The 57,671-nt window shown below is 69.7% G+C and carries 40 protein-coding genes, 1 tRNA gene and 4 pseudogenes (2 of these 45 cut by a window edge); 19 read left to right on the top strand and 26 right to left on the bottom strand.

What is annotated here, in order from left to right; translation table 11 throughout:
• From JGS39_RS00110 to JGS39_RS00125, 4 genes are all read right to left on the bottom strand, one after another.
• A protein-coding gene (locus JGS39_RS00110; RefSeq protein WP_219566396.1) for a non-ribosomal peptide synthetase crosses the window boundary here: on the bottom strand, positions 1 to 9,839 show its 5' portion. It extends 832 nt beyond the left edge of the window; the window shows 9,839 of its 10,671 coding nt (coding positions 1–9,839); its start codon is at positions 9,837 to 9,839; the stop codon falls past the left edge of the window.
• A 178-nt stretch (positions 9,840 to 10,017) separates the two neighbouring features.
• The gene (locus JGS39_RS00115) at positions 10,018 to 10,236 is read right to left on the bottom strand and encodes a Rieske (2Fe-2S) protein (RefSeq protein WP_219566397.1); all 219 of its coding nucleotides are present in this window, start codon (positions 10,234 to 10,236) and stop codon (positions 10,018 to 10,020) included.
• 1,244 nt (positions 10,237 to 11,480) lie between these two features.
• On the bottom strand, positions 11,481 to 12,905 hold the full coding sequence (locus JGS39_RS00120; RefSeq protein ID WP_219566398.1) for a non-reducing end alpha-L-arabinofuranosidase family hydrolase: 1,425 nt from the start codon (positions 12,903 to 12,905) through the stop codon (positions 11,481 to 11,483).
• 1,081 nt (positions 12,906 to 13,986) lie between these two features.
• Positions 13,987 to 14,427 (bottom strand): ATP-binding protein, encoded by a 441-nt coding sequence (locus JGS39_RS00125; RefSeq protein ID WP_219566399.1) that lies wholly within the window; start codon positions 14,425 to 14,427, stop codon positions 13,987 to 13,989.
• 165 nt (positions 14,428 to 14,592) lie between these two features.
• Between JGS39_RS00125 and JGS39_RS00130 the strand changes: the two genes are divergently transcribed.
• Positions 14,593 to 14,763: a hypothetical protein gene (locus JGS39_RS00130; protein ID WP_219566400.1), complete on the top strand. Its 171-nt coding sequence runs from the start codon at positions 14,593 to 14,595 to the stop codon at positions 14,761 to 14,763.
• Positions 14,764 to 15,476: 713 nt separating this feature from the next.
• Here JGS39_RS00130 and selB read toward each other — a convergent pair.
• The 3 genes from selB to JGS39_RS00145 form a co-directional block, all read right to left on the bottom strand.
• A complete protein-coding gene (gene selB / locus JGS39_RS00135; RefSeq protein ID WP_219566401.1) occupies positions 15,477 to 17,246 on the bottom strand; it encodes a selenocysteine-specific translation elongation factor in 1,770 nt (589 codons plus the stop codon).
• 2 nt (positions 17,247 to 17,248) lie between these two features.
• The gene (selA, locus tag JGS39_RS00140) at positions 17,249 to 18,568 is read right to left on the bottom strand and encodes an L-seryl-tRNA(Sec) selenium transferase (RefSeq protein ID WP_219566402.1); all 1,320 of its coding nucleotides are present in this window, start codon (positions 18,566 to 18,568) and stop codon (positions 17,249 to 17,251) included.
• Positions 18,569 to 18,591: 23 nt separating this feature from the next.
• Positions 18,592 to 18,685: transfer RNA gene (locus JGS39_RS00145), tRNA-Sec, on the bottom strand.
• 56 nt (positions 18,686 to 18,741) lie between these two features.
• Between JGS39_RS00145 and selD the strand changes: the two genes are divergently transcribed.
• On the top strand, positions 18,742 to 19,785 hold the full coding sequence (gene selD / locus JGS39_RS00150) for a selenide, water dikinase SelD (RefSeq protein ID WP_219566403.1): 1,044 nt from the start codon (positions 18,742 to 18,744) through the stop codon (positions 19,783 to 19,785).
• A gap of 56 nt (positions 19,786 to 19,841) precedes the next feature.
• On the opposite strand, the gene JGS39_RS00155 is transcribed toward selD, so the two are convergent.
• The 10 genes from JGS39_RS00155 to JGS39_RS42065 all read right to left on the bottom strand — a co-directional run bounded on the left by JGS39_RS00155 (position 19,842) and on the right by JGS39_RS42065 (position 27,853).
• Positions 19,842 to 20,780 carry a penicillin-insensitive murein endopeptidase gene (locus JGS39_RS00155; RefSeq protein ID WP_219566404.1) on the bottom strand — a complete coding sequence of 313 codons (939 nt, stop codon included), beginning with the start codon at positions 20,778 to 20,780 and terminating at the stop codon, positions 19,842 to 19,844.
• Positions 20,781 to 20,814: 34 nt separating this feature from the next.
• Positions 20,815 to 22,563 (bottom strand): glycoside hydrolase domain-containing protein, encoded by a 1,749-nt coding sequence (locus JGS39_RS00160; protein ID WP_219566405.1) that lies wholly within the window; start codon positions 22,561 to 22,563, stop codon positions 20,815 to 20,817.
• Between the two features lie 209 nt (positions 22,564 to 22,772).
• Entirely contained in the window at positions 22,773 to 23,507 is a 735-nt protein-coding gene (locus JGS39_RS00165) for a D-Ala-D-Ala carboxypeptidase family metallohydrolase (protein WP_219566406.1), read from the bottom strand.
• A gap of 209 nt (positions 23,508 to 23,716) precedes the next feature.
• Positions 23,717 to 24,220: a hypothetical protein gene (locus tag JGS39_RS00170; protein WP_308120072.1), complete on the bottom strand. Its 504-nt coding sequence runs from the start codon at positions 24,218 to 24,220 to the stop codon at positions 23,717 to 23,719.
• A gap of 72 nt (positions 24,221 to 24,292) precedes the next feature.
• Positions 24,293 to 24,481, bottom strand: a complete 189-nt coding sequence (locus tag JGS39_RS00175) for a hypothetical protein (protein WP_219566407.1) — start codon at positions 24,479 to 24,481, stop codon at positions 24,293 to 24,295.
• A complete protein-coding gene (locus tag JGS39_RS00180; RefSeq protein ID WP_219566408.1) occupies positions 24,482 to 25,399 on the bottom strand; it encodes a peptidoglycan-binding domain-containing protein in 918 nt (305 codons plus the stop codon).
• Positions 25,396 to 25,944: a hypothetical protein gene (locus JGS39_RS00185; RefSeq protein WP_219566409.1), complete on the bottom strand. Its 549-nt coding sequence runs from the start codon at positions 25,942 to 25,944 to the stop codon at positions 25,396 to 25,398. Before JGS39_RS00185 ends, JGS39_RS00180 begins: the two co-directional genes overlap by 4 nt.
• Complete coding sequence (locus JGS39_RS00190) at positions 25,920 to 26,555, bottom strand: MauE/DoxX family redox-associated membrane protein (protein ID WP_219566410.1); 636 nt, start codon at positions 26,553 to 26,555, stop codon at positions 25,920 to 25,922. The genes JGS39_RS00185 and JGS39_RS00190 overlap by 25 nt, the downstream gene beginning before the upstream one ends.
• Positions 26,556 to 26,562: 7 nt before the next feature.
• Positions 26,563 to 27,264, bottom strand: coding sequence for a hypothetical protein (locus tag JGS39_RS00195; protein ID WP_219566411.1), 702 nt, complete (start codon positions 27,262 to 27,264; stop codon positions 26,563 to 26,565).
• A 121-nt stretch (positions 27,265 to 27,385) separates the two neighbouring features.
• Positions 27,386 to 27,853: a hypothetical protein gene (locus tag JGS39_RS42065; protein ID WP_443742887.1), complete on the bottom strand. Its 468-nt coding sequence runs from the start codon at positions 27,851 to 27,853 to the stop codon at positions 27,386 to 27,388.
• 644 nt (positions 27,854 to 28,497) lie between these two features.
• Here JGS39_RS42065 and JGS39_RS00205 point away from each other — a divergent pair.
• From JGS39_RS00205 to JGS39_RS00230, 6 genes and pseudogenes are all read left to right on the top strand, one after another.
• Positions 28,498 to 29,790, top strand: coding sequence for a helix-turn-helix domain-containing protein (locus tag JGS39_RS00205; RefSeq protein WP_219566413.1), 1,293 nt, complete (start codon positions 28,498 to 28,500; stop codon positions 29,788 to 29,790).
• A 14-nt stretch (positions 29,791 to 29,804) separates the two neighbouring features.
• A complete protein-coding gene (locus JGS39_RS00210) occupies positions 29,805 to 30,560 on the top strand; it encodes a toll/interleukin-1 receptor domain-containing protein (RefSeq protein WP_219566414.1) in 756 nt (251 codons plus the stop codon).
• Positions 30,557 to 32,557, top strand: a complete 2,001-nt coding sequence (locus JGS39_RS00215; protein ID WP_219566415.1) for a hypothetical protein — start codon at positions 30,557 to 30,559, stop codon at positions 32,555 to 32,557. The genes JGS39_RS00210 and JGS39_RS00215 overlap by 4 nt, the downstream gene beginning before the upstream one ends.
• Entirely contained in the window at positions 32,554 to 33,636 is a 1,083-nt protein-coding gene (locus JGS39_RS40470) for a hypothetical protein (RefSeq protein WP_236062808.1), read from the top strand. Before JGS39_RS00215 ends, JGS39_RS40470 begins: the two co-directional genes overlap by 4 nt.
• A gap of 17 nt (positions 33,637 to 33,653) precedes the next feature.
• Positions 33,654 to 34,091 carry a hypothetical protein gene (locus JGS39_RS00225; protein ID WP_219566416.1) on the top strand — a complete coding sequence of 146 codons (438 nt, stop codon included), beginning with the start codon at positions 33,654 to 33,656 and terminating at the stop codon, positions 34,089 to 34,091.
• Positions 34,092 to 34,214: 123 nt separating this feature from the next.
• Positions 34,215 to 34,441 (top strand): annotated as a pseudogene (locus JGS39_RS00230) (transposase); the annotation flags it as partial.
• On the opposite strand, the pseudogene JGS39_RS00235 reads toward JGS39_RS00230, so the two are convergent.
• Positions 34,422 to 34,739 (bottom strand): annotated as a pseudogene (locus tag JGS39_RS00235) (transposase); the annotation flags it as partial. The pseudogenes JGS39_RS00230 and JGS39_RS00235 overlap by 20 nt on opposite strands.
• Positions 34,740 to 34,995: 256 nt before the next feature.
• On the opposite strand from JGS39_RS00235, the gene JGS39_RS00240 reads away from it, so the two are divergent.
• A complete protein-coding gene (locus tag JGS39_RS00240) occupies positions 34,996 to 35,349 on the top strand; it encodes a hypothetical protein (RefSeq protein ID WP_219566417.1) in 354 nt (117 codons plus the stop codon).
• 127 nt (positions 35,350 to 35,476) lie between these two features.
• Here the strand turns inward: JGS39_RS00240 and JGS39_RS00245 are convergent, their stop codons facing one another.
• A complete protein-coding gene (locus JGS39_RS00245; protein ID WP_219566418.1) occupies positions 35,477 to 35,707 on the bottom strand; it encodes a hypothetical protein in 231 nt (76 codons plus the stop codon).
• Between the two features lie 521 nt (positions 35,708 to 36,228).
• Entirely contained in the window at positions 36,229 to 36,462 is a 234-nt protein-coding gene (locus JGS39_RS00250; RefSeq protein ID WP_219566419.1) for a hypothetical protein, read from the bottom strand.
• On the opposite strand from JGS39_RS00250, the pseudogene JGS39_RS42070 reads away from it, so the two are divergent.
• Positions 36,388 to 36,564: pseudogene (locus tag JGS39_RS42070) on the top strand (hypothetical protein); the annotation flags it as partial. The gene JGS39_RS00250 and the pseudogene JGS39_RS42070 overlap by 75 nt on opposite strands.
• Before the next feature lie 112 nt (positions 36,565 to 36,676).
• Entirely contained in the window at positions 36,677 to 37,837 is a 1,161-nt protein-coding gene (locus tag JGS39_RS00255) for a hypothetical protein (protein ID WP_219566420.1), read from the top strand.
• Between the two features lie 428 nt (positions 37,838 to 38,265).
• Here JGS39_RS00255 and JGS39_RS00260 read toward each other — a convergent pair whose 3' ends face one another.
• A complete protein-coding gene (locus tag JGS39_RS00260) occupies positions 38,266 to 38,688 on the bottom strand; it encodes a YjbQ family protein (protein WP_219566421.1) in 423 nt (140 codons plus the stop codon).
• 133 nt (positions 38,689 to 38,821) lie between these two features.
• On the opposite strand from JGS39_RS00260, the gene JGS39_RS00265 reads away from it, so the two are divergent.
• Positions 38,822 to 39,913: an NAD(P)-binding domain-containing protein gene (locus tag JGS39_RS00265; RefSeq protein WP_219566422.1), complete on the top strand. Its 1,092-nt coding sequence runs from the start codon at positions 38,822 to 38,824 to the stop codon at positions 39,911 to 39,913.
• Positions 39,914 to 39,920: 7 nt separating this feature from the next.
• On the opposite strand, the gene mltG is transcribed toward JGS39_RS00265, so the two are convergent.
• A complete protein-coding gene (gene mltG / locus JGS39_RS00270; protein ID WP_219566423.1) occupies positions 39,921 to 40,772 on the bottom strand; it encodes an endolytic transglycosylase MltG in 852 nt (283 codons plus the stop codon).
• A gap of 431 nt (positions 40,773 to 41,203) precedes the next feature.
• Positions 41,204 to 43,015 carry an ABC transporter ATP-binding protein gene (locus JGS39_RS00275; RefSeq protein WP_219566424.1) on the bottom strand — a complete coding sequence of 604 codons (1,812 nt, stop codon included), beginning with the start codon at positions 43,013 to 43,015 and terminating at the stop codon, positions 41,204 to 41,206.
• A gap of 260 nt (positions 43,016 to 43,275) precedes the next feature.
• Between JGS39_RS00275 and JGS39_RS00280 the strand changes: the two genes are divergently transcribed.
• Both JGS39_RS00280 and JGS39_RS00285 read left to right on the top strand, forming a co-directional pair.
• Positions 43,276 to 43,719, top strand: coding sequence for a MarR family winged helix-turn-helix transcriptional regulator (locus tag JGS39_RS00280; protein WP_219566425.1), 444 nt, complete (start codon positions 43,276 to 43,278; stop codon positions 43,717 to 43,719).
• A gap of 43 nt (positions 43,720 to 43,762) precedes the next feature.
• The gene (locus JGS39_RS00285) at positions 43,763 to 46,696 is read left to right on the top strand and encodes an FAD-binding and (Fe-S)-binding domain-containing protein (protein ID WP_219566426.1); all 2,934 of its coding nucleotides are present in this window, start codon (positions 43,763 to 43,765) and stop codon (positions 46,694 to 46,696) included.
• A gap of 18 nt (positions 46,697 to 46,714) precedes the next feature.
• Here the strand turns inward: JGS39_RS00285 and JGS39_RS00290 are convergent, their stop codons facing one another.
• On the bottom strand, positions 46,715 to 47,431 hold the full coding sequence (locus JGS39_RS00290; RefSeq protein WP_219566445.1) for a L,D-transpeptidase family protein: 717 nt from the start codon (positions 47,429 to 47,431) through the stop codon (positions 46,715 to 46,717).
• 386 nt (positions 47,432 to 47,817) lie between these two features.
• Here JGS39_RS00290 and JGS39_RS00295 point away from each other — a divergent pair, with 386 nt between their 5' ends.
• Positions 47,818 to 49,668 carry an ABC transporter transmembrane domain-containing protein gene (locus JGS39_RS00295; RefSeq protein ID WP_219566427.1) on the top strand — a complete coding sequence of 617 codons (1,851 nt, stop codon included), beginning with the start codon at positions 47,818 to 47,820 and terminating at the stop codon, positions 49,666 to 49,668.
• Positions 49,665 to 51,275 (top strand): annotated as a pseudogene (locus JGS39_RS00300) (ABC transporter ATP-binding protein); the annotation flags it as partial. The gene JGS39_RS00295 and the pseudogene JGS39_RS00300, both read left to right, overlap by 4 nt.
• An 11-nt stretch (positions 51,276 to 51,286) precedes the next feature.
• Here the strand turns inward: JGS39_RS00300 and JGS39_RS00305 are convergent.
• The gene (locus tag JGS39_RS00305) at positions 51,287 to 52,777 is read right to left on the bottom strand and encodes an MFS transporter (protein WP_372456122.1); all 1,491 of its coding nucleotides are present in this window, start codon (positions 52,775 to 52,777) and stop codon (positions 51,287 to 51,289) included.
• Positions 52,778 to 52,982: 205 nt separating this feature from the next.
• Here JGS39_RS00305 and JGS39_RS00310 point away from each other — a divergent pair, with 205 nt between their 5' ends.
• Positions 52,983 to 53,978, top strand: coding sequence for an Lrp/AsnC family transcriptional regulator (locus JGS39_RS00310; RefSeq protein WP_219566428.1), 996 nt, complete (start codon positions 52,983 to 52,985; stop codon positions 53,976 to 53,978).
• 22 nt (positions 53,979 to 54,000) lie between these two features.
• Here the strand turns inward: JGS39_RS00310 and JGS39_RS00315 are convergent, their stop codons facing one another.
• Entirely contained in the window at positions 54,001 to 54,792 is a 792-nt protein-coding gene (locus JGS39_RS00315) for a metal-dependent hydrolase (RefSeq protein ID WP_219566429.1), read from the bottom strand.
• A 170-nt stretch (positions 54,793 to 54,962) separates the two neighbouring features.
• On the opposite strand from JGS39_RS00315, the gene JGS39_RS00320 reads away from it, so the two are divergent.
• Together JGS39_RS00320 and JGS39_RS00325 are read left to right on the top strand one after the other, a co-directional pair.
• Positions 54,963 to 57,476, top strand: a complete 2,514-nt coding sequence (locus JGS39_RS00320) for a DEAD/DEAH box helicase (RefSeq protein ID WP_219566430.1) — start codon at positions 54,963 to 54,965, stop codon at positions 57,474 to 57,476.
• Positions 57,477 to 57,522: 46 nt separating this feature from the next.
• Positions 57,523 to 57,671, top strand: the start of a protein-coding gene (locus JGS39_RS00325) for an acyl-CoA thioesterase (protein WP_219566431.1). 733 nt of this gene lie beyond the right edge of the window; the window shows 149 of its 882 coding nt (coding positions 1–149); it begins with the start codon at positions 57,523 to 57,525; its stop codon lies beyond the right edge, outside the window.

Consider the following 57,671-nt stretch of genomic DNA (forward strand, 5'->3'; position numbering starts at 1 on the left):
ATGATGACGTAGGTGCCGCCCCGACGCAGCCGGGACGACGTCGGCGAGGCCGGCTGAACGGTCATCAGCCGCTGCCCGTGCCACCGGCCGTCGCGGTGGATACGCAGGTTGCCGTCCGGGTCCGCGGCCAGGTCGAGCACCGCGGTGAGAGAAGACGCGTCGTAGTCCTCGACGTCCGCCACCCGCACCCGCCAGTTCGGGTACTCCTTCGCAGCCGACCCCGCCAGACCGGCGACACCGGCGTGCGCCGGGTCGACGACCTCGGCCTCCTGGACGGCGTGCGCCCGCTCAGTGATCAGGGTCAGGCCCAATGAGCGATCGCCGTACCCTGCGGCCAGAAGTGCTTTCACCGTGCGGAAGGCATGCAGCGAGCCGCTGGACTGGCCCTCGACGACGCGCGCACCGGACCGGTCATCCACGGCGCTGGGCGCCACCCAGATCAGATGGTCGAGTTCCGGGACCGACCGGACGGACTTCTCCAGATCGTCGTACGTACTCTGCGAAGGATCCGCGACCACGTGGGCGCCTGGACAGCGCGCGAGGAGAACGTCCCGCGCCTGCCCTGGGGGCGCGATGATGCCCACTGTTTCGGAACTCCGCGGCCACCTCGTGGATTCCGTCTGCCGAAGGGGGTCCCACACCGGCAGCAGCGTGACGGCGCCGCCGTCCGCCGGGTCCTGTGTCTGCTCGGCCCGACGGCCTGCGATGCCTCGCAGACGCAGGCACACCGTGCCGTCGTCGGTCGCGAGGTCGATGTCGATCCGCTCCGCGCCGCGCGTGTCCTCGGCGCGACGTACCAGGGCCCACATCGTGGTCGCGCAGGGGGCGAGGACTTCGGCCGATTTGATGGCGAACACCAACCCGGCCTGATCGCCGCCGTCGAGCAGTCGCATGCACTGCATCGCCGAGTCCACCAGCGCCGGGTGCGGGACGAGGCCGTCCATGGTTCCTGACGCCGCGCCGGGCAGCCGCAGTTCGGCGAGCACCGCGTTGTCGCTCCGATGCACCGCCACGACCCCCTGGAACGTGGGGCCGTAGTCAATACCGCGATCCCGCCACTCGGCGTAGAAGCGCAGGGGGTCGAAGCCGGTGGACCGGAAATCCCGAAGCAGCGCGGGCAGATCGAGCTTCTGCGCGGCCGTCGGCTCCGCAACGGACACCTCGCCCTGGCAATGGAGAACGGGCTCGTCTCCGGCGGACTCCGCCGAGGACACGCTGAACCGGGTCACGTCGCCATCCGCGCGAAGAGCCACCTCCAGTGCGCGCGGCACGCCCGGGACCGCGAGGGGTCGCAGGAAGACGATGTCGTCCATGCGCACCGCGTCGCTCGCGGTCCGCCTCGCCGTCGCGGCGACCCACTGCAGATACATGGCCCCCGGGGCGATCCCGGTTCCCTGCACCTGGTGTTCACGCAGGTAGAACTCGTCGCCGGTGAGGACCACCCCATCGCGCCGCGGCCGGTCGTCTGCCGCCGCGCGGGCCGGCAGCGCATAGCGTTCCCGCTCGAAGGGGTAGCCCGGCAGCGGAACGCGGCGGTAGCGGCGGTCGCGGAACAACTCGGCGAAATCCGGTGCCTCACCGTCGAGGAACTGTTGGGTGAGTGCCTGCAACCTGGCGTCCGCGCGCTGCGCCGGGCTGTCCTGCCCGGAGAGCCAGGCAGTGCACTGGTTCTCCAGTTCCGCGACATCCCCGACCACGCGCGCCCATCGGTGCCGCAGGTGCCTGCGGCCGAGCAGGAGTGTGTGGCTCACCTCGCCGGCGTCGAGGTCCGGGTGCTCGCGGCAGTGACGCGCGAGCCGGGCCACCTGTTCGCGCAAGGCTTGCTCCGTCGCCGCCGACAGCGCGATCAACCGGGCCCCGTCCTGCCTGCTCCGCGGCGGCGTGGGCGGCTTCGACGCCTGTTCGATGACGGCGTGGGCGTTGGTTCCGCTGGCGCCGAGCGACGTGATCGCGGCGCGCCGCCTGCCGCCGTCCGGCACGTCCCACCGCCTCGGCTCCGTGTGCACGAAGAACGGGCTGCCGGCCAACGTGACACTGGAGTTCGTCTCCGTGTGGTGGGGCAGACCGGGGATCATCTCGTGCCTCATCGCCAGCAGTGACTTGATGACGCCGATCACGCCGGCCGCGGCCTGCGCGTGGCCGATGGAGGCCTTCGTCGAGCCGAGCGAGCAGAACCGCTCGGCGTCCGTGAAGCCGCGGAACGCGCGGTCGAGCGCCCGGAATTCCACCGGGTCGCCGAGCTTGGTTCCGGTGCCGTGTGCCTCGACCAGTCCGATCCCCGCGGGGTCGATTCCAAAGTCCTGATAGATCTGCCGGATCAGCTTTTCCTGCGAGGTCCCGTTCGGCGCGGCGATCCCGTTTGTCGTGCCGTTGTGGTTGATCCCGATTCCGCGGATCACGCCGTGGATGTGGTCGCCGTCCGCCTCTGCGTCCGAGAGCCGCTTGAGGATCAGGGCACCGACTCCTTCGGCCGGCACGAATCCGTCGGCCGCCTGGTCGAACGAGCGGCACCGGCCCGCCGGGGAAAGCATCCCGGCCCGCGACGCCGCCAGATACAGCCGCGGCGAGTTCTGGACGTAGACCCCGCCCGCGATCGCTGTGGTGACCTCGCCCGCCCACAGCGCCTGGCACGCCAGGTAGAGGGAGACCAACGAGCTGGAGCAGGCGGTGTCGACCGCGATCGCCGGCCCGTGCAGGTCCAGGTAGTACGCGATGCGGGACGGCACGAGCGAGTTCATGTTGCCCCACAGTGCCTGGCCCGGGTAGTCGGCCGGCACCGTCAGATCCAGGTAGTCGCCCGCAGCGCAGCCCACGTAGACGCCGCACCGGTCGCGGTCGAGCGACTCGCCCGCGTGGCCCGCGTCCTCGAGCGCCCGCCACGCTTCCTGAAGGAACAGCCGCTGCTGCGGCTCCATGTAGACGGCCTCCGCGCCGGAGATCCCGAAGAAGAGCGGGTCGAACTCGTCGACGCCGTCCAGGAGACCGCCGTCCAGGCACACGCTGCCCAGCGACGCGAGGTCCCAGCGGGACACCTTCGAGACGGCGTCCCTGCCGGAGGCCATCAGGTCCCAGAACTCGTCGGCATCCCGGGCGCCCGGAAACCGGCCGCTCATGCCGACGATCGCGACGGGCTCCCGGCCACCGCCCGACGGCCCGGATACCGCGCGCGGCCCGGATACCGCGGACGGCCCGGATGCCGCAGACTGCTCGGACACCGCCGACGGCCCCGGTATCGCGGACAACCCTGACACCGCCACCGACGGCTCGGGCACCGCGGCCACGATGGCGGCGCCCTCCTCGTCGAGGATGAATCGCGTCAGCCGCTTGATGGACGGGTTCTCGAACAGCACGCTCGGATCGAGGCCGGTGCTCAGCGACTCGTTGAGCCGTTGCACCAGGGAGACGCCGGTGAGCGAGTCCAGTCCGTAGTCGGCGAAGGGCTTGTCGGCCGCGAGCTCATCCGCAGTCAGCTTCAACGTCTCGGAGAGGATCCGCTCGACGGTAGCGCGGACGTGATCCTCGACCGAACCGGGCGCGGCAGGCCGCGGTTCCCGGCGCGAACCGGCGCGCGCCAGGATCACCTGCTGGCCCAGGACGCGGGCGGGCTCCGCCAGCAGTTCGACCGTGTCGAACCCGCACTCCCGCAACACTTCGCGCCACGAGTCCGAGGACAGCGCCGGTCCGCCCTGGATACGCCGTCCGTCCGTGGGCCGCCACCACCCTTCGAGAAGCCCGAAGGTCAGGTGCGACCACCAGTCGTTCCGGGCGAGCTCATTGAGTACGAGGACTCCGCCGGGCCGCAGCAGTGCTCTGGCATGGCGCACTGCCTGCACGATGTCCCTGGTGGCGTGCAGGACGTTGTTGGCGATGACGATGTCGTAGCCACCCACGGCAAGTCCCTGTGCGCCGGGCTCCCTCTCCGCGTCGAAGGTCGTGAAGGACAGGTACGGCACGTGGCCGGCGAACCGCCGCTCCGCGTCGATCAGGAACGCCTTCGAAATGTCCGTATAGCAGTACTCAGCGAGGTCGCGGCCCGTCAGCCGGGCGAAGACGCGCTCGCTGGTGCTGCCGGTACCCGCTCCGATCTCCAGCAGCCGGATCCCGGCGCGGCGACGGGCGTCCACCTCCGCGCGCACCGCGCCGGCCGTCACGTCGTTGAAGTAGTCGGCCGTCGCGTTCCCCCGGTACGCCGGTTCGACCAGCTCGAACGAGCCGCCGGGGAACATGACCGCCGTGGCCTTCGTCCGCCCGGACAGGATCGCGGGCAAGGCCTCGATCATGCGCTCGGTCAGGCCGGTCTTGGCCGCCAGCTCAGGATCTCCGGCATGGGCGTCCTTCCACGCGCGCCAGGCGCGCCACGACTGTTCGAGGTCCGGCGCACTCTTCCCGGGTGCCACGAATTCGCCCTCACGCACGAGTTCTCCGTGGCTCAGCAGCACGGTCACCGTACGGTCGAGCCACTGTGCGAAGGACGGCGTGATCCCTTGCCCGATCAGGTCACCCAGGCCGCTCAGGTCACGGCGAACGGGCGCGTGGAAGAGTCCTGCCGCCACGAGCTGTGCGAGCACGAGCGGGCGCGAGAGGCTGTCCATCTCGTCTGTCGCGGACGTGCGACCGGACAGGAACGCTTCGACGCTCTCGGGCCCGGCCGCGGCCACGAGCGACGATGCCGCGTCGAGCGGTTCGGTGGCCCGGGAAACAGACACCGCCTCGGCGGTCGGCCAGAACCGTTTCGCAGCGAACGGATACGCCGGCAGGCTCACCCGCACCGGCGGGTTCGTGCCGTGGTAGGCGTGCCACTCGACGTCGATGCCGTTGACCCACAGGGGCGCGATCCTGTCCCACTTCCCGTGTTCGAGCCACCCGGCGACCACGTCTCGCAGCTCCCCGGGGCGATCGAAGAGGCCGAGCAGCTGGTCCTCGGGCCGTCGGGCCGTACCTTCGAACACCGCTCCGCGCGCCCCGCGCTCGACGTACTCCTGAAGGGTTGCGATCAGCCCGTCGACGTCGTTCGCGACGAAGACCACTCGTTCGGTCATCGCCCGCCGCCCGACCTGCAGCGTGTAAGCGAGCGACGCCAGATCGCCTTGCGCGTCCCGGTATCCCGGCAGGAACTCCAGAAGCTGCCGCGCGAGGACGCCGAGCCGCTCCCCATCACGGGCCGAGAGGACGACTGCTTGGGGTCCGGGTCGTCCGGCGGCCCGCGCACCGATCGGCGCTTGTTCCAGTACCGCGTGCGCGTTGGTGCCGCCGATCCCGAAGGAGCTCAATCCGGCCCGCGCGGGCTCGTCGCCGTCCAGCGGCAGATTCCGGTCGGCCACGAAGAACGGCGACTCGTCCCACTCGATCTCCGAGCTCGGCACGTCGCAGTGCAGGGTCCGCGGAACCTCGCGGTGCCGCAGGGCCAGGGCCACCTTGATGAGGCCGGCGATCCCCGCGGCCGCGTCCAGGTGGCCGATGTTGCTCTTGACCGAGCCGATGCCGCAGTACTGGCTGCGTGCCGTGTGATGCCGGTACGCCTCGGTCAGAGCCGCAACCTCGATGGGATCGCCGAGCCTCGTGCCCGTGCCGTGCGCTTCGACGTAGCTGATCGTCGACGGGTCCACGCCCGCCTTGTCCAGCGCCTTGCGGATCACCTCGGTCTGGCCGCGCATACCGGGCGCGTAGAAGCCTGCCTTGTCGCCGCCGTCGTTGTTCACCGCGACGCCCCGGATCAGGCAGTAGATGTGGTCTCCGGCAGCGATCGCCTCACTGGCGCGCTTGAGGACGACCACGCCGACACCTTCACCGCCGGACATGCCGTCGGCGCCGTCGGCGAACGCGCGGCTGCGCCCGTCGCTCGAGAAGTTCAGGCCCGGCTGGTGCACGTATCCCAGCTCCCCCGCGGAGAACAGGCTGGCCGCGCCGACGATCGCCTGGTCCGCGTCGCCGGCCAGGAGTCCCTGACAGGCGACGTGCACCGCGCTCAGCGCCGAGGAGCAGTTGGTGCTCACCGCCATGCTGGGGCCACGCAGGCCCAGCTTCGTGGAAATCATCGTGGGTACCGTGCCGCCTTGCGCGAACAGCCAGGCGGCGTAGGTCTCAGAGCTCTCCAGGACCCGTGGGCCCGACGCGTTCGCCATCAGAGCCGGGAGCAGGGCCTGGTAGAAGTTCGTGCTGGTGGACGTGGTGACGCTGGTCTCGGGAACGTCCTCCGGGCGGTAACCGGCATCCTCCAGCGCCTGCCACGCGTGCTGCAACAGCAAGCGCGCCTGTGGGTCCATGAACTCGGCGTCGCGGGGGGAGATGTCGAAGAACGCCGCGTCGAACTCCGCCCTGCCGTCCACGACCGACCGCTGCGACACGTATCCGGGTCGGGTGATCAGCTCCTCCGGCACTCCGAGCGCGCGCAGTTCCTCGGCCGACCATGATGTGCCGCCACTGCGTCCCTCCACGAGCGCGGACCAGAATTCGCGGTGATCCATGGCGCCCGGGAACCGGCACGACATACCGATCACCGCGATCGAGTCATCAGGCCGGGCACCGGAGGCTGCCGGAGTGGCATGACGCGGATCAGGGTGCTGCTCGGGCTCGGCCGGCTGCGCAGCAGGTGCCTGTCCAGCAGGCAGCAGCCCCGTCAGGTGCCGGGCCATCGCCGCGACGGACGGGTGCGCGAAGACGCTGGTGGGTCGCAACGAGCAGCCGAACTCACGGTTGATCGCCGTCACCGCTTCGATGGCCGCGAACGAGTCTCCGCCGATGTCGAAGAAGCCTGCGGAACGATCGATATCGCGCGAGCCGAGCACCTCTTCGAAGATCCCGCGCACGGTCCGCTCGATGTCAGGCCGCTCGATGTGAGGCGCGGCGACCGGGCTGTCGGCGGCCGGGAGCGGCACCGTCCGGGCGGCCTCGGTCAGCTTCGCCCGGTCGATCTTGCCGTGCGCCGTGAGCGGAAAGGCGTCCAGGGCCACGAATGCGGCGGGCACCATGTAGGCGGGGAGGGTCTTGGCGAGCTCCGCGCGCAGCAGAGCGGCGTCGACCGGCGCGTCCCCGCTCCCGGTGCAGTAGGCCGTGAGCCTGTCCGACAGGCCGGCATGCTCGAGCAGCACGACGCTTCGGCCGATCTCCGGGCGGGCATTGAGCACCGCCTCGATCTCGCCGAGTTCGATGCGATGGCCTCGCAGTTTGACCTGGTGGTCCATCCGGCCCAGGACGACGATCTCGCCGTTCGGCAGTCGGCGCGCGAGGTCGCCGGTCCGGTACAGCCGTCCGGGAGCGAACGGGTTGTCCAGGAAGCGCTCGGCCGTCAGCTCCGGCTTCCGGTGGTAGCCCAGGGCGACCCCGTTGCCGGCGATGTGAAGCTCACCGGTCACGCCGACAGGTAGCGGACTCATGTTCCGGTCGAGGACGTACAACTGGGTGTTCGCGATGGGGCTGCCGATGGTCACCGGCTCCTCACGGCGCAGCCGCTTGGCCGCTGACCAGATGGTCGTCTCCGTGGGGCCGTACAGGTTCCAGGCCTCGCCGCGCTCCACGAGTTGGTTCTTCAGGCCGTCGGGTAACGCCTCGCCGCCACACAACACCTTGACGCCCTCGGTGTTCTGCCACCCGACGCGCACCAGCATGGCCCAGGTCGCCGGAGTGGCCTGCATGACGGTGGGCCGCCATTCGGCGACCTTCTCGGCCAGCAATGTGGCATCGGCGGTCGTGGCCGATTCACAGACGCAGACCTGCCCGCCGGTGATCAGCGGGAGGAAGAGCTCCAGGGCGGCGATGTCGAAACTGTGCGTGGTCAGGGCCAACAGCCGATCGTGGGACGCCATACCCAGCGTGCGCGCCATGGCCAGCACGAAATTGGTCAGCGCCGTGTGCGGAACCACGACGCCCTTGGGCTTCCCCGTGCTGCCCGAGGTGTAGATGATGTACGCGGCTGGAGGTGCCGAGGCTTGCGGGTCCGGCGAATCGGCGGTCGTCTCCCCCGCCGCCGCCCATGCCTGGGCTACCTGATCATCCTGACGGTCTGTCGGGTACAGCCTCACCTTCGGCGTCCCCATGGCGGCCAGCCTGTCCATCACCGCCTCATGGCAGATGACGAGTTGTGCGCCGCTGTCCTCGACCATGTAGGAGAGGCGTTCGGCCGGCAGCCGGCCGTCCAGGGGCAGGTACACCGCGCCGAGCTTCATGACGGCGAGGAGGGCCACGACAAGGTCGAGCGACCGTTCGTAACAGACCCCTACGATGTCCCCGGGGCCAACACCTTGACGCGCCAGCGCCTGCGCCAACGCCGAGCTCCGGTCAGCGAGTTCGCGATAGGTGAGAGTCCGCTCCCCGCAGGTGACTGCCGGGGCGCCCTGGTTCGTCTCTGCCTGCTCCGCGAAGAGATCCCAGCACGTCCGATGCGCGGGAAAGTCGGCCTCGGTGCGGTTCCACGTCTCGATGACGAGGCGACGTTCCTCGTCGCCGAGCAGGTTCAGCCTGCCTATCGGCGACCGGCCGTCCGCGTCGAGGACGCTGTCCACCAGGGTGGCGAAGTGTTCTGCCATGCCCGCGACGGCATCGGCCGAGAAGGCGTCGGGGTGGTATTTCCAGTTCACCAGGAACCCGTCACCGGGAGCCACGTCCACCGTGAGGTCGTACTCCCCCAACTGGTAAAGCCCGTCGACGAGTTCGAACTCCCTCTCGCCGGTGGCGCGGGCCCGCTCGCCCAGGTATCCGGAGAGAGCGGAATCCTGGTAGTTGTACACGACCTGATAGAGAGGCGACCGCGGATTCACGCCCCGGGCACCGAGATCGCCCACGATCCGGTGGAACGGGTAGGTCCCGTGCTCGAGTACTTCGAGCACCGTGGACTGCACGCGCCGGGCGAACGCCGTGAACTCCTCGGAGGCGTCCGGCCTGGTCCGGACGGGCAGCGTGTTGACGAAGTAGCCGACGACCGGGTCGAAGTGCTCCGTCGGGCGCCCGGCAACCGGCATCCCGATGACGAGGTCCTCGCTTCCGGTGTACCGGTGCAGCAAGGTCAGGAAGGCCGCCAGGAAGAAGATCCCCGGGCTGATCTCATGCGAAGCGGTGAAGGCCGCGATGGCGGCGGCCTGCTCCTTCGGCAGCCGGCTGGTGTGCACCTCACCCGAATGCAGCGCGTCCGGCGCCAGAGCCACCTGCGAGGGTAACCCTGTGAGGACGCCCGCGCCGGTGAGCTCCCGCACCCAGAACCCGCGGTCCTCCTCGGCGCGCTCACCGGCCAGTACGTCCCGCTCCCACGCGACGAACTCACCGAAGGAGGCGGAGCCCGCCTCGATCGGCACGTCCCGTCCCTCGATCCGCGCCCGGTACGAACTCAGCAGCGTGTCGATGACGAGACGCCCCGACACTCCGTCAATCACGAGGTGATGAACGACCAGCAGAACGTACGCCTCGGACGCGGAGCGACGCAGGACAGCCAGCCTGGTCAAGGGATCACCGGCCAGGTCGAACGGCCGCCGCGCCCTCTCCTTCAAAAGGTTCAGCACTCGCCCGGACGGGATATCGGAGATGTCCACGTGATCAACGCGGAAGCCGTCCGCATCTCCGTGGGACAGACGCGGCCCGTCATCCGTCTCGCGCACTGTGGCCGAGAGAAGCGGATGCCGGGAAAGCGTGTCGCGGAATGCCGCCTGAAGCGCCGTGGTATCAACGTCCGCAAACGAAAGACACACGGGAACGTTGTACGCGTACGTCTCCGGCTCCATCTTGGCAAGCGCCCACAGGCCGCGCTGCCCCTCGGACAAAGGAATGTCCACGAGCCTGTCGAGCTCGGCCAGTACCCTCGTCGTCGACATCTCGCCGTCGGCATATATGCGGGCGAGTGCGCGAAGGTTCATGACGGACTCCTTCCTGCCACACCACCGAGGCATGACGCTGTGGCAAAAAAACGCGAGCGAACGCACGAACTCTGCCCAGCCCGCACGGAGCGGGCTTCCAGTTGTCTTCCGACTCCCACTCCTGCACCCCGCCGACTACGACCGTTCCTTGAACATCGTGGTCGACCATCCGGCCCCTTCACCGGGCCACGCCCCCGAGCGGCTCCCGCAGCGGCACCGTCCCCGGATTCCGGGCGCCGAAGATCAATTGGCCTTGTGATTCGACGTACAGCACCTCGACCGGATCCCACGCGGTGGTGTCGAGCGGCTCAGGATGGTCCGACCGCTTCGGCACGCTCACCAGCGCGTCGGCCGGGTCGAACGACCAACTGTGGTGGGTACAGGTGCGATTGCGCATCGAGCCAGAATCGGCGCGGCACACCAGAGTTCCGGAGTGGGGCACAAATCCGGGCGGGTGCGGTTCCGGGCGAACACACGGCCCCACTCCTGACGGTAGCGTTCCGTATCGGTGAACACGGCACGGTCCACCGGTCCGCCCTCGGCGTCTACGAGCCCCGAGAGGTCGATCGAACGCGACATCTCGGCCGGGCGCTCGATGCCTGCGCGCAGCAGCGAACAGCAGGCGCCCACGGATACGGCCGTCGGTGTCATGACAATCAGTATGTCCCGCACACCGTTGCGTGTTCTCACGTTCGATTCGATGTGGGACACATCACTTTTGCGTTTCGGCGAGCGTGGAGTACGTGGTGCATGCTGCCGCCGTGAGTCATTTCCTGACCGATCCACTTGCCGGCCTCATGCCTATCGAGAGGCCTCAGCGACTGCCTCGATCACGACGTCGATGCTCGTTATGGGCGTCACGGCTACGGGGGCCCTCCTGCAAAGCATCCGGCGAAGGGCGGCAGCAACGGCCGCGCATGTTGTCTGCCGCCCGGACTACGTCAGGCATCTCGGTCAACAGCGCGGGGGCCTCGGCCGGGCGGGCAGGTCGAGCTCTGCGAAACCGAGGTACGAGCGGCGCAGAAGCACGGCAGCAGTAACCGCCGGCGGATCCTGCCTGCGACCTCGGAACTGGACGCGGAGTGCACCGGCAGGTGCGGACGCTACCGAATCCGTTCAGCAGGCGCGGACGCGGACGCTGCCACGAGGAGGGCGGAGCGCCCCGCTTCGCCCAGCGGCTGTGAGGTGCAGCCGGTCCATCCGGCCACAGCAACCACGTACCTGGGCCCAGCGCGGCCCCAGGCCGGCCCGCAACGCCAGGATTTGGAGCCGACGGCTCTGAACGACCCGTCTCGCCAACCAGTACTTCCCTGGCACGCATAGGCCGGGCGGTCATCGGGGAGGGCGTGAAGTCCCCCGGCAAGCCGGGGCAGGAGCGAGGCGGCATGATCGCGTGGCGACGATCCATGAAGGATCGTCGCCACGCAGCGGACTGAAGTCGGAGTCCGGACGCTGGTCCTCAGACCTCGGTCTGGCACCCGGGATCACGGGTGCAGTGCTCGTCGAATCCGTGACGACGCCCATCACAGCAGCGGGGGCGGCACATCTCCGGAAGCCGTTCCGGATGAGCGCCGTCTCCCCGCCGCCGCCGCGGTGACCGGGCCGGCGGGCCCGTCCCGGTCACCGTGGCCCCCGGGGAGGTCAGCGCTGAAGGGAGAGGACGCCCGGCCGCCACGGCAGTTGGTCGTAGGGGCCGCCCGCGGTGGGAGATTTCCCCTGGTAGAGGAGTTGCAGGTTGCAAGGATCGATCGTCATGGTCTGATCCGGGTTCCCCCGGACCAGGTCACCGTGGCTGATGTCGTTGGTCCAGGTGGCACCGCTGTTGGCCTTGCCCGCGAAGGGGTTGCTCTCGGTCGCGGCCTGCGGGGCCCATGACCCGTTCAGACCGGAGGCAGTGAAGGAGCGGAAGTAGCGCCCGTTCGCACCCATTGCCTCGACGATCATGAGGTACTGGTTCTGGCCCTGGACCTTGTAGACCTGTACGCCCTCGAACAGGTTGGCCTTGGTGTCGCTCATGACCGTCGTGTACGACGAGCCGAAGTTGCCCGGGAAGTTCCCGATCGGCATGCTCGCCCGGTAGATCTTGCCGTTGTCGCCGGCGAAGAACAGGTACATGTTCTGGCCGTCGGCGATCAGGGTCTGGTCGATCGGTCCGGTGTCGGAGCCGGAGATGCTCCCGGTGAACAGCGGCTGCGGTGACGACCAGCCATTGGGGTTGGTGGGGTCGCTCGACGTGCGGTAGACGAAGGGCGACGCGCCCCACTGGTACGCCAGCACCCAGATGTTCTTGGGTGCGAAGTAGAACAGCGTGGGTGCCACCGCGGCCTGGCTCATCCCGCTCTGGCCGGCCGACGCCATGTCCGACCAGTTCGTGAAGGGACTGAACATCATCGAGCCGTACGACGATCCCGACACGTTCGAAGCGTAGACCAGGTGCTTGCCGTTGTAGGTCACGGTGGTGAAGTCCTTCACCGCCGCCCACCCGTTCGCAGGCTGCGCCAGCACACCCGTCGACGACCAGCGGTACGTCGACGGCAGGGAACACGAGCCGTCCGTCGGCGGCGTCCCGGTCAGACCGCTCCATTTCTGGTTGCTTCCCTGGTTGCACGTTCCCAGCTGCACCGCCGTTCCGTTGGCCGTGGCGGCGCCCGCGGCCTCCAGGCACAGCCCTGACTCCACCCCGGTGACCGTGCCGTCGGAGTTCACCCTCCACTGCTGGTTCGCACCGCCGGAACAGCTCCAGATCTGCACCCGGGTCCCGGCCGTGGTGGCGTGACCGGGGACATCCAGGCACTTGTTGCCGTACACGGTGAGCTGGTTGGCATCCGTCGACGTCCACTGCTGGTTGGTTCCACTCCAGCAGTCATAGATCTGCACGGACGTACCGTCGGTCTGGACGGCGCCCGGCACATCGAGGCACCGGCCGGAAGCGGCCTGGCGCAGGGCGCCGCCGGCAGCCGCCTGAGCCGGGGTGGCGACGAGCATCGCCGCCAACGCGCCCAGAGCCGCGATCACGGCGGCGAGCACAGCAGATGGATGCCTGCGACTGAAAGTTCGTCTGCTCATGGGGACTTCCTCAACCTTGAGTAGTTGCACAACAGACTTGACGGGACCATGACATGGACATAGCGCGACTCCTCGCGTCGCTACGTTCGGACGGCGCACCGAGCGCGAGCGCGATGCGGCGGACTACGTGAGTTCGACATACCGAACATCGGTCGACGTGTCGGGCAATCTGAATGATAGGGAGCCGGTGAGCGGCGTCAATACCTCTCGCACGTGTCGCCGCAAACGTCGAAACATGCGAGGACCCTCATGCGCGAAGAGTCGCATGTCAAACCGCAAGGTGATCGCGGGCAATGAGGACCGACACTCTTGGCCCGCACCGACACCCCCGACACCAGCCCTGCACCATACGCAGGCGGTGTCATCGGAGGCGCACCACCCGAGGCGACACATTCTCGAAATTTTCGAATCGCCAGCAGAAATATTTCTCGCCTAAGTATTGACGGCGCATCTCTGCGGCCTCAATCATTCCTGTCTAGTGCCGCGGCGGGCAACGTTTGCCCGCCACGGCACCAGCGCTCGCCCGGTGCCCCAGTGAGCAGTACCAGGCGGCACTTCACTTCCGCGCGTCCTCATCGTCGAAGATGCCTCCCCGGCGGGGAAAGCGGTTGATCGGTACCACTCGGCAGAGGTCCTTCGAGCACGTCGAGCAGGCTGTGGGCGGCAAGCGGGGTGATGTCGTTTCCGTTGCGCGCAGCGCGGGTTCCCGTTGTGCAGACCATCAGTTCCGCGGCGAGATCGTCCCGACCCGCGCTGCAAAGACGGAACGGAGCACGCCTCATGTCGATCCTGGTCAGCCCAGGAAACTCAGAAGCACCTGACGGTTGGCATTGTCGAGGTTCGTGTCCACCAACGCCCGTTAAGACAACCTCGGATTGCCGGAGACCGCGGGCTCCACGTCACAGGCCACAGAAGGCGAAGGAGGCCTTCAAGCACTGGCTCCTGGAAGCGCGACGCGCCCTCTCCACGATCCGCCCGGCACGGCCGGGCAACGAGCATGTCGGGCGGCACGGGCGTGAGGCGTGCGCCAAGTCGGACCGGGGCGCCCTTCCTCCAACTCCGGGTCGCTTCCGCCCGGAACTCAGCTGACGTCCCCTCCGTGCCGAGGCTTCGGAGCACCTGGTGGCACGAAGCACGCGGTGACAGTCTTGCCCGATGCCTGCGGATGCGTGGCCCAGCCATCGGCGAGCGCATCGACGATGGCCAGTCCCCGCCCTCCGGTCGTCGTGAGGTCCTCGGACTGCTTGGCAGGAGGAACAGGGTCGGAGTCGTGGACACTCACGTGCAGGCAGTGGCTGTCCCAGGTGAGTACCAGCTGGGCGTCGCTGTGCGCGTGTATGTGCGCGTTGGTGATCAGCTCGGAGACACTGAGCAGTATCGCGTCCACCGTCTCGGGGGCGCTCCCGGTCCACTTCAGGGACATCAGGTGTTCCTGCGTCCACCGACGGCCGGCCCGCACGCCTTGCGACACCGGAAACGATTGCGCCCATCCAACCGCGCGCAGCGACGTGTCCTTCGCCATCGGTCCTCCCTCACTCCGCTCTCCTCCCTCTCCTACCCCCGGCTGCGAAGCACACCCCCGGAACCCCCACACAGCCCGGTCGCCGTCCCGAAGCCGAGGCGGAATCGGGGTCTGCCCTCGGGATATCAGGGCACACGCACTGCACGCCTACGAGAGGAGCACTCCATGCTCGGCATAGCCGCGGCCGTCCTGTTCGTCATCTCTTTCCTGATCAACGCAGCAGACATCACCACCAACGACGTCTTCTCCTCCGTGAACCTCATGCTCCTGGGTCTGGCACTTCTGGCCCTGCACGTAGCGGGAATCGGAGCCGGCCGCCCCTCCCGCAGACGCTGACGGCACCGGCGGGAACCCGGCGGAGGAGCGCGCTCATCAGGGCTCCTCCCCCGCACCACGCTGAACGTGTCTGCCAACCCCGTAAAGGCAAATCCACCCCGGTACTTCAGCCGGACCTTGGTGTTCTGCATCGGCGAGCGCCCGTTCGACCAGGCGTGTGCCGACGGCCGGTCCGCGGGACGCACTGCGCTCCACGATGCGCGCGGCCGTCCGGCGCATGAGAGAGGTGGGGCGTGTGCCGCTCCCTGTGCGGACGGGGAGGTCCCTTTGAGGGCCGAGGCGCTGTCATCGTGTGGTGCCTCCGCGTGAACCGCGGACCGGCCGGGACCTTGGCGGTCCCGGCCGCCGCACGTCATGGCGCGTGCTCGTCCTGCGGCGGAGCGGCGAAGTGCGATCCGGTCAGGGACCGGAGTTCTTGGTCAGCCCAGGAAACTCAGACGCACCTGACGGTTGGCATTGTCGACGTTCGCGTCGCCCAACGTCCGTTGAGGCAATCCCGAGCGTAGCGGGCGGCCGTCCTACGCTTAAAGGCGTCGGCCGGAATGACCGAGGAGTACAAGCAGTCCCAGCCACCGCCCCGACGCGAAGTGGGACCGCGACGATGCCTACAACTTCGCCATTACCAGGAACGGCGGGCTCATCGGCATGTGCTCGACATACCGCGGCGCCGAACCCCAAGGCTGACTACATGGGGTATCGGCTGCACCCTGCCGTCACGCCGACCGCCGCTGGTGCGTGCACCGGCGGCGCTTGTCAGGAAGCACCTGGGTGATGCCCTGACCGTCACAGTGCTCCAGCAGGGGAACGGTGACGCGTCGGCTGGTGTCCAGGGCGCGACTCGCCGTTCCCACGGTGAACGGTTGGTCGAGTTCGCTCAGCCGGTCGGCCGCCAGTCGGGGGGCGTCCGGCAGCAGCACCACGTGCTCCGCGAGCCGCAGTACCGCTCCGTGGCGCACCGCCGCGGCGAGCTCACGGCGGCCGAAGCCGAGTTCCAGGAGCCGCTGGGCGTTGGGGGCGGCGAAGGGCCTCCCGTCGAGTTCAGCGGTGAGCCGGCGCACCGCGTCCGCCACAGGGGCGGGCTGTGCCGTGGGCCCGGCGGTCACGCGCCCGCGGCTCATCCGCAAGGGCGGCGTGACCAGTGCCTCGACGAGGGAGACCGCCGGCAGCCCCAGACGATGTCGGGCGGCCTCCACCGGTATGCCGTCCTCGGTGGGCCGCTCGGAGAGGTACGCCGCCACCAGTTCGGCCAGCCGGGCGCGCAGGGTGGTCCAGTGTGCAGGGTCGGCGAGCCAGTCCCCCACGACAGGCGCGGTGTGGACTGCCACCCCCATCGCGGTCAACTGCCCCCGTCTGACCAGAAGTCGGCGCCGCAGCTCGGCGGCCTCGGCCGGTGCGCCGTGGGCGTCGCCCAGCTCGGCGGCCCGCCGTGCCGCCGCGCCGCGGCGCCGCAGTTCCGGTGGCTGGGGGTCGAGCACCGTCAGACCGGCGAGCACCCGTCGCAGGCCGGGGTCGCGCAGCACCGCGCGGTCGCCGATGCGCAGCGGAAGTGGTTCCGGCAGGGTCAGGCGGACGAGGTCCGGACCGAGCGACCGTACGCGCACGGGCACCGCCGCCGAGCCGATGTGGGCGACAGCGGTGCGGGGCAGTTCTGTGGCAGGTGCTCCACCGTGTACGCGCACGTCGCAGCTCAGGCAGGGGAGGAAACTGCCGGGTGTGAGCAGGGCGTCACCACGGCCCGTCGACTCCTTTTCGAGGCCTCGGAGGTTGACGGCGACGCGGGCGGTGGCCCGCACCAGGGTGGTCTCCTCGCCGAGGGCCTGCAGCCCTCTGACGCGCACGGGGCTGCCGGAGCGTGCGGTCACCAGGACGTTGCCCCTGCGGATCCGCCCCGCCCCGAGGGTCCCGGTGACCACCAGCCCGCTGCCGCGCACGGTGAAGGACCGGTCGATCCACAGCCGCACCGGGGATTCGGCGTCCCCTTCCGGCAGTCGCGCGACCAGCCTGTCGAGGGCGGCGCGCAGCTCGGCGAGTCCCGCGCCGGTGCGGGCGCTGACAGTCACGGTGTCGACGCTGCCGAGGGTGCTCGACCGGATCCGGTCCTGTGCCTGCGCCGTGGCGGGACCGGGGTCGGCCAGGTCGCAGCGGGTGATGACGAGCAGTCCATGCCGTACGCCGAGGGCGTTCACGGCGGCGAGGTGTTCGGCGGACTGGGGCTTCCAGCCTTCGTCGGCGGCGACGACGAACAGCACGGCGGGCACGGGTCCCACGCCGGCCAGCATGGTGGGCACGAACCTCTCGTGTCCCGGGACGTCGACGAACGCCAGCCGTTCGCCCGATGGCAGATCCGTCCATGCGAAGCCCAGGTCGATGGTCAGGCCACGGCGCCGTTCCTCCGCCAGCCGGTCGGGGTGAGTGCCGGTCAGTGCGTGGATCAGTGTGCTTTTGCCGTGGTCGACATGCCCGGCCGTCGCGATGACCCGCATGTTCACCGCCCCGCCGCGCGCAGCACCGCGGCGAGGATGTCGCTGTCGGACTCCTCCGGTACGCACCGGAGGTCCAGCAGCAGCCGGCCGCGCACCACCCGCCCGAGCACGGCCGGTTCACCGGTGCGCAGAGGTTCTGCCAGGTCGTCGGGGAGGCTGAGCGCACAGGAAGGCAGAACGACCCCGGGTGCGCCGCCTCCTCCGACCACCGCCTCGTGGGGTACGACGCGGGCGTCCAGCCCTCGGCGGCCAGCATCCTCGGCCAGGCGCAGCGTGCGGATGCGCAGCTGCGGCAGCGGCATGTGCACGGCTGCGTGCACGGGGGGCTCGGGACCGCGCAGTGTCACTTCCAGCGCGGCCAGGGTGAACTTGTCCACGCGCAGGGCTCGGGCCAGCGGATGGCGGCGCATCCGTTCCACGACGGCGGCCGCGCCAAGGACCAGCCCGGCCTGCGGCCCGCCGAGCAATTTGTCCCCGCTGGCGGTGACCAGGGTGGCCCCGTCGCGCAGGGCCGTGGCCGCGTCGGGCTCGTCCGGCAGCACCGGGTCGGGAGCGAGGAGGCCGGAGCCGATGTCGACCACGACGGGAAGGCCGAGGGACGCCAGTTCCTCGGTCCCCACTCCCCCGGTGAAGCCGCTCACCGTGAAGTTCGACGGGTGGACCTTGAGGATGAATCCGGTGTCCGGGCCGGCGGCGTCCGCGTAGTCGCCGAGACGGGTCCGGTTGGTGGTGCCGACCTCGCGTATCCGTGCGCCGCAGGAAACCAGCAGTTCGGGTATCCGGAATCCGTCGCCGATCTCGACGAACTCGCCCCGGCTGAGCAGGATGTCGCGCCCCGGGGCCAGCGTCACCGCCGCCAGGGCCAGGGCGGCGGCTCCGTTGTTGACCACGTGAACCGCCTCCGCGGCCGGCACCGCTTCCCGCAGGGCAGCCATGGCGCCGCGGCCGCGTGGCGCCCGTCTGCCGGTGCTCAGGTCCAGCTCGACGTCCGTGTATCCGCCTGCCGCCGCCATGGCCTCCAGCGCGGACCGCGACAGCGGGGCCCGTCCCAGGTTGGTGTGCAGTACGACGCCGGTGGCGTTGTGCACGGGGCTCAGTCCGCCTGTGTGTGCGGGGAGCGCGGCAAGTGCGGCGTGGACCGCGTCGCCCGGGCCGATCCGTCCTTCGCGTACGAGTTGTTGGGCGGTGCCGACCGCGGCCTTGACGAGGGGCCTGCCCAGCCGTGCGGACGCCTCGCTCAGCCGGGGGTCGCCGAGGAGCACCGTGGTGCTCGGCACCTGCCTCCGGATGTCCGCAGGCGGCTCGTCCGTCGTGTCCGCCACCCGTGCCACCCCGATCGAAGTCAGCGGAGGCGGACGGGAATCGAACCCGCCTGGCCCGGTTCCCGGACCACACCGATTTTGAAGATCGGGAGGGGCACCAGCCCACCTAACGCCTCCGGAGCAAGATTGTGGTCCCCGCACACTCCTGGGGCAAGAGGTGAAATGATCTCCGTATGAAGCCAGTTGGCCCTGCCTCCGTACCGGCCGCGCCCGTGCGGCTGACCCAGTTCGCACACGGCGGCGGCTGCGCCTGCAAGATTCCTCCGGGGGAACTGGAGGCGATGGTCGCGGGACTGCTGCCGTCCTGGAATCCCGGACAGGCTCTCGGCGGCGGCGAGGACCGGCTGCTGGTCGGACTCGATGACGGTGACGACGCCGCCGTGGTGCTGACGGGTGACGGCACCGCCCTGGTGTCGACGGCCGACTTCTTCACACCCGTCGTGGACGACGCCCGCGACTGGGGCCGGATCGCCGCGGCCAACGCGCTGTCCGACGTCTACGCGATGGGCGGCCGGCCCGTCGTCGGGCTCAACCTACTGGGCTGGCCCCGTGACGTACTGCCCGCGGAGCTGGCCCGGGAGGTCCTGGCAGGTGCGCTCGAAGTGGCCCGCGAAGCCGGCTGCTTCGTCGGCGGCGGCCACAGCATCGACAGCCCGGAACCGCTCTACGGAATGGCCGTGACGGGCCTGGTGGATCCGGACCGGCTGCTGCGCAACGACGCCGGCCGGCCGGGCGTGCCGCTGACCCTGACCAAACCGCTGGGCGTCGGCATACTCAACAACCGCCACAAACGGACCGGCGAGGTCTTCGCGCACGCCGTCGCCACCATGACGGCGCTCAACGACAGGGCAGCCGCGGCTGCCCTGGAGGCCGGCGCCGTGTGCGCCACCGATGTGACCGGATTCGGGCTGCTCGGCCATCTGCACAAGCTGGCCAGGGCCAGCGGCGTCACGGCCGTGGTGAACGCCGCCGCCGTCCCCGTACTCGACGGCGCCCGGGAGTCCCTGCGGGCCGGGTACGTCAGCGGCGGAACCCGGCGCAACCTCGACTGGGTGCGCCCGCACCTCGACGCGGGACGGGCGAGCCAGGATGAGCTGCACCTGCTTGCCGACGCACAGACCTCCGGCGGGCTGCTGGTCGCCGGCGAAATACCCGGACATCTGGTCATCGGGGAACTGATTCCCGCCGTGGCCGGCACCACACTGGTGATCCGCTGAGCACCGCGAACGGCCGCGGGTCCGCGGGCGAGGCCCGCGGACCCGCGGCCGGGCCGCTACCGGTAGCGGATGTGCAGGTGGTTGTCGTGGTTGGCGTAGCTCGTGGTCAGCCCTTCCGAGATCAACTGCGGGTCGTTGAAGAAGATCAGCTGGACGTGGCCGGGGGCCTTCGCGCGGATCTCCTGCACGAGCCTGCGGGTGGCCGCCCGGTCGTACGTGCTCGACTGCCAGGTGATACGCCCCGCAGTGCACTGCGCCGAGTCGGTGCGGGCGGGCCACACGTCGATGTCCATCCCAACTTCGTGGCTGCCGTGGCCGGGAATGTCCCCGCCGTGCTCGAAGCCGGCGTCGCCCACCGGCAGTCTGCCGTTCCCTGTGGCGGCAAAGGTGGCGGCGGCGGCCTCCAGCTGGCCGACGGCGCCGGCTGTCGCCCAGTGCGCACCCGCGTTGCCGTCGGGGCTCTGTGCGCACATCGTGCTGCCGCCGAAGTTGATGTTCTCGTAGTGCCACAGCAGGTTCTGCCAGGTGGTCGGCCCGACGACGCCGTCCGCGCTGATCCCCGCATGGGACTGGAAGGTGCGGACGGCGGTGCCGGTGGCGGGTCCGAAGGCCCCGTCGGCCGTGAGTCCGGCGCCCCGCTTGGCGTTGAGCAGCGACTGGAGGGCCGTCACCGCCGGCCCGTTGTCACCCTGGCGGACGGTGATGGCGAGGGCGCCCCAGGTAGCGGGCCCCACGACGCCGTCCGCGGTCAGGCCTTTGGACTGCTGGAAGCCCACCACGGCGCTCTGCGTGCCCGAGCCGAAGGCGCCGTCCACCGCTACAGAGCGGCCGTGCGCGGCAAGCAGGTGCTGAAGCGCGACGACGTCGGAACCCCGGCTGCCATTGCTGGCCAGCGGGAACGCCGCCTGCGGGAAGGCCTGCGCGGGGACGCCAAGCCCGAGGAACAGGCCCGCCAGAGCGGTGAACAGCGTGATGATGCGTGCGAGTCGTCTCACGGTGTCTGCCTCACATTCCTGTTCATTCGCCCGCTCACTTTCCGGACTGGAGGGCGCCCCAGGTAGCGGGGCCGACGATGCCGTCGGCGCCCAGCCCGCGCGAGGACTGGTAGTCGCGTACGGCCTGGGCGGTGCCCGAGCCGAAGACGCCGTCGATGGCCACCGTCCGGCCGAGCGCGGCGGTCAGGGCGCGCTGCAGCCGGGTGACGGCCTCTCCTGTCGAGCCGTTCTGGACGATCGGGGTGGATCCGCGGGACAGCAGGGCCGTCCAGGTCTTCGCGCCGACCACACCGTCCGCCGTGAGCCCCTTGCCGGCCTGGAAGTTCCGGGCGGCGGCGGTCGTGTCGGGCCCGAAGAACCCGTCGGGGGTGCCCGGGTCGAATCCGGCGGCCTTGAGCAGGCATTGGGCGGCCTTGACCCGGTCTCCGGTCGAGCCGCTCTGGACGGTGGTGTACGCGGTGAAGTCGAGGTTCGCCCCGGAACAGGTGGGCGTGGGCGTGGAGCCGTTGCCGACGTCCAGGTAGTCGCGGTCGATGTTGATCGAGTAGCCGCCGTAGGACTCGGTGACCTCGCCCGCGTACTGGTGGATCCGCTGGTGGTTGGACCAGTAGGAGGACGGCACGTAGGTACCGGTGTTGGTGTCGGCTGCGCCGTTCCACCACGCGTAGAAGAGGTGGTCGACGCGTGTGTAGGCACCGTTGTTGTACTCGGCGGCGGCGTCCTTGATGCCGGAGGCGGCGCTGGAGTAGAAGCCCGACAGGTAGCCGCTGCTGTGCAGCCGTTCGGTCCAGCCGGACAGGTACGACAGCACAGCCGCCTTGCAGGAGGCCGTGGAGGTGTACGCCTCGATGTCGCTGTAGATGGCGCTGCCCGCCGGGATGCCGAGGTTCGACGCGGCGGTGATGGCACCGGCGGCCGCGGTGACGCCCTGGGACTTGGCCGTGGCCGGGTCGGTGGACATCTTCAGCGAGTAGCTGGTGCAGGGTGCCTGGCGGCCGACGTCGATGGGGAACAGACGCCATCCGTTGGCGGTCTGGCTGGTCACCCAGCTCGCCGTCAGATTCGGCTGGGCGCAGCCGCGGAAGGATCCGCTGATGTAGACGCCGACCGCGCTGTACGGCGAACTCGCCTGCCAGGCGTTCATCGCGGCCTGCGAGGGCGCGGCGCAGGCGTCGAAGCCCTTGCCCTGGTAACTGCCGGGTTGCGGTCCGGCCGCGGCCAGGGAGGTGGCGTCGGAGCGCTGGGCCGCGCGGGGCAGCGCGGTGCGCTCGGCGCCCTCGGTGAGCTCGGCGGAGGCGAGAACGCCGCGTACGAGGTTCTCCGTCTCCGCTGTGTGGGCGGCGGTCACGAGGACGCCGGCGTCCTCGACCGCGATCTGGATGGTGTCGTTGCTGGAAGCGGCGGCCGGGGCGATGGCCTTGCCGCGCTGGGTCCGTGCGGTCGCCGCCGTCGCCTGCCCGGCGGAGCGGGCGGTGATGGGCTCCACGACGATGCCCGCCGAACGGCCGACGACTCCGGCGGGGCAGTCGTTCTGCTCGGCGGGCTCACCCAGGTAGACGGCGGGTCTGTCGAACCGGAGGCAGGCACGCGGGTTCTCGGCCAGATCGACCACCTGCCAGTCGGCGGGCACCTCGATGCGGTAGCCGTGGTAGGTGACGCTCCGCAGGCTCTCGGGCTGGGAATCTGCCTGGGCGGGGACGGGGGCGGCGAACGCGCCGGTACCGGCGAGCACCGCCAGCAGGGCAGTTCCGGCACGGGCGCGCCAGGGGATCCGGGAGGACATCGGTTCACTCCTACTCGAATGCGGGGGGGAGAGTGAGGGGCAGCGGCTCAGCAGGTCTGCTCCCGTCCGTCCACGGCGGTGCCTGCCCGTGGACGAACCGGAGCCTGATCGGCCGCGCACCCTGCGGCTGGTACGGGCCCGCCTTCCCCGGGCCGGACTCCGGCCCCGGGAAGGCGGGCTGCTGTGCGGGTACGGTGGCGACGTGCCGGTCAGACCCCGCAGTTGGGGGCTGACCAGGAGCGGCTGGTGCTGCCGTCCACGTGGGTGTGGTCGTTGTGGTTCGGGTAGCCGGGGCCGTAGATGCCGCCGAAGCCGTGCGAGCGAGCCCGCTGGGCGAGTGCGCAGAACGACGGGCTGCCGATCAGGTCGGCGGCGTCACCGTAGAGGTGCCGGCTGTTCGAGACACCGCCCGCCGCATTGTTGCAGGCCGTGGAGCGGAATCCGCTGGACACGACGATGGGCACGTCTCCCATCGCGTGCCGCAGGGCCTCAAGCTTCCACATCGTGCGCAGGCCGTTGGACTTGGCCGTCGCGGCGCTCACCGCGCCACCGGACCAGTCGGAGTTGCAGTTGTTCAGCTCGGCGTAGGTGAAGTGGATGGGGGTGCAGTCCGGGTCCTGCAGTGCGTAGATCTTGCTGAACGTCTGGGAACCCGCGATACCGTCCGCTCCGAGTCCGTACGCCTGCTGGAACTTGATGACCGCGGCCTTGGTCCGCGGGCCGAAGTTGCCGTCGACGGAGAGGATCTCGCCGTAGTCGACATGCCCGGCCACCCGGATCTGCAGCTGGGTCACGTCGGCTCCCGACATGCCTTCGGACAGGGTGCGGCCCCAGCTGTAGCACTCGTCGGCCTGGGCAGGGGCAGCGGTGGCCAGCACACCCCCTACCGTCGCAGCCATGATCATGACAAACGCTAGGGCGAGTTGGATCGTACGCCTCAACATGACGCCTCCGTTGTGAGTCCTTCCCGATTCCCCGCTAGAGGGTTGAGGCGAGTCTGACCTCCCCCTGCGTGACGTGTCCACACCATCACCATCTGCCACAGGACCAGACCTCCGACACAACTGGCTTACAGGACAAAGGAGTTGCGCCACCAGGGGCAATGCGGTGTCCGGCCCCGGCCGGAGTTGTCCGCCCGAGCGAGGCGAAGCCACTACTGCCGGACTCCGCAGGCGGCAGCGGCGATCAGCACGGAGCACACGACGGTCATGCCGCTCAGCCGCTCCGCGAGTCGGCCGTCCCAGCACTCCCCGTCTCCGGAGAGCCTGCGCAGGGCCGGGGTGAGTGCCCGGCCGGCTCCGAAGCCGAGTCCGGCGGCCAGGGCGGGCGCGTAGGAGCCCCCGGACAGCAGCACCGCTACCGCCATCGCGTACGGCGCACTCGCCGAGACGTAGGTGCGCACGCCCGTGCCGAGCTCGAAGCCGAACTGCAGCGCTCCGCGGGCAAGATGACGCCGCAGGACGTCCTGCGGTATCTGCCGGGCGTTCTGCGGCAGCCGCAGCGACAGCTTGCCCGCGTCACGCAACGCGGCGAGCAGCGCGACAGCCACGATCAGCCCTTGCCGCACGCCGACCGGAAGCGGCGTGAAGAGACCGGATACGAGCCACAGCACCCCGGCCGAAAGCGCCCCTCCGGCCAGCAGACCACAGGTGAACACGCCGAGGACCAGCGCCTGTCTGTACGTTGCCCGCCAACCTGGCGAGGCCAGCGCGAAAGCGCTGTTACGCGTTCAAACGGAGCCGGAGAGCGAGTAGCCGGCCAGACCACCGGTGATCGCCCAGGTCAGCACGGGGGCATGGAGGACGGCGGCGATCACCGCGATCCCCAGGGCCGCCACGGACAGAACGGGGTCGGTGAGCAGCGCCCGTACGGCACGGGCGCCGCTCGGCCGGTCCGCGGGACGGACGGACTCGCCCACCTAGACCGTCCCGGTCAGTGTGAGCCAGGTGTTCGGGCCGACCACTCCGTCGGCGGTCAGGCCGTGCAGGGACTGGAACGAGACGACGGCCTGCCGGGTGAGCGACCCGAAGTTGCCGTCGACGGTCAGCGCGGAACCGTGCTTGTTGAGCTGCCGCTGCGCGCCCCGTACGACATCGTTCACGTCTCCTTGGCGCACGGTGACCACCAGGACCGGCCAGGTCGCCGCGCTGACACTTCCCGTGGGGCTGAGTCCGTTCGCCGACTGGAACGCCTCGACCTGCGCCTCGGTGTCCGAACCGAAGATGCCGTCGACATCCGTGGGATGCCCGTGGTGGGTGAGCAGATGCTGGATGGTGAAGACGTCGGGCCCGGTGGCACCGCTGCCGATGGTCGGCCAGGTGACGGAGCCGGGGCAGTCGCAGTCGGTCGTCCAGCGGCAGATGGACTTCACCCAGCCGGAGCCGGTGTTGCGGTACCCGTCGTGGCACCGCCTCTCGATACCGCAGCCGCAACTGCCGCAAGCCGCGCTGTAGCGCCACAGCCAGCCGTCGTAGGTACCGGCGTAGCACTGGTTGGGCCGCAGGGTCCAGGTGACTCCGTCCGTCCGGTGGAAGCCGGTGTTCGTCCCCGAGGTCACACACGCGTCGGCATAGATGGTGCTGGGCCCGCAGCCCGGGGAGCAGTTGTGGTCCTCGGCGTAACTCGGGCATGCACCGGTCCAGATGTCGTACCCGTCGGCGTACGCCTCCCGGGCGGCGGAGAACACTCCCAGCGCGGCGAAGCCCGCGGCGGTCGCCGCCTGCAGCACGGTGCGCCTGGACGGCGCGAAGGAGGGAAGGGCCCCGCGCCCGGTCCGGGAGCGGCGGCCACCGCTCCCTGAGCGGCGCAGCGTGGGCACGTCCTGCAGTGAAGTCACGGCCGGCTCCTCGGCGTTGCGGGTGCGATGTCGTCGAGCAGCCGCAGCAGCGCGGTGGGTGAACCGAGCGGCTCGGAACGCACGATCCGGAGTTCCGGATCGATGGCCACCGCGTAGGGGGTGGCCGGGATGTCGTAGGCCGTGAACAGCTCCTGACGGTGGTCCCTGACCGGGACGGCGCCCTCGCCGGCCTGCGGCCCGGCGCCCGCGTAGAGCCCGAGCACCTGCGGGGCGGCCGCTTCGCCCTGGCGGACCGTCCAGGCACCGGCCTCGGCGAGCACCTGGCCGCAGGTACGGCAGTCCGCGTCGAGGAAGAGCAGCAGCGCGGCACGGCCCGGTGTCAGGAGGCCGTCGAGCCCTGCCGGATCGGGCCGGGTCGCATCGAGCCCGGGCGCCTGTGCGCCGGGGGCGATGCCCACCCGCCCGGGGCGGTGCGGCTGCGTTCGTGACAGCTGGTGCACCTGCCTGATGAGCCCCGAGACGACCAGCGCGAGCAGCGCGATCGCCGCCCACGAGGCAATCAGGGCGCTGGTGGTGAAGTCCATCGCGTTGGCACTCCTTCGGCGGTCCGGTGCACGGTGGCCATGTCCTGCTGGTGAGCGGGGGCCCTGGTCGGCGGGTGGACGGAGGCTGCGGTCGGCTCGTGCATGGCAGCGGGCAGGTACCACAACAGCGTTGTGCAGGCGGGAGCCGCGAGCATCAGTGTGATCAGCTCCGCCGTGGAGAGGCGTACGGGGCCGGCCCCGACGACGGCGGCGCCGCTCATCGCGAACACGGCGAGGGCCGCGGCCCGCCGGGTCACCCAGCGGCTCAGGGGCACATCCTGGCCGGAACAGCCGCACGGCCCTCCACGGCCGAGGGCAAGGACGTGACGCGTATAGCCGGCGTAGAGCGCGAAGAGGGCGGCTCCCGCGACGAGTACGGCCTGCAGCCCCCGCTGGTGACCTGTAACGAGCGCGGCCGCGCCCGCCGCCCCCAGGACACCCTCCGCGACCGGCAGCACGACGGCCGCCGACCTGCGGAACCGCGGACCCAGCACGCCGTGCGCCCACAGCGCGTCGCCCAGTGCAGCCGGACTGGCGGCATGGGAGCCCGCACCCATGAGCAGGGTCAGGATGACGAGGGAGGCGGTCAGCCCGCCGAAGAAGCCGATCACCGGCGGATCACCCGGTGTGCCGCAGCGTGAGTCGCCCGACGAGTTCGGGCACCCTCTCGACGGGAGTCGATGCCAGTGGCACCACCGTGGCCCAGATCGCGGTGGAGGAGAGCACGAAGAACGGGCTGCCGTCGGAGAGCGTGTCGCGGAAAAGCTCGCCGGCCGCGACCGCCACCCCCTTCCAAGGCGGGAGCTGGGCGGTGTGCTCCTTCGTGCGCCGCGACAGCTCCAGCAGCCCGAGGCCGGGGACCTCCTTGATCAGCGTCGCGGGACGCGCGAAGGCGCTTCCGGCCGAGGGATCCGGCTGGAGGGTGAGCCCGTACTCGCTCTCCCCGATACGCACCGACCGGAGCAGCCCGAGCACCTCGGCCACGCCCATGCCGTACAACCGGGTCACGAGTGAGTGGCGCTCGCCACGCCACACGACGAGCGACGGCCGCTCAACGAGCCCCGAGCGCGGCTCGCGCTCGACCGACCGGAAGATGCGCAGCGCGCCCTTCTGGAAGGTGAGCTCGGATTCGGGTGACCCGATACCCAGGGAGGCGGCGACATCGTCCCCCAGAGAGGCCGGGCCGGCAGTGAATTCGACCAGCCGGCCACCGGCCAGGACCTCGACAGCCGAAGTGCACGGCGCCTGGAGGTCGATGTCGCCCTCCAAGTGGTACGTCCCACCATCGAGTGCGCGATGAGTGACGAACGATGCGGCCATGTGCATCCTCCCGGGGGCAGGGGGTCTGATGTGACACCGCAGCCGCTGAGGAAGCTAGACATAAGTCATGCCCCTGTCAATCTCTTGGGGTCGCCCAGAGCCGGATCAGCCACTGCGCGCGTCACGTTCCCCACCACTCATCCGGCGCTTGACCTGGGCCAGCGCTCCGCGGGAAGCGTTGGCGGTCCGTGTGACCCCAGGCTGCGGCGAGCTCCTCCGACAGCCGTCGCATGCCGTCGAGCACCTGCGGATCCCTCGTGAGCGCGACGGCTTCGGCGCATTCGCCGAGCGCCGCCTCCGCCTGCGGCAGTCGCCCGCACCGCAGTTCCACCTCGGCGAGCACCACGAGGGCGTAGGGCAGCACCCACGAAGAGCCCAGCGAACGGGCCAGTCGGACAGCGGCGTCGGCCAGTGCCGCGGCACGCACCTGGTCGCCCGCGAGGAGCTCCGCACCGGCGAGATTGCTCTGGTCGAAGGCGAGCAGTGTCGGGTCCCCCGTCCGCCTTGCTGTGGACACGGCGCGCCGCGCGATGTCCCGCGCCGCGTCCAGCCGTCCCTCTTCGCGTGCCAGTTCGCCTACGACGGACAAGGCGCTGGAGAGCAGGGTGGCGTCATCGCTCTTCTCGGCGGAGCGCAGGGCTTCCTCGGCGGCCTCACGGCTCTCGAGGAGCCGTCCCGAGACGAGCTGCGCGGCGGCGCGGCTCGGAAGCTCAGCCGCACCTGACGGTTGGCATTGTCGACGTTGGTGTCCACCAAACTCCGTTAAGGCAACCCGCAGGATAGACGCCGAACACCTCTCAGGTCGCACGATCTTGGTTCGGGACGGACGGTTGGTGCGGATGCCCCGCGAGACTGGCAGTCGCACCTGGGCGCCAGCCGCGATGCCCTGCGAGGCAGCCGGCACCGCCCATCCGGTGGTCAGGTCTGAGTACCTGCTGGTTGCGCTCGACGAGTGCCGCCAGGTCCACACCGGCCTGCACTTCAGCCCGGATCCCGTCACCGCCGGCCAGCTGCCGTCGGCACAGGGGCGGTGTACTTCGGTCGGATGTGGGGGCGCACGAGCAACATCCAGGTGCTCACCACGCCCCAAACAGCACCCGATTCAGGGAGTAGCGCTCCTCACCTGCGGAGAAGGAAACGGGAAACAGCATCGATCGCCTTGTCCGTCCGGCTGGCACTGCCGCACTCTTACCTGCGAACGCCTTCGCCTGGACGGTCGGTCAGGAGAGTCCCGTGCCACAGCCGTCCACCGGGTTCGGCGAGGAGTTGAGAAAGCGTCGTCTGGACGCAGGACTCAGCCTCACCACACTGTCCAGCGCCGTGCACTACAGCAAGGCGCAGCTGAGCAAGGTCGAACGAGGCATTAAGACTCCCAGCCGGGATCTCGTCCGTCTGTGCGACGCCGTCCTCCAGGCCGACGGAGCACTTGTCGCCCTGGCCGCCAGACCTGTTGCCGACACACCGCTTGTGCAGACTCCCGACGCGATCGATGAAGAGGAGTGGACCATGCAACTGTCACCGGACGGCCCGAGCTGGTTTCAGCCCTTAGGACGGCGAAGGGTCGTGGGGGCAGGCGCCGCATCGCTGATGAGATTGGGCATGGGCGGACCGGGACCGGTCGCCCCTTCTGCAGGTGCGGGCATGCTGGAGGCGTCCCGCTCTCTGTTCACGCACTACCGGCGTCTGGGGCAGAGCGTCGAGCCCGGGTATCTGCTTCCCGGCCTGATCGCCCAGACACACACACTGCGGGAACTGTCCGTGCATGTCGACGACGGCACCCGCCGGGATTTGTTGGCGCTCGGCTCCCGCTACGCCGAATACGTGGGCTGGCTGATGCAGGAGACAGGCGACGAGCACGCGGCACTCTGGTGGACCCAGCGCGCGGTAGATCTGGCAGCAGCCGGCGGCGACCACGCACTGGGCGGCTACGCATTGGTCCGCAGAGCGCTAATCACGTTGTACCAGGATGACGCGGCGCAGACGATCGCACTGGCGCAGCGGGCCCAGAGCGACACGCTGCCACCGCGGATCCGCGGGCTGGCGGCGCAACGCGAGGCGCAAGGCCATGCACTGGCAGGCGATCGTGACGCCTGTCTGCGCGCGCTGGACCGGGCCCGCACGCTCCTTGTCCGCAAGGACGGCGGCGCCGAAACTCCGGTGATCGGCAGCATGCACCTGCCAGACTCGGTCGGCATGGTCACCGGCTGGTGCCTGGTCGACCTCGGCCGTCCGCGGGAGGCGGCTGAGGAACTGGACCGGCAGCTCGCCCTGGTCTCTCGGGACGCGGTCCGCACCCAGGTGCGGTACGGGATACGAAGGGCTTTGGCCTACGCGTCGGAACGCGAGATCGGCCACGCCTGTGCTGTGACGGAGCCGCTTCTCGACGGGGTGGCCACGGTCAGGTCCGCCACCGTCACCATCGATCTTCGGCGTCTCGCCCGTCTCCTGGCTCGGCATCCCACGCACGCTGCAGTACGCCGGCTTGCTCCGCGCCTCGGCACCTTAACGCGCCCTCCCACATCCTGAAGAGAGGCTTTGAAATGACCGATGTATTCATCAACTACCGCACAGGGGACGGCGACAAGACGGCCGCCCTGATCGACCAGGAGCTCTCGCGTCGCTTCGGCAGTGGCCGGATTTTCCGAGCCTCGAAGTCCATCGCTCCCGGTCAGGCATATCCCGATGAACTGCTGGCGGGCCTGCGCCGCAGCGCGGTGGTTCTGGCTGTCATCGGCCCGGACTGGACGAATTTCCAGAGCCGGCTGCACGACCCCGAGGACTGGGTACGCAAAGAGATCATGGAGGCGTTCGACTGTGAGCTTGCCGTCGTCCCCGTACTTGACGGCCGGAAGACCGACCGGCTGAACAAAGCCGACCTGCCTGACGAACTGGCCTGGCTTACAGAGATCCAGTCCGTCCCGTTCAGCACACATGACACCGAGGCAGGTCTGAAACGCCTCGGTGACGTGGTGGCCGACATCGTCCCGGGTCTGCGCGACCTGGACCGGGACGCCGTCTCCCCGCTCACCCCGGACTCGGTGACCAACTCGATCGGGGACGTGAGCGGCACGGCCGTACAGAGCCGTGACTTCACCGGCGACGTTGGGGGCACCGTCATCAAAGCCTCCACCGGGCCCGTGCACACGGGCCAGGGCGACATCTATCAGAATTCCCGCAATGAGTCGGGTGGCCGGCACTTCTCGGGCAACGGGATGACGTACTTCGAGGGCGATCACCACGGTGACATCAGGCACCGGTTCGGTGAAGCCCAAGAACATGAGGGCGACGACCGGTGAGCGAGCGCAGCGGCAGTACATGGGTCACCAGCACGAGCGGGGCCCTGCACAACGGCACCGGGGACATGCACGTCACCTTCGGCGCCGACCAGCGGAGCTCGGGCAGACCTTCCTTCCGGCGCGTCGCCGATGACCAGCTCGCGTGGCTTCGACGCGTGCTGGTCGCTCCGCCCGGCATGGGGAACGCCCGCCTCCAACTGGCCGGCACTGGCACCGTGATCCTGGACGGCGCACCTGGCAGCGGCCGGACTTCCGCGGCCCGTGTACTCCTACGCGAACACCACACGGACATCGGCGCCTTCCGGGAGCTCTTGTCAGGCGAGGAAGAACTACCCCTCACCGACCCGGAGCTGGTCGGAGCCGGCGACCGCCTGCTGCTGGATATGTCGGCCGTCGAGGCCGAACGGTGGGCCGCCGCCCGGGGCGATCTCTCCGCCCTCCGCAAGGCGGTACACGAGCAGCACGCACATCTCGTAGTCGTCATGCCTCATGGGGGAATCCTCGACTCCGACCTGCAGCAGTACAGGATCGAGATTCAGCAGCCATGCCGCAAGCGGGTCCTGCGGCGGCACCTTCGTGTGCATGGGGTGCCGAGCGAGCACTACCTCCGCCCGGATGCCACAGTCACTGAATTCGTCAGCGAGCAGAGGCCACTGCGGGAGATAGCGGACTTCGCCGACCTGGTACGGCGTGCGCGCGAGGCCGGCGCGTGGAACGAAGGGTTCGCGCAGTGGTGCACAACTGCGCACAAGGCACGGGCCGACCGGCGAGAAGAGGTCGCCACCCTCGTCGCCACGTTGGGCGACAGTCCTCAGAGGGCACTGCTGATCACCGTCGCCATGCTCCACGGCGCTCACGCCGACGTCATCCATCGCGCCGCTCAACTCCTGCTGGATACTGTGGGTCTGCCGCCCGAAGATGTTCCGCTGCTGCAGCGTAGGGATCTCGCAGAGCGCTTGGTGGAAATCTCCGCCGGTGTCGGACCGGATGGTCACGTGCGGTTCGGGGAGTTGGACCACGACTCCGCCGTCCGCGCCCACTTCTGGGACCACATGCCCGACCTTCGCCAGTATCTGGGCATGTGGACCGCCCGCAGCGTGGCGCTGAACGGCCCGCACATCACCCAGGCACTCCGCGACGGCCTCGTGGCGAAGCTGGCCGGAGAGTATCTACGGACGGGTCGCCCGGAAGGACTGGCGTCGCTGGCCGAAGCCTGGGGCTCGACGGCCGCGAGCAAGGCTGGGCTGGAGGCCGCCGTCCAAGCACTCACCTGTGGTCTCGGTGATCGGGTACATGCACGGAGCCTCCGAGGCTGGATCTACCAGTGGTGCACCGGCAAGCAGCTCAAGGAGCAATTCGCCCAGGTCCTGGTCCAGGTCTGTGCCGACGTCGTCGCAGCCGGCCACCCCGACCAAGCCATGCTCCGGCTGTACTACCTGGCTCGCCGCGAGCACAGCACCGGCAGCGCGCTGCATGCGCTGAGCGACCTGGTGGAGACGAGCCACCGACTACGCCGTAGGTTGCTTCATCGGCTGGCACGCTCCGAACTCTCGCGGGCTGACCTCAGCATTTTCCTGCGGGTCGGAGTCGCCGAGGCGCTGACCGACCCGTACGACAACGGACGCACGCTGGCGGAGGAAGAGAGCGTGCAGTCGTCCGTGACCACCTGCTGGCGCGCCGTACTGAACGGGCTGCCTCGGCCAGCATGGCAACCGTACGCAGAACGCTGGATGCACGCAGCGTCTGATGACCGGCACGAGGGTGACCTCTTGCTCGAACTCCTCGTCAGTGCCGCCGACCGGTGCGAGGGCCGACGCGGTGCAGCCTTCGCCGCGCTCTACGCGAGCGCCCGCGACGCCGAACGCACCGCGCCCGTCGGATCCTCGCGCGCCGCGCTCACCACCGACCTGCTACTTCAGAAGATCTGCTCAGCTCAGCGCCTGAGCCGCCCGACCACACCGCCTCGCGCGGAATCAACCAGGGGGACCGAACCGTGACCACCGGACACAAGACGACAACCGTCTTCCTCACCATACTGTGCGGTCTGGTGCTGACCATTTTCGGCCTGACGGAACAGTGGCCCACATGGGCTTGGCCGCCCCTTGCGGTGATCCTCGTCGCGGCCCCCGGCGTGGCTTTCAAAATCGCCGGGCATCGCCGCGGCTCCGTGCCAGTCGCCTTCGAGGAACACCACACGGCGGCTCCCATCGAGCGCACGGAGCACCACGTCAGCCGAGTGGCACTTCCCAGTCAATGGCCCGACTACGACTTCTTGATCTCCGCAACTGTTCGCTGGTACGCCCTCGACGCTTCCCGTCCCGGCCGGGTACTGAACCCGGCGGGACTCGCCGTCGAATCCGTACTGGACCGTGCCCGAGTGGTCACCGAGCAGCGGGAGCCCGGTCGGGTCTCACTCGTCCAGCACGAGCTGAGCGGTGCGCTCAGCTCGCTGCTTCCTGACAGCACGGGGCAGCTCCACGCCATGGCGGAGGATGTGCGGCTCACCCTGCACGAGCACGACCAGGAACGCCTGGACAGCCTCGCCGGGGTACGCAAGGACCAGGCAGTCTGGGAGCACCAGCGGAAATACGAGCAGAGCAAGCGCAAGTACCTGGGCGAAGACGTGCTGAAGGACACCGGCAGCGCCGTGGTCTGGTGGCTCGCCAAGAACGACGAAAAGGTCGAGAGGACTGTGGAAGACCTCGGCTTGCTCGCCCGGCTTACTTCCGCGGCCAACGACACCGACGTTCCCGAACGGCTACGGGACCTCATCCCGCAGCCGCGTGAGGGGGAGGACGGCCAGGTGCTTACGGATCGGCAGACAGCCCCCCTCGGCCGGGCACCGACGGCCGCGGACCACCTCGCGGACGCGCTGACCGCTCTCAACCTCGAGGACGCGGACACCCAAAGGAGGTTACTGGCCAAGCAGTTCGCCGACGCCGTCAGGGACCAGGACCAGCATGAGACGGCTGACGATCTGGTGCGCCGGTTCGACCCGCCGGCGGCCTTCACCCCGGACGACGGAGAGCAGCCTGAGAGCACCGGCGCCGCAACCCGACCGACATCCGGGATCTGACCCTAGGAAAGGAACCAATGGAAGCCGAGTTCACCGCTCTCGCCGCCTCGGGAGCGACCACGTTGGTCTCACTCATGGTCACCGATTCTTGGACGCAGGCGCGTGCACTCGTCGGCCGGCTCTTGTCACGTGCTGATGCAGGCGGCACCACGATCGCCGACCTTGACGCCGCACGGACCAGGCTGCTTGCTGGCGACGCGGAAGCCACCTTTGAGATCACGGACCGATGGCACACGGACCTGTACAGGCTTCTACAGACGGCCGCTGTCACCAGCGCCGAGCTGCATGAGGTGCTGACCTCTCTCCGGCAGCTGGTCAACACATCCGTGGCCCGCCCGGTACCCGTACACAACAACGTCAACGGTGGAGTTCAGCACGGCCCGGTGATCCAGTCAGGCCGGATCACGGAGCTCACTTTCCATGTTCATGGCACCGGTGCCCCGGTGCAAGACTGAGATGCGCATGCGCACGAACCGGTCTCCCTTACGGGCCATCAGCTCAACTGGTGCATGGCCTACTTTCCAGGCGGGCGTTCGTTGGAGCTACGCCCCCGGTCCGGCGTCCGACGTGGGTGCTCCATACTCTCGCCGCATGCTGCCGCCTCCGTGTTGATTGCCTTACCAGTGGTGCCGCCGGCACCGGTTCGCACGCAGGGCGGAGGGCACCATCGGCGAGGAGACCGTGAAGTGCTGGCGGCGATCATCTCCGTGGCCACCTCCGGCTGCACCTGAACCAACTGCCACCGGGCTTCGGCCTTCCCGGGGCGACGGCCTCCCGGCGGTTCGCCGAGTGGGCCGAGGCCAGGCATCCGGGCGGAGCCAGTTGGACACGTCCACGACCCGCACGATCCGTCCGCTTGCCGCCCGGGGCACCGGCAGGCGGGTAAGTGCGCGAGGCAGTCGTGCTGGCTCGGCCCAGCCCCGGTCCAGGGCTGCATACAGAGCACCTTGGCCATGCCGGTGTTCGGCGGCCATCGACAGCTCGACGAGTATCATGACCGGCCCGTCCGCGCACAGGATCGCGTCCGTCAGCTCGAAGAGCGTGTCCGCACGGGCACACAGAGAATCGTAGAACTCGACCCGAAAGCGGGACAGCACGCCCAACGCCTCACCTGCGAACACCTGGCCAGGGACACTCATGGGCAGCAGCCGTTCTTTCGCAATTCGTGACTCGACATCTCGAAGCGTGGAGAACGGCCGTCTTCGCTGTCCCGGGGAGAACCGCAGATCAGCAGGTCGAGTGACCTGCAAGGTGAAACGCCAAGCTGAGGGCCCGGAGTAGAGGGCGTGATCGCGAACTAGGCCAATCGGGCGATGCCTTCAGGGGCTTCGGTGGGAGTACAGAGAAGGGGAGGGCAACATGTCAACAGACAGTGTGTCGTTGGGCAAGCAGTTGTGGCGCGGACTCGGCCTGGCGGTACGAGACGCGGCCAAGGAAGGCGTGCTGGCGACCTACCGCAACGAGTACGATCTCGGCTTCGACGAGGCGGCGCAGATCTGCATGGGTGTCCTGTCGGACGCCACGGACGAGCTGCTGGCGAAAATGAAGTCCGGGAACCTGTCCAAGCAGGAACAGGCGCTGTACGCACGGTTGACTGAGCTGACGAGCGAGATGGAGGGGCGCCTCCGGAGCGCCTGCGCGGCAGAGCCGACAAGAGCCGCCCTGCCGCCGCCGTCCGGCACCCCTCCCCGCAAGCCGAATCAGCTGTCCTGAAGCTCACTTCCGAGGGTCGGCCCCAGACGTCACGGCGTCGGACACGCAGAGGATCATGCCAGTGGCACCGCCAAACAAGGACGGAGCGGAGGCGGGGGATCGGTGGCTGACGAACGGTGCGGCGGGGTCAGAAAGTGGCAGACGTCGCGGACGCCTCATCCGCCTCCCACGGCAGGACGACCTGCTGGGGCATCCCAGATAGCGTCTGCACCAGGTCGGAGCGGTGCAAGGAGTGGCCGGACGCCAGAAGCAGCCGGACGTAGGTGTCCAGTACGCGCAGCAGCTCTTCCGGCACCCCGCGCGACGCGGGAGCCTCCCAGACGTCAGCGAGCGCTCTGTCCGCCTCATCCCCGGCCACCCGGAAGAATGAGTGTCGGTCCCAAGGGAGCATACGCTGCAGAGCGCCTCGGTCGCTCCGGCCGTTCCGGCTCATCAGGCGATTGCCTGCCAGTTCCAAGGCTCGGACCACCACCATCTCAGACACCGCGACCACCGCTGCTGTCGGCTGAGTCATTCCCTCTCCCCAACTGTGCGGACTTTACGCCCGCCACGGTCTCACGGCCCAGACTGAGCGGCCCGCTGCAGCGCCCAGTGGATCTCCTCGTAGCAGGACGTATACGCGTATCTCACAGTCTGCCAAATAGCAGGCCACTCAGGAGAATGCGAAGAAGTGCTGAGATTTCGACCACTACTCTGGGCCCGGCATCAGCTGGACTGACGCGGGCGTCCGCCGCTTCCGTATTGGTCCAGCTGGCGTTCGGGGAACCTCTCGGAGAAGGATTCATGATCATGATCGATGGTGCCACGTTGGACGCCCTAAACGCGGCGTCCCAGGGTTTCGTTCTCTACTCCGACATCTCCGACCGGCTGGGTACCGCGTCAGGGAACCCGGCCGAGAAACTCGACGCGGAGCACGTCGAAACGCTCCGGGCCGGGTTCCTGTTCTACCTGGGCACCGATGGCAGCTTCGTCGGCACGTACGTAGGAGCCGGGCGGCAGCCGTGGCCCCGTGATCTGTCCGAGATCAGCGGGCGGACGATGGAAATCTGGGCCGCGTACGCCGCAGAAGCCGACCACCCGGGCGTCCGTGGCCGCCTTCGCGACCTTCTGCACGCCGTCAGCGTCGGCCGTCCCAAGATCGAGCACCTTCGGGCGGCAGTGGATTCCTACGTCGAGTCGGCGGACTGGTTCGAAGCAGCGCCCCAGATGTCGGGCGGCAAGCTGCGCGCGGCAGACTCGCTCGTGCGCGCGTTCAAGCTCGCCCTCTCGGTGAACCTGCCCGTCGCCGCGGGCATCGGCGGCTATGGTCGCCCGGGCCGGCGCGGAGATGGACAGGGACGACGAGCGGCCCGGTGTCGTGGGAACCCTACTCAACCCGCTCGTGGAGAGGCCCAAGTGGCATGCCCATGCCCTACCTGTCGCGGAGCGCGCGTCCGAGCATTACCGGCGCGACCCACACGTCCGGGTCTCCTTCCTGCGTGACCTCGCGACGGTCACCAAGGGCGACCCCGGCGGCGTCGAGCGGATCAACCGAGCCATCGCCACCACCTACACCGACGCGGCAGAAGGATTCACGGGCGTCGCGAAGCTAATGATGCTCACCGAGGCCGCTGTGCATGCCCGTGACAAGGGCCTCACCGACCTGCACACGGACATCCGCATGAAGCAGCAGACGCTGACCCGCGAGGACCTGGAACTCCAGAAGGTGCGCTTCGACACCGGTATGCCGGAAGAACTCTTCGACGCCGCCAGTGCCTACATCGGCGAGGCCAAGGACCTGGAGGACGCGCTGCAGCGCGTCGCCGACCACCCGGTACCTCCGCAGCCCGAATCGGCGGACGAGGGCGACGAACAGGGGCTGCAGCCCTCGTTCCTCCGTCTCGACACGAACCGGATCAACGCAGCCGGCCCAGTGCTCGTCCACAGCACGGGACAGCAGCAGGCCCCAGGGCAGGATCAGCGCGTCATCGGTCTCGAACTGACCGGCGTCTTGATCAGCTACCAGCTTTACGTGCTGTGGGAGCGCTTCGAGCCCAGCGTCCGGCAGATGACAACGGCGCTCACCGGTCCGGTCGTTCCCGCCGAGCGCGCCAGACTGCTGGCCCGCGCCTTTCAGCTGTACTGGGAGTACGACGAGACCGCCGTATTCGTCGCCGTCCCCCTGGTCGAGGGCATCCTCCGCCGCTACCTCCAGCAGCACATTCCCGTGATCCACTTGGCTAAGGGCGAATCCGCGGGAGGTGTAGGCCAGTCAGGGGGGCTCCTGCGCTCCCTGGCCGATAGTCCGGACCTGGCCGGAAGCACATGGGCCAGCAGCTTTCTGTTACTGCTTGCCGAACCGACTGCGGGGCCGAACCTCCGAAACACCATCGCTCACGATCTGTGGGAGTCGATTCCCTCGCGCCACCAGACGGCAATGGTCCTACTGGCCGCGTTGGTTTTTCTCCGCGCGGCATCGGCCGGTTCGACTGGCGAGGCAGAAGGGTGAGGCCAATGACGATGCTGATCGTCGGCGGCAGCAGGTCAGCTTGACCTACCAGTGCGTCGAGAACGGAGCAGCCGCCCTTCTGGCGGCCACCGGGCGGCGCACTGCCACCATCATCGGGGCCGTGAGAATGCAGCCCACCGCAACGCCTGGGCGAGCAGGACCCGGCGAAGCCCAACTCAGCCACCAGGCCGCGCACCACGTGGGCAGGCCTCGCCGCCTACATGGCCGTGGCAATGAGACAGCGCGCCGATCGCCGCTTGAACGGCCGAGCATTCGACTTTGCCGCCTCCTCCCTCGACCTGCCCGCTGCCGATTCGGCGAGCAGATCATCGCGGCACAGGACCAACCGCACACCGTGGCCCAAACCTCACGCGCCCTCTCACTTGGCCCGGCCAGACATCACCCCTGCAGTCGTGACTTCCTCGGACCTACCCGAGGAACGACAGCCGCACCTGACGGTTGGCATTGTCGACGTTCGTGTCGACCAGGCACACCGACTGCCAGGTCCCCAGCTCCAGCCGCCCCCCGATCACGGGCAGCGTCGCGTGCGGCGGGACGAAAGCCGGGAGCACGTGGTCGCGGCCGTGGCCCGGGCTGCCGTGGCGGTGTTGCCAGCGGTCGTCCGCGGGGAGCAGGGCGTGCAGGGCGCTGAGGAGGTCGTCGTCGCTGCCCGCGCCGGTCTCCAGTACCGCGATTCCGGCGGTCGCGTGCGGGACGAAGATGTTGAGCAGGCCGTCGCGGCCCGCTGCCGTCCGGGTGAGGAACTGCTCGCAGTCGGACGTCAGATCGGTGACGGTCTCCGTGGTGCCCGTGGTGATGTGCAGGACGCTGGTGGTGAACGCAGAGGACATGGGCACATTGTCCTGCCCGCACCGCGGGATTGCGCGATCACCTACCGGGACGGTGCCGGTCGGAGCGGCTGGAGGGGCCATCGGGAAGATCCGCGCAGCCGCTGCGGTTAGTAGAAGCGTGAACGATCTCGGGATGCGCTCAGTGGATGTCGTGGTCATCGGCGCCGGGCAGGCTGGGCTGTCCAGCGCCTACCACCTGCGTCGCAGCGGCCTGGCACCGGACCGCGACTTCGTGGTCCTCGACCATGCTCCTCGCGCCGGCGGTGCCTGGCAGTTCCGCTGGCCCTCGTTGACGTACGGCAAGGTGCACGGCATGCACGCCCTGCCCGGCATGGAGCTGACGGGTGCCGACGACAGCCGGCCCTCGTCCGAGGTGATCGGGGGGTACTTCGACACCTACGAGCACACCTTCGACCTGCGGGTGCACCGGCCCGTCGAGGTGAGCGCCGTGCGTGAGGGTGTGGGCGGGCGGCTGCTCGTCGAGACGTCCGAGGGGACGTACGCCACGCGCGCCCTGATCAATGCCACCGGGACCTGGGACCGGCCGTTCTGGCCGCGCTACCCGGGGCAGGAGACCTTCCGTGGGCAGCAGTTGCATACGGCGGACTACCCGGGGCCGGCCGGGTTCGCCGGGCAGCGCGTGGTGGTCGTGGGCGGTGGGGCCTCCGGGACGCAGCACCTGATGGAGATCGCCGAGGTGGCGGCGGAGACCTACTGGGTGACGCGCCGGCCGCCGGTGTTCCGGGAGGGTCCGTTCGGTGCCGATCAGGGCCGGGCGGCCGTGGCCATGGTGGAGGAGCGGGTACGGCGCGGGCTGCCGCCGCAGAGTGTCGTGAGCGTCACCGGGCTGCCGGTCACCGACGCGGTCCGGCGGGCCCGCGAGTCGGGGGTGCTCGACCGGCTGCCCATGTTCGACCGGATCACGCGGGACGGCGTGGCCTGGGACGACGGCCGCACCGTCGAGGCAGACGTCATCCTCTGGGCGACGGGCTTCCGGGCCGCCGTCGACCACCTCGCCCCGCTGAGGCTCCGTGAGCCCGGCGGCGGGATCCGGATCGAAGGAACGCGGGCCGCGCGCGACGAGCGCGTCCATCTGGTCGGATACGGGCCGTCCGCCAGCACCATCGGCGCGAACCGGGCCGGCCGCTCTGCCGTACGCGGGATCGGCCGGCTGCTGGAGCGCGCCGGGTCCGCCGCGGAGGGGGCCTTGCCCGTGTCCGCGTGAGCGCTGGTCAGCCGGTTCCCGCGCTGCGGCGGTTGCGGTTGAACTCGGCCACGTTGCGCTGCTGCTCCGCGTAGTCGTCGGTGAAGCGGGTGTCGCCGGGCGCGACCGTGACGAAGTACAGCCAGGGGCCGGGGGTGGGGCTGATCGCTGCCACCATCGCCTGCTCACCGGGGTTGCCGATGGGCGTGGGCGGGAGTCCCTTGTGTTCGTAGCTGTTGTACGGGCTGTCGATCTTCGTGTCGCCCGTGGTGGTGTCCAGAGTGCTGCGGTCCAACGCGTAGTTGAGCGTGGAGTCCATCTGGAGGGGCATGCCGCGGTCGAGCCGGTTGTGGATGACCCGGGCGACCTTCCCCATGTCGGGCGCGGTGTCCGCCTCGGCCTGGACGACACTGGCGATCGCCACCGTCTGGTACACGGTGACGTTGTTGCGCTGCGCTCCGGCCGTGATGTGCTCCGCGCCGAAGCGGCTCCGCGCCGTGTCGACCATGTAGCGCAGCAGGCCCTTCGGGGTCGTGCCCGAGGTGACGGGGTACGTCGCCGGGAAGAGGTAACCCTCGGGGTTGCCCTTCGCCTCGGCCGGCAGCGGCAGGTCCGCCGTCGCGACGGCCTTCTCCGTGGTGCCGGCGGGTTCGCCCAGGGCCTTGTCTGCGGCCACGTACACCTGTGAAGCGCGCCAGCCCTCCGGAATCACCAGGGAGCGAGCCTGTTCGGTGGTCTTCGGTTCCCTGGTCAGCAGCGGTACGAGGACGGCGGCGGCCACCCCGAGTACGAGTACGGCGGCGATGAGCAGCAGCAGACGACCTCGCCGGGTCGGGCGGATCCTGCGGTGGGGACGGGTGTCCGGGGACTCGTTCACCATGCGGGCACGCTATCCCGCGCGGATCGTGCCGTCGGTACCTCGTCCTTGACGACACGCGGTGCGCACCACGCGACACGAACACACGAACAGGGGATCGGGTGTTCGCTGGAACGCGTGATCGTATGGGCATTCGTTGCTCAACTGACTGACGGCGGTTGATGATTACAGGGCGCAAGCGACGGGCTGCAGACCGCGACTGTGCTGTCCCAGAGATTCACCATGCACAAGGAGAAACACCCGATGAACCTGATCACCAACCTGCTGGCCGGCGTCGTCCACTTCGTGGGTTGGCTCATCTGACCATTGCTCCACCCGGCGCCGTCGTTCCCCGTCCCACGGGAGCGGCGGCGCCGTCGCGTGCGGCCGTATGCCCCGGGGAAAGCTCTCACGGCCGGGGATCCATGCCGCATCGCACCCCCGGCCCCGGCCGGTCAGCCCGCCACGGGGGCGGCGAGCCGGGTGTCGTCCCTGCGGACCAGGGCCGCGTACCGCCCGTCCTGTCGCAGCAGTTCCTCGTGGCTGCCGCGCTCGGCGGTGCGGCCGGCGTCGAGGACGACGATCTGGTCGGCATCGCGCACGGTGGAGAGCCGGTGGGCGATGGTGATCGTCGTACGGCCGGCGGAGAGCGCGTCGATCGCCTCCTGTACGGCGAATTCGGTGCGGGTGTCGAGAGCGCTCGTCGCCTCGTCGAGGATCAGCACCGGCGGATCGCGCAGGATCGTGCGGGCAATGGCCAGGCGTTGCTTCTCGCCTCCCGAGAACCGGTAGCCGCGTTCACCGACGAGGGTGTCGTAGCCGTCGGGAAGGGAGGTGATGTGATCGTGGATCTGTGCGGCGCGGGCCGCCGCCTCGATCTCCTCTTCGGTCGCGTCCGGTTTCGCGAAGCGCAGGTTCTCGGCGACCGAGGCGTGGAAGAGGTACGTCTCCTGGGAGACCACGCCGACCGCCCTGGCGAGGGTGTCGAAGTCCAGTTCGCGCACGTCGACCCCGTCGAGCGTGACACGGCCGCCGGTGACGTCGTAGAGCCTCGGCACGAGATAGCTGAGGGTGGACTTGCCGGAGCCGGTGGGACCGACGACGGCCAGGCTGGCTCCGGCGGGCACGGTCACATCGACGCCGCTGAGGGTCGGACCGCTCTTCTCGTCGTAGCTGAAGTCGACGTTCTCGAAGCGGACCTCACCGCGGATCTTCTCCAGGCGCACCGGCTTCTCCGGCTCGGTGATGTCCACCGTGAGGTCGAGGTATTCGAAGATGCGCTGGAAGAGGGCGAGGGACGTCTGCATCTGCACCCCGGTGGAGAGCAGGCTCACGGCGGGCCGGAAGAGGCCCTGCTGGAGCGAGACGAAGGCCACCAGCGTGCCGATCGAGACGTCGGGACCACCGGACTGCAGGGCGATGCCGGCGGCCCAGTAGATGACGGCCGGCATGGCGGCCATCACGATGCCGATCGTCGACATCCGCCAGCGCCCGGCCATGCTGGAGCGCACTTCGAGGTCGACCAGGCGCTCGGACTCCTCGGCGAATCCCTTGGTCAGCGAGTCCGAGCGGCCCATCGTGCGGCCGAGCAGGATGCCGCTGACGGAGAGCGATTCCGTGACGGTGGCCGCCATGGCGGCCATCTGCTTCTGGCGCTGGGTGGTGATCTTCTTCCGCTCGCGGCCGACCCGGCGGCTGATCCAGACGAAGACCGGCAGCAGGAGCAGCGAGACGACGGTGAGCCGCCAGTCGAGCGCCAGCATGGCGACGACCGTGGCGATCACCGCGGTGAGGTTGGAGACCAGGGAGGTCGCCGTCGAGGTGACGGTGGCCTGCATGCCGCCGATGTCGTTGGCGATCCGGGACTGGACCTCCCCCGTGCGGGTCTTCGTGAAGAAGGCGAGCGGCATCCGCTGGAGCTGCGTGTAGACGGCGGTGCGCAGGTCGTGCATGACCCGCTGGCCCACCGTGGTGGAGATGAGCGTCTGGAGCACACCGAAGACGCTGTTCATCACCGCGGTGAGGATCATGCCGAGGGCGAGCAGCGAGAGCAGTCCGGTACGCCCCTGCGGGATGGCGGTGTCCAGGATCTCGCGCAGCAGGAACGGAGAGGCGACCGACACCAGCGACGAGGCGCCGACGAGCAGTCCGACCACCGCGAGGCGGCCGCGGTAGGGATGGAAGAGACGGAGGATGCGGCGCAGCTCGGCAGGCGGCTGGGCGGCCTCCCGGGGCGGGGGTGTCCACGTGGGTTCGTCGGGTTTCATGGGCTCCTTCGTCAGGCGTGCGACAACAGGGACGGGCGGACGCGGGGGCTTGCGACAGCGTGCGCGTCCACAGCGTGGCAGGGCGGTGGCCGGGTGGCCGCCGACAGGCCCCGGGGCCGGGCCTCCCGACCCTCGGCGGTCGGAGCCGGCCCTGACCGTCGGAGCGGCGCTTGACGGTCGGACAGATGAGAGCATAGCTCATTGTTACCTATACTCACAATGAACAAGGTCCTGATATTGTTCCCGTCATGGTTCCCGTCATGGACACCCCCGACCCCGACGGCGTACTCGCCGAACAGCTGCTGCGGCTGACCCGCAGGCTCCAGCGCATTCAGAGCCGTCAGCTGGAACCGATCGGCATCACCCCCGCGCAGTTCCGGCTGCTGCGCACCGTCGCGCACTGCGACGGCCCTCCACGGATGGCGGATCTCGCACAGCGTCTCGACGTCGTCCCCCGCGCCGTGACCACCCTGGTCGACGGGCTGGAGGCCAGTGGCCGGGTGCGCCGGACACCCGATCCGGACAGCCGCCGGGTGGTCCGGATCGAGATCACGGACGAGGGCGTCGCCACGCTGCGGTCGCTGCGCAACGCGCGCCGGGCCGCCGCAGAGGAGATCCTGGCTCCACTGACCGCCGATCAGCGTGAGGTGCTCGGCGGTCTGCTGACCGCTCTGGTCAACGGAATGCCGGAGCGCAGCTGCTGACCGGGCGCGAAGCGTCGCGCCGAGCCGCCGAGGGGATCTGGACATGCCACTGCTCGAACCGAACCCGGAATCCCTGCGCCCCGGGGTGGCGCGCCCTCCGTCCCACGACCGGGTTCCCGACGCGCAGGCACCCGGCACTCCCGAGCCGCTGCGGGGCGATCTGACCGCCCTCCTGGGCCCGCAGAAGGTGCTCTGGAAGATCTCCGACCTGGTGCGGTACGCCTCCGACGCCAGCCCGTACCGGTTCGTTCCCCAGGTCGTCGTCGTTCCGGAGGACATCGACGACATCTCCGCGATCCTTTCGTACGCCCACGGCAAGGGCCGCAACGTCGTGTTCCGGGCGGCGGGCACCAGCCTGAACGGCCAGGCACAGGGCGAGGACATCCTCGTGGACGTACGCCACCACTGGGCCGGTATCGAGGTCCTCGACGGGGGCGCGCGGGCCCGGATCCGCCCGGGGACGACAGTCATGCGGGCGAACGCCACCCTCGCCCGGCACGGCCGGCTTCTGGGGCCCGACCCGGCGAGCGCGATCGCCTGCACGATCGGGGGCGTGGTCGCCAACAACGCCTCCGGCATGACCGCCGGGACCACCCGGAATTCGTACCGCACCGTCTCCTCCCTCACCGTCGTGCTGCCCAGCGGCACGGTGGTGGACACCGGCGATCCGGCGGCGGACGAGGACCTGGCACACGCGGATCCGCGGCTCTGCGAGGAGCTGCTCGCCCTGAAGGCGGAGATCGAGGCCGACGCCGCGCTCACCGCCCGGATCCGCGCCAAGTACGAGATCAAGAACACCAACGGCTACCGGCTGGACGCCTTCCTGGACGGATCGACGCCGGTCGAGATCCTGCGCGGCCTCATGGTCGGTTCGGAAGGGACCTTCGGATTCATCTCCGAGGTCGTCTTCGACACGCTGCCACTGGACCGCATGATCTCCACCGCGCTGCTCTTCTTCCCCTCCCTGACCGCGGCTGCGGCAGCCGTCCCGTTGTTCAACGAAGCCGGCGCCATCGCCGTGGAGCTGATGGACGGCAACACCCTGCGCGCCTCGGTCAGCGTCAAGGGGGTGCCCGCCGACTGGGCTGGGCTGCCGAAGGAGACCGCGGCCCTGCTGGTGGAGTTCCGCGCTCCCGACGAAGCGGGCCAGGAGGCGTACGAGGAGGCTGCGGCCGGGGTCGTGCGGCAGCTGGAGCTGGTCCGTCCCGTCACCTCGGTGACCAACGAGTTCACCCGGGAGGCCCGCACCATCTCCGCCTACTGGAAGGCCCGCAAGGCCTTCGTCACCGCCGTCGGCGGCTCCCGCCCGTCCGGTACGACGCTGATCACGGAGGACTTCGCGGTCCCGCCCTCCCGGCTGGCCGATGCCTGCGAGGCCTTGCTGGGGCTCCAGGCGGAGCACGGTTTCGATGCCGCCGTCGCGGGCCACGCGGCCCACGGCAATCTGCACTTCCTGCTGGCGTTCGACGCCGCGAAGCAGTCCGACGTCGACCGGTACGCCGCGTTCATGGAGGACTTCTGCCGGCTCACCGTGGAGCGGTTCGACGGATCGCTCAAGGCGGAGCACGCCACGGGCCGCAACATCGCGCCGTTCCTGGAGCTGGAGTGGGGGCCCCGGGCGACCGAGCTGATGTGGCGTACGAAGCAGGTCATCGACCCCGATGGTGTCCTGGCCCCCCGGATCGTGCTGGACCGCGACCCGAAGGCCCATCTGCGCGGGCTGAAGACCATTCCCAAGGTCGAGGCGGTTGCCGACCCCTGCATCGAATGCGGATTCTGCGAACCGACCTGTCCCAGCCACGACCTGACCACCTCACCGCGCCAGCGCATCGTGCTGCGCCGCGAGATGATGCGGCAGCCAGGCGGTTCACCGGTGGAAGCGGGACTGCTCGACGCCTACGGGTACGACGCCGTCGACACCTGTGCGGGCGACTCCACGTGCAAGCTCGCCTGCCCCGTCGGCATCGACACGGGCGCCATGATGAAGGACTTCCGCCACCAACGGCACTCCCCGCGCGAGGAGCGGATCGCCGCGCTCACCGCGAAGAACTTCCGCGTGGTCGAAGCAGCCGCCCGGCTGGCGGTCGCGGCGGCCGACAAGATCGACGACCGGCTGCTCCAGGGAGTCACCGGACTCGCCCGCAAGGCCGTACGCCCCGATCTGGTGCCCGAATGGCTTCCGGAGATCCCGGGCGCTGCAGCCCGGAAGCTGCCCCGCACCTCCAGGGTGGGGGCGAGCGCGGTCTACTACCCGGCCTGCGTCAACCGCATCTTCGGCGGCCCGGAGGGGCATCGTGGCCCGTCACTGCCGCAGGCGGTGGTCCTCGTCTCGGCCCGTGCCGGGAAGCCCGTCTGGATTCCGGACGATGTCGCGGGCACCTGCTGCGCGACGATCTGGCACTCCAAGGGGTACGACGCCGGGAACGCGGTGATGGCCAACCGGATCGTCGAGGCCGCCTGGGGCTGGACCGCCGGCGGAAAGCTGCCCCTGGTCGTCGACGCCTCCTCGTGCACGCTGGGCATCGCCCACGAGGTGGTGCCGTATCTGACCGAGGACAACCGGAAGCTGCACCGGGAGCTGACGGTGGTCGACTCGCTGGTGTGGGCGGCCGACGAGCTCCTGCCCGAGCTGACTGTGCTGAGGAAGTCCGGTTCGGCGGTTCTGCACCCGACGTGCTCGATGGAGCATCTCGACGACGTCGACCAGTTGCGCACGGTCGCGGCAGCCTGCGCGGAGGAGGTCGTGATCCCGGACGACGCCGCGTGCTGCGGCTTCGCGGGCGACCGGGGCATGCTGCACAAGGAGCTGACGGCTTCGGCCACGGCGAAGGAGGCCGCCGAGGTGAACACCCGGGAGTACGACACCTATCTGTGCGCGAACCGCATGTGCGAGATCGGCATGGACCGGGCGACGGGGCGTTCGTACCACTCGGCGCTGATGGAGCTGGAGCGGGTGACCCGCCCCGGGCCCGCGTGAGCACCGGGCGGCGGCCGCTCAGGCCTTGAGGCCTGCTCGGTCGCCCATCACCACGACCGGGTTCTGCTTCGGGTCGAGGGTGCGCAGCAGCTTCACCATGGCCGCCTTCGGCAGGCTCACGCAGGCCGATGTGCCACTGCCGTGGTCCATGTGCAGCCAGATGCTGCCGCCCTTGGACTGGCCCTGCGGGCGCGTCGGGTCGTTGGGGGCGGTGCCCTTGACGCGGTTGTAGTCGATGGCGATGACGTAGTCGAAGTCGTGCCAGTACGGCTTGGCCCAGTAGCGGGGCGCCTGGATGGCGGCGGACTCGGTGTACGGGAGCAGGGCACCCGGGTCCGGCAGTGCGCCGCCCGCGTCGGTGAGGGTGAAGACGCCGACCGGGGAGCGTTTGTCGTCCTCGTGGTGCTCGGTGGTCCAGCCCTTGCGGCCGTTGTGGGCCTTCCAGCCGGCGGCCTTGTCCCAGGTGGAGTCGGTCCGGGTGTACAGCACGACCGTGGAGTCCGCGGAGTTCTTGCCCGCGCCGTACACGGCGACGACCTGGCGGGAGTCGTCCGGGATCTCCGACCACAGCCGGTCGCCCACGTCAGGGATGCGTTTCAGGCCTGTGGTCCGCTCCTCGGCCTTGTCCTTGCGGGCATCGGCCGACCGAGCGTCCGCCTTCTTCGGTTCCTGTCCGTCGCCGCACGACGTCAGGGTCGTGAACAGGACACCGCAGGCGGCCGCCGAGGCCACCACTCGTACCGCACCGGCTATAAGCATCCGTCCATGCTCGCACCACGCGGGGTCCGGGGGCGCCCTGGTCTGCGGAGTCCGGCGAATGCGTGCGCAATCTTTACCCCGTGACCGGCCCGGCGTCCCCCGGACCTCGCGGCGCCCTGCGTGTAGATCGGTGCCTTGCGCGTAGAGCGGTGCCCTGCGCGTAGAGCCGTGCCCTGCGCGTAGAGCGGTGCCCTGCGCGTAGAGCCGTGCCCTGCGTGTAGAGAGCTGCCCTGTGCGTAAAAGGGTTTGCCTCGGCTCCTGCGGGGAGCGAGGCTTGGACGGTTTGGTCCCCCCACACGCATCCCCCACGTGTTTCTGGAGATCCTCGCGGATCTCAGCTCCTTCCGATCTTTTGGGACGTCATGCACATTCGCGATCTTCCGTACTCGGATCCCGGCGATCCCGACGTCCGGTCGGGCCCTCGCTTCCTGCTCTGGCTCGGCCGCAACCAGATCCGCGGACAGCTCAAGTCCATGGCGTGGGGTCTGCTGCACCAGTGCTCTCTCGCGGGGCTGCCGCTCGCCGTGGGGTTCGCCGTCCAGTCGGTCGTCGACCGGTCGGGCGGACGGCTGGCGCTGGCCGGCGGCATGATCGCGGTGCTCGGTGTACTGATCGCGGTGGGCGACACGATGCTCCACCGGACCGCTGTCACCAACTGGATCACCGCTGCCGCCCGCGTCCAGCAACTGCTGGCCCGCAAGACCGCGGAGCTCGGCTCGGCGCTGACGCGCAGGGTCGCCGCGGGCGAGGTCGTCGCGGTGTCCACCGGCGACGTGGAGAAGATCGGCTGGTTCGTCGAGGCGCTCTCCCGCTTCGCCGCAGCCGCCGCGGCCCTCGTCATCATCTGTGTCGGGCTCGTCCTCTATCTGCCCTCGCTCGGCGTGCTCGTGGCGCTCGCCATGCCCCTGCTCGCCCTGGCCGTACTGCCGCTCCTCCCCCGGGCCACCCGCCGCGCCGACGTCCAGCGCGAGAAGGCCGGAAAGGCCACCGAGCTGGCCTCGGACACGGTGGCCGGACTGCGCGTGCTGCGTGGCATAGGCGGCGAGGAACTGTTCCTCGGCCGCTACCGGCGCGCCTCCCAGGAGGTCCGCAGGGCTGCCGTGCGCAGCGCGCGGATGTGGTCGCTGATCTCGGCGATCCAGGTACTCCTGCCGGGCGTGCTGCTGATCTCACTGGTCACCTACGGGGCGGCGCTGGCCCGGGACGGGAAGATCGACGTCGGCCAGCTCGTGACGGTGTACAGCGCGGCGACGCTGCTGCTGTTCCCGTTGCGGCACTTCGAGGAGATCGCCATGGCGTACTCCTTCTCCCGGCCGTCCGCCCAGCGTGCGGTCCGGGTCCTCTCGCTGAGCCGGGTCGCGCGGCCGTCCACCATCGACGCCGCGCCGACCGGTGACCTGTACGACCCGGTCACGGGTCTGCTGGCTCAGGAGGGCCTGTTCACCGCGGTGGTCTGCGGCGACCCGGACGAGGCGGGCCGCCTCGCGGACCGGCTCGGCGGCCATGCCCAGCCGGCCGTGGCGAAGGAGGGTGAGGCCGAGGAGGCCGCGTCTCCCGAGGTGCCGTCGGTCCTGCTCGGGGGCGTACCCCTGGACGAACTGGAGCTGGATGCGGCCCGGACCGCCGTGCTGGTCCAGGACAAGGACCCGGTGCTGCTCTCCGGAACGCTGCGGGAACTGCTGGACGTGCCGTCGTCCGGGCGGGTGGCCGCCGTCGACGCGCTGGCTGCCGCGCAGTGCGGCGATGTCCTGGACGCGCTCGCCCAGGCGTCCGTCGACGCCGAAGGCGACCCCATGAGCACCCGGATCACCGAGCGCGGCCGGTCGCTGTCCGGCGGCCAGCGGCAGCGGCTCGCCCTGGCGCGGTCCCTGGTGACCGACCCTGAGGCCCTGGTCCTCGACGAGCCGACGTCCGCCGTCGACTCGCACACCGAGGCGCGGGTCGCCGAGGGCGTCAAGGCGCTGCGCAAGGACCGTACGACGGTGGCGTTCGCCTCGTCACCGCTGCTGCTCGACCTGGCGGACCGGGTCGCGCTGGTCCACGGCGGGACCGTGGTGGCGGTCGGCACCCACCGTGAACTGCTACGTGACGAACCGCTCTACCGCGCGGTCGTCACCCGGGAGACCGAGGACGAGATCGCCGCGTCGGGACCGGACATGAACGAGGACATCGACACGATCGGCACGATCGAGGAAATCGAGGAGAGGGCATGACCGGCCTCGCACCACCGTCCTACGACCCGGCCGCCCCGGAGTCGGCGACGACCCTGCCGGTCGGCACCCCCACGACCGTACGCACCTATGTCCGGGAGCTGATGCGGCGCCACCGGCGGCCGTTCGTCGTGGTCACGGCGCTCAACTGCGTGGCGGTGGTCTCGTCGATCGTGGGTCCGTACCTGCTGGGCGGACTGGTCGAGGACCTGTCCGACGGGGTCGCCGACCTTCATCTGGAGCGCACCGCAGCGGTGTTCGCGGTGGCGCTGGTCATCCAGACCGTGGTCACCCGGATGATGCGGCTGCGCAGTGCGATGCTGGGCGAGGAGATGCTGGCCGATCTGCGTGAGGACTTCCTCGTGCGGTCGGTCCGGCTGCCGCCGGGCGTACTGGAGCGGGCCGGCACGGGAGACCTGCTGTCCCGGATCACCACGGACATCGACCGGCTCGCCAACGCCATGCGCGAGGCTGTGCCACAACTGGCCATCGGTGTGGTGTGGGCGGGGCTGCTCATCGCCGCGCTGGCCGTGACCGCTCCCCCGCTGGCGCTCTCGGTGCTCGTCGCGCTGCCGGTGCTGATCATCGGCTGTCGCTGGTACTTCCGCCGGGCTCCCTCGGCGTACCGCTCGGAGGCGGCCGGTTACGCGGCGGTCGCGGCGATGCTCGCGGAGACGGTCGATGCCGGACGGACCGTGGAGGCGCACCGGCTGGGGGCGCGGCGGGTCGCCATGTCGGACCGGCGGGTTGCGGAATGGACCGCGTGGGAACGGTACACATTGTTCCTGCGGTCGGTGCTCTTCCCCGTCATCAACGCCACGTACGTGACGATTCTCGGCGCGGTCCTGATGCTCGGCGGCTGGTTCGTCATCGAGGGGTGGCTCACCGTCGGTCAGCTGACGACGGGTGCGCTGCTCGCGCAGATGATGGTCGATCCGATCGGCCTGATCCTGCGCTGGTACGACGAGTTGCAGGTCGCCCAGGTGTCGCTGGCCCGGCTCGTGGGGGTCCGGGAGATCGAGCCGGACGCCGGTGACGCGGGCGTGTCGCCGGACGGCCGCGAAGTGCGAGCTGCCGAGGTGCACTTCGGCTACCGGGCCGGTCTCGACGTGCTGCACAAGGTGTCGCTGGATGTGGCTCCGGGTACGCGGATGGCGCTGGTGGGTCCGTCCGGTGCCGGCAAGTCCACGCTGGGCCGGCTGCTGGCCGGGATCTATGCTCCGCGGACCGGTGAAGTGAAGCTGGGTGGTGCGGAGTTGTCGCAGATGACGGCGGAGCGTGTCCGTACGCATGTGGCCCTGGTCAATCAGGAGCACCATGTGTTCGTCGGCTCGCTGCGGGACAACCTGCGCCTCGCCCGTACCGGTGCCGAGGACGCGGAGCTGTGGGCCTCGCTGGCCGCGGTCGACGCGGACGGCTGGGCGAGGGTCCTCGACGAGGGGCTGGACTCCGAGGTCGGGTCGGGCGGCCTGGTGCTCACCCCGGCGCAGGCACAGCAGATCGCGCTGGCGCGGCTGGTGCTGGCCGATCCGCACACGCTGGTCCTGGACGAGGCGACGNGGCACGGTGAAGGTTGCCGCGCAGCCCGTCCCCGGGAGCGCGCCACCGCCGCCTGCGGATGTCACCGCGCCGGCGGTGGCGCGCTCCCGGGGACGGGCTGCGCGGCAACCTTCACCGTGCCGGGAACGGGCTGCGCGGCAACCTTCGCCGTGCCGGCGGATGACGTGCGCGGCCGGAGCAGGACCGCGGACACCAGCGCGGCGAGCAGCGTGAGCGCCGCGGCGACGATCAGGCACAGCCGCAGTCCGTCGAGGAAGGCGTCGCCCATCGCGCCCAGGGCCTGTCCGGTCTGCGCGCCCAGGTTCATCTGGGCGACCGCGCCGAGGCCTCCCTCGCGGGCAGTCTCCACGATGGTCCGACGGCCGGCTCCGGAGATCCCCGCGTCCGCGAGATGGGCAGGGAAGGTGTCCAGGGCGCGGGACGTGAGGAGGGCTCCCAGCACGGCGGGGCCCAGTGCGCCCCCGATCTGGCGGAAGGCGTTGTTGCCGGCTGCGGCCATGCCGGCCAGGTGCTGCGGGACGGAGGCGACCGCGGTGGCCGTCATGGGCGTCAGGATGCCGCCCATGCCGATGCCCAGCAGGGCCAGCCGCCATGCGATGGAGACGAACGACGTGTCCGCGTCGAGGGTGGTCATCGAGAGCAGCGCGCCGGAGACGACGAGCAGCCCGGCGGTGATCAGGATACGGGCGTGAATCCTGTGCATGAGGCGGNAGATCATCGCGACCAGGGTGGTGGCCGTGAACGCCGGGCTGCGGAACAGGGCCAGGTCCAGCATCGGGCTGTCGCTGCGCCGCTCGGCCAGGACGAAGGCCACCGCGCCGGCCGCGGCGATGAACAGCGCCGCCAGGACCTGCGCGTCGGTGAAGGAACCGGCACCGCCCTCGATGACGCCGTACACCAGGGCGGTGATCGCAACCGCGGCGGTGATCTGGCCCGGCCAGTCGAGCCGTCGCCCGTGCGGGGCGCGCGAGTCGGTCAGCAGTCGCGCGGCGAAGACCGTCGCGACGAGTGAGACGGGAATGACCAGGAGGTAGATCCACCGCCAGTCCGTGTGCTCCAGGACAAGTCCGGCGATCAGCGGGCCGACGGCCAGCGCCATCAGGAGCGAGGTGGCCCAAAGGCCGATGAACTTGCCGCGCTCCCGGTGGTCGGGCACCGCGTGGCTGATCAGGGCCAGGGTCGTGGGGAGCAGCGCGGCGGCACCGAGTCCGGCGAGTGCCTGGCCGGCCCAGAGCACCTCGATCGACGGTGCCGCCAGCGCGACGGCGGCGCCGGCGGCGGAGAACAACAGGCCTGCCTGGAAGACCTTCTTGCGTCCGTGGACGTCGCCGACCACTCCGGCGGTCAGGATGAACGCGGCCATGGGCAGAACGAACGCGTCCTGGACCCAGGACAGTTGGGCCGTCGACGCGTCGAGCGCCGCCTGGATGGCGGGCAGGCTCACGGCGACGGTGGTCACCGGCAAGTAGGCGACGAAGACGCCCAGGCAGGCCATGACGAGCGTGGCCGTCCGCCGGTCGGGCCGGCTGCTCGCCGCGGGTGTGACGTTCAAGGAGGTGCTCCTTTGCGACGCTGTGCGCCGCGGTCGATGTCCTGTCCGGAGCGAGGGCCTGGCGTCTCCCGGCCCTCGCGCCCCGTACCGGGAACGGTGCCGGATCGGAGCCCAGCATCGACGACACGACGCAGAATCAACGAAGCGAGCGGGGTTTGCGAGGACAAACCTCCATCCTCACGCGGCTACGTGCCACACTTCCACCGTGATCGACGACGTGGACATGAGAATCCTCCGCACGCTCCATCGCGCGCCGCGCGCCCCGTTCCGGCTCATCGGCGAGATCAGCGGGGTGTCGGAACAGACGGCGGCCCGCCGCTATCAGGCCCTGCGCCGGGCGGGCGTGATGCGGGTCGTGGGCCTGGTCGATCCGGCCGTACACGGTGAGGCGCAGTGGGTCGCCCGCATCCGCTGCCGCCCCGACCGGGTCGCTCCCCTCGCCGACAGCCTGGCCCGGCGGCCGGACATCGCCTACGTCGGCATCGCCTCGGGCGGCTCGGAGATCATCTGCGTCATCCGCTCACCGCTCCACGCCCCGCGCGCGGACATGCTGCTCCAGCAGCTTCCCCGGTCCACGGCCGTCCTCGACGTGAGCATCGATCTGCTCATCCATCCGTTCGGCGACCCCGGCACGGCCGGCTGGACGGGCTACGGCGGACACCTCACCGCCGAGCAGGAACAGCGGCTGGCGGGCAGCCGGCCCTCCGTCCCGGACGGCCGGCTCCTCCCCCTCACCGCGGAGGACGGCCCGCTGCTCGACGCCCTCGCCGAGGACGGCCGTACCTCGCACACACAGCTGGCCGGAGCCACCGGATGGTCGAAGGGCCGCGTCGCCCGCCGGCTGGAGTCCCTGGAGACGTCCGGCACCCTCTCGTACGACATCGACCTGCTGCCGGAGCATCTCGGGTTCCATCTCAACGCCACCCTCTGGCTGCGCGTCGCCCCCGCCCGCCTGGAGCGCACCGGGAACGAGATCGCCCGTCACGAGGAGGTCGCGTTCGCCGCCGCCACCAGTGGCGACCACAACATGATGGCCATCGTCATCTGCCGGGACGCCGAGGAGTTCTACCGCTATCTGACCACGCGCCTGGCCGCCACTCCCGGCGTCGACGCCTACGGGGTCAGCATTCGGGTGCGCCGCCTCAAGCAGGCCGCTTCCCTGATCTCGCACGGCCGTCTGGTCCCTCCCGCGCCTGCGTAGACGCGGGGCGGGCCGCCGGCCGTCAGATGAAGTTCATGGCGGCGGCCCCACCCACTCCCCCGAGCACCATGAACGCCGGCATCAGCACCTTCAGCTCCACCCAGCTGCCGGCCCTGAACCGCATGAACTTCGGCGGGCCGATCGGGTACCAGCGCTTGCGGCCGACCGGGATCGGCCACAGGATCGGGCAGCCGGAGACGGTCAGCGCGTCGCCGATGTCGTGGACGAGGGCGCCGAGCACGATGGGCAGACCGAGCCAGAGGTATTCCTGGCCGGGGGCGTCGAAGAGCCAGTCCGAGCCGTTGCCCGGCTTGTCCAGGACGCCCGCGAGAATCCATGCGCTGGTCGCGCCGAGCAGCCACACCAGGACGTCGCTGGACACCCGGGCGGCCCGCCAGAGCAGCCCTTCGACGGCGAGCACCAAGTGGACGAAGAGGATCGCCAGCACCGCCCACCGGCCGCCGGTGACCGCCGCCGCGGAGGCGCCCGCTCCTATCAGGACCGCCCACAGCCAGGTGTGGGTGAGCGTCCTGTGGCCGCCGTTGCGGTTCGAGTCGCCTCGCATCTTGGTGGCCTTGTAGACGGCGTGCGAGAGCTTGTCGACGATCTCGCAGAGTCCGCGGGAGACCGGTCCGAAGGCGCGCGAGATGGTCGCCGACTTGTGGTCGAGGTCCGGGGCGAGCGCGGCGCCGGCGGTGATCAGCGCGCCGACGACCAGGACGGGCCACGGCATGGTGTGGCCCGCGGCAGCCGCCGCCGCGCCCACCCCCAGCCAGGCCGCTGCCCCTGACAGAGAGTGTGCCGGTCCCATCATGGCTGTTTCCGCCCCCGTAGGTGTCGTGAGGTGCGACAGGTATCGCCTGTGCACATGTTCCGGCCATCAACGTTGCGGTGCGGCCGAGTTGAGTGGGCAGCGTATCGTCCGTGATCTTCGTACCGTCGTCCGGTTCCCTCATCGGGGTGGAAGACAGGCAAGATGGGGGCGTGACCCTTATCGATCAGCTGCCCCCGACCGACGACCCCGACGCCCTCTTCGAGGCTTTCTCGTCATGGACCGAGACGCAGGGGATCACTCTCTATCCGGCTCAGGAGGAGGCGCTGATCGAGGTGGTCTCCGGGGCCAACGTGATCCTTTCCACGCCCACCGGGTCCGGAAAGAGCCTGGTCGCGGCGGGTGCGCACTTCACCGCGCTGGCCCAGGACAAGGTCACCTTCTACACCGCTCCGATCAAGGCGCTGGTATCGGAGAAGTTCTTCGACCTGTGCAAGCTGTTCGGTACGGAGAACGTCGGCATGCTCACCGGTGACGCCTCGGTCAACGCCGACGCCCCGGTGATCTGCTGCACCGCCGAGGTGCTGGCGTCCATCGCGCTGCGTGACGGGAAGTACGCGGACATCGGCCAGGTCGTCATGGACGAGTTCCACTTCTACGCGGAGCAGGACCGCGGCTGGGCGTGGCAGATCCCGATCCTGGAACTGCCGCAGGCCCAGTTCGTCCTGATGTCGGCCACGCTCGGTGACGTCCGGATGTTCGAGGAGGACCTGACCCGCCGCACCGGCCGCCCCACCTCCGTGGTGCGCTCGGCGACCCGGCCGGTCCCGCTCAGCTACGAGTACCGGCTGACGCCGATCACGGAGACGATCACCGAGCTCCTGGACACCCGGCAGTCGCCCGTCTACATCGTGCACTTCACGCAGGCCGCGGCCGTCGAGCGGGCACAGTCGCTGATGAGCATCAACATGTGCACCAAAGAGGAGAAGGAGAAGATCGCCGATCTCATCGGCAACTTCCGCTTCACCACCAAGTTCGGCCAGAACCTCTCGCGTTACGTACGCCACGGCATCGGTGTGCACCACGCGGGCATGCTGCCGAAGTACCGCCGGCTGGTCGAGAAGCTCGCCCAGGCGGGGCTCCTGAAGGTCATCTGCGGTACGGACACGCTCGGCGTCGGCGTCAACGTGCCCATCCGCACCGTGCTGTTCACCGCCCTCACCAAGTACGACGGCACCCGGGTGCGGACCCTGCGGGCCCGTGAGTTCCATCAGATCGCGGGCCGGGCCGGCCGGGCGGGATTCGACACGGCGGGCTTCGTCGTCGCGCAGGCCCCCGAGCACGTCGTGGAAAACGAGAAGGCGGTCAAGAAGGCCGGCGACGACCCGAAGAAGAAGCGCAAGGTCGTCCGCAAGAAGGCCCCCGAGGGCTTCGTCGCCTGGTCCGAGACCACCTTCGACAAGTTGATCCAGTCCGACCCGGAGCCGCTGACCTCCCGTTTCCGGGTCACGCACACCATGCTGCTCTCGGTGATCGCGCGTCCCGGCAACGCCTTCGAGGCGATGCGGCATCTGCTGGAGGACAACCACGAGCCCCGCAAGGCGCAGCTGCGCCACATCCGCCGGGCGATCGCGATCTACCGGTCGCTGCTGGACGGCGGCGTGGTGGAGCGGCTGGAGAAGCCGGACGCGGAGGGCCGCATCGTGCGGCTCACCGTCGATCTGCAGCAGGACTTCGCGCTGAACCAGCCGCTGTCCACGTTCGCGCTCGCCGCGTTCGAGCTGCTGGACGCCGACTCGCCGTCGTACGCGCTGGACATGGTCTCGGTGGTGGAGTCGACACTCGACGACCCGCGCCAGATCCTCGCCGCGCAGCAGAACAAGGCGCGCGGTGAGGCGGTCGGGCAGATGAAGGCCGACGGCATCGAGTACGAGGAGCGGATGGAGCTCCTCCAGGACGTCACGTACCCGAAGCCGCTGAGCGAACTGCTGTGGCACGCCTACGACGTCTACCGCCAGAGCCACCCGTGGGTCAGCGACCACCCGGTGTCGCCGAAGTCGGTGATCCGCGACATGTACGAACGCGCCATGACGTTCACGGAGTTCACGTCGAACTACGAGCTGGCCCGCACCGAGGGCATCGTGCTGCGGTATCTCGCGAGCGCGTACAAGGCGCTGGAGCACACCATCCCGGACGACATCAAGTCCGAGGACCTGGAGGACCTCATCGCGTGGCTCGGCGAAATGGTCCGTCAGGTCGACTCCAGCCTCCTCGACGAGTGGGAGCAGCTCGCCAACCCCGAGGTGGAGACGGCGGAGCAGGCGCAGGAGCGCGCCGACGAGGTCAAGCCGGTCACGGCCAACGCCCGTGCCTTCCGGGTGCTGGTACGCAACGCGATGTTCCGCCGGGTCGAGCTGGCCGCGCTGGACCGGGTCCGCGATCTGGGCGAGCTGGATGGGGACGCGGGCTGGGACGAGGACGCGTGGGGCGAGGCGATGGACGCGTACTGGGACGAGTACGAGGAGCTGAGCACCGGTCCGGACGCCCGCGGACCGAAGCTGCTGAAGATCGACGAGGATGCCGAGCACGGCCTGTGGCGCGTCCGGCAGACGTTCGCCGACCCGAACGGCGACCATGACTGGGGCATCAGTGCCGAGGTCGACCTGGCCGCGTCCGACGAGGAGGGCCGGGCGATTGTCCGGGTCACCTCCGTGGGCCAGTTGTGAGCGCGCCCGTACCGGTGGCGCCGCTGCGAGAGTGGAGAAGAACCGCATGACGAACCCCGTCGAGCGCCTGGTCGACCTGCTCGACCTGGAGCGGATCGAGGTCAACATCTTCCGCGGCCGCAGTCCCGAGGAGTCCCTGCAGCGGGTCTTCGGCGGGCAGGTCGCGGGGCAGGCGCTGGTGGCGGCGGGCCGCAC

Origin of the sequence: Streptomyces poriferorum, from assembly GCF_019399235.1 — a bacterium.
In the GTDB taxonomy this organism is placed as follows: domain Bacteria; phylum Actinomycetota; class Actinomycetes; order Streptomycetales; family Streptomycetaceae; genus Streptomyces; species Streptomyces poriferorum.

What these genes read in the sequence shown, in the direction of transcription:
- JGS39_RS00285 (WP_219566426.1), top strand. Translation starts at nt 43,763, where the DNA reads ATGCCACTGCTCGAACCGAACCCGGAATCCCTGCGCCCCGGGGTGGCG.
- JGS39_RS00185 (WP_219566409.1), bottom strand. Translation starts at nt 25,944, where the DNA reads ATGGACTTCACCACCAGCGCCCTGATTGCCTCGTGGGCGGCGATCGCG.
- JGS39_RS00195 (WP_219566411.1), bottom strand. Translation starts at nt 27,264, where the DNA reads ATGGCCGCATCGTTCGTCACTCATCGCGCACTCGATGGTGGGACGTAC.
- JGS39_RS00260 (WP_219566421.1), bottom strand. Translation starts at nt 38,688, where the DNA reads ATGTCCTCTGCGTTCACCACCAGCGTCCTGCACATCACCACGGGCACC.
- JGS39_RS00240 (WP_219566417.1), top strand. Translation starts at nt 34,996, where the DNA reads ATGTCAACAGACAGTGTGTCGTTGGGCAAGCAGTTGTGGCGCGGACTC.
- JGS39_RS00130 (WP_219566400.1), top strand. Translation starts at nt 14,593, where the DNA reads ATGCTCGGCATAGCCGCGGCCGTCCTGTTCGTCATCTCTTTCCTGATC.
- JGS39_RS00125 (WP_219566399.1), bottom strand. Translation starts at nt 14,427, where the DNA reads ATGGCGAAGGACACGTCGCTGCGCGCGGTTGGATGGGCGCAATCGTTT.
- JGS39_RS00295 (WP_219566427.1), top strand. Translation starts at nt 47,818, where the DNA reads ATGCACATTCGCGATCTTCCGTACTCGGATCCCGGCGATCCCGACGTC.
- JGS39_RS00225 (WP_219566416.1), top strand. Translation starts at nt 33,654, where the DNA reads ATGGAAGCCGAGTTCACCGCTCTCGCCGCCTCGGGAGCGACCACGTTG.
- selD (WP_219566403.1), top strand. Translation starts at nt 18,742, where the DNA reads ATGAAGCCAGTTGGCCCTGCCTCCGTACCGGCCGCGCCCGTGCGGCTG.
- JGS39_RS00255 (WP_219566420.1), top strand. Translation starts at nt 36,677, where the DNA reads ATGGACAGGGACGACGAGCGGCCCGGTGTCGTGGGAACCCTACTCAAC.
- JGS39_RS00160 (WP_219566405.1), bottom strand. Translation starts at nt 22,563, where the DNA reads ATGTCCTCCCGGATCCCCTGGCGCGCCCGTGCCGGAACTGCCCTGCTG.
- JGS39_RS00115 (WP_219566397.1), bottom strand. Translation starts at nt 10,236, where the DNA reads ATGCGCAATCGCACCTGTACCCACCACAGTTGGTCGTTCGACCCGGCC.
- JGS39_RS00165 (WP_219566406.1), bottom strand. Translation starts at nt 23,507, where the DNA reads ATGTTGAGGCGTACGATCCAACTCGCCCTAGCGTTTGTCATGATCATG.
- JGS39_RS00315 (WP_219566429.1), bottom strand. Translation starts at nt 54,792, where the DNA reads ATGATGGGACCGGCACACTCTCTGTCAGGGGCAGCGGCCTGGCTGGGG.
- JGS39_RS00275 (WP_219566424.1), bottom strand. Translation starts at nt 43,015, where the DNA reads ATGAAACCCGACGAACCCACGTGGACACCCCCGCCCCGGGAGGCCGCC.
- selB (WP_219566401.1), bottom strand. Translation starts at nt 17,246, where the DNA reads ATGCGGGTCATCGCGACGGCCGGGCATGTCGACCACGGCAAAAGCACA.
- JGS39_RS00210 (WP_219566414.1), top strand. Translation starts at nt 29,805, where the DNA reads ATGACCGATGTATTCATCAACTACCGCACAGGGGACGGCGACAAGACG.
- JGS39_RS00120 (WP_219566398.1), bottom strand. Translation starts at nt 12,905, where the DNA reads ATGAGCAGACGAACTTTCAGTCGCAGGCATCCATCTGCTGTGCTCGCC.
- JGS39_RS00280 (WP_219566425.1), top strand. Translation starts at nt 43,276, where the DNA reads ATGGACACCCCCGACCCCGACGGCGTACTCGCCGAACAGCTGCTGCGG.
- mltG (WP_219566423.1), bottom strand. Translation starts at nt 40,772, where the DNA reads ATGGTGAACGAGTCCCCGGACACCCGTCCCCACCGCAGGATCCGCCCG.
- JGS39_RS00265 (WP_219566422.1), top strand. Translation starts at nt 38,822, where the DNA reads ATGCGCTCAGTGGATGTCGTGGTCATCGGCGCCGGGCAGGCTGGGCTG.